Genomic DNA, 56,290 nt, shown 5'->3' with positions numbered 1-56,290 from the left:
GCATTGAAACTACGGTAGTACCTGCCGCTTGCCGGCACCGGGTGAAATAAAAAAAGCGCGGAGCGATCCGCGCTTTTTTTTGTGTGCTGCCGGCCAGCGGCCGGCACTACGTGTTTCTGGTCGGCTGCCGGCCAGCGGCCGGCACTACCGGTACCTGGGTCGGCACTACCGGGGACGTGGGCTCAGGTACGCGGCAGGGTGACGCCGGTCTGGCCCTGGTACTTGCCGCCGCGATCCTTGTAGGAGGTCTCGCAGATGTCGTCCTTGTCGGCCTGGAAGAACAGCATCTGCGCCACGCCTTCGTTGGCATAGATGCGCGCCGGCAGCGGCGTGGTGTTGCTGAATTCCAGGGTGACGTGGCCTTCCCACTCCGGCTCCAACGGGGTCACGTTGACGATGATGCCGCAGCGCGCGTAGGTGCTCTTGCCCAGGCACACCACCAGGGTGTCGCGCGGGATGCGGAAGTACTCCACGGTGCGCGCCAGCGCGAAGCTGTTGGGCGGGATGATGCACTCATCGCCGACGATATCCACGAAGCTGCCCGGATCGAAGTGCTTCGGGTCCACGATCGTGGAATTGATGTTGGTGAACACCTTGAACTCGCGCGAGCAACGCACGTCGTAGCCGTAGCTGGAGGTGCCGTAGCTGACGATGCGCTGGCCGTTGGCCTGCTTGACCTGGCCGGCTTCGAACGGCTCGATCATGCCGTGCTGCTCGGCCATCTGACGGATCCAGCGGTCACTCTTGATGCTCATGGGGGGTCCTGGGTGCGAAAAGGGACAACGGCACCGCCAACGGGCGCCCGGGTGTCGATTCTAATCAGATCAGCGAAGACAGGATCGGGATGCTGGCCCGCGGGCGTTTGGCCACTTCCTCGATCAGGCGCTCGGCGGCCCGCACGTAAGCCTGGGCGGCCAGGGACTCCGGCGCGGCGGCGGTGATCGGCGTGCCGGCATCGCCCTGCTCGCGGATGCCGATCTCCAGCGGCAGCGAACCCAGCAGCGGCACGCCGTACTGCGCGGCCATGCGCTCGCCGCCGCCTTCGCCGAACAGATGCTCGACCTGCCCGCAGTTGCTGCAGGTGTGCACGGCCATGTTCTCGACGATGCCCAGCACCGGCACCTCGACCTTCTCGAACATCTTCAGCGCCTTCCTCGCATCCAGCGTGGCGATGTCCTGCGGCGTGGTGACGATCACCGCACCGGCCAAGGGAATCTTCTGGGTCAGGGTCAGCTGGATGTCACCGGTGCCCGGCGGCAGGTCGATCAGCAGGTAGTCCAGATCGTCCCATAGCGTGTCGTTGAAGAACTGCGTCATCGCCGAGGTCGCCATCGGGCCGCGCCATATCATCGGCGTCTCGTCCTCGATCAGGTAACCGATCGACATGGTTTCCACCCCGAACGCACGCATCGGCTCGATCGACTTGTTGTCCGGGCTTTCCGGGCGGCCACTCAGGCCGAGCATCGCCGGCACGCTGGGACCGTAGATGTCGGCATCCAGCAGGCCCACGCGCGCACCCAACCGGGCCAGCGCGACCGCCAGGTTGACCGCGGTCGTGGACTTGCCCACCCCGCCCTTGCCCGAGCCCACCGCGATCACGTTGCGGACGCGCGGGTGCGGCGACAAGCCCTTCTGCACTTGGCTGGCGTGGGGACGACGGGCGGAGCTTGTCACTGCGGACTCCAGCTGGATCAGGAAGAGGACCGCACATGATACAAGCACGCCCCCGCTCCTGCCTGGCGGTGACCCGGGACGCGTTTCACGCGGCAGACGATGAAAAACAGCCCCTATTCAGCCAATAGTCATACTGACAGACTCAGCAAAATCACCGTAAGTTATTGGGCACATTGGGGAAAAGCCTGAACGAAAAAGTCGTTACCGCCCATTCACTTTTCTGTAACAAATGAGACACGCTCCGTTAACTTCATGTTAATTTCGAGGTCAGGCAAGGCTTGCCTGAACCCACACTCAACACGGAACGTTGTCGGCTGTCGGCCGTTCCGAGGGACGAAATGATTTGAAGATCTCGCACCACAGCGCCCCGGCGCGCAACACCCTGACCTCCGCACTGATCGCCAGCCTGGTGCTGGCCGCCTCCCCGGCACTCGCCCAGGATGCCCCGGCGACCACCGATCTGGACAAGGTCAGCGTCACCGGCTCGCGCATTGCCCGCACCGGCTTCGTGACCTCCTCCCCGGTCACCGCCATCACCGCTGAAGAGATCCGCCAGACCGGCGCATTGACCATCAGCGACCTGATGAACAAGATGCCGCAGCTCTCGCCCTCGTTCACCCTGGGCAACTCCACCCGCTACATCGGTACCGCAGGCCTGGGCCTGATGGACCTGCGCGGCATGGGCTACGACCGCACCCTGGTGCTGGTCAACGGCCGCCGCCATGTCGGCGCCAACCCCGGCAGCACCGCGGTGGACGTCAACACCATTCCGGTGGAATGGATCGAACGCGTTGAAGTGATCACCGGTGGCGCCTCGGCCATCTACGGCGCCGATGCCGTGGCCGGCGTGGTCAACTTCATCATGAAGAAGGACTTCGAAGGCTTCGAAGCCCGTGCACAGAAAGGCATTGCCGGCGAAGGCGGTTTCAACCGCTCCTTCGTCGCCGTCACCGGCGGCACCTCGTTCGCCGATGGCCGCGGTAACGTCGCCGTCGCGCTGGAATACAGCGAGCAGGACCGCTTCGGCCGTGGTGACCGTTCCATCGGCCGCCAGTACGACGTGAGCGTGCCGAACCCGAACTATGACAAGAGCATTCCGTCGAGCCAGAGCAACCCGCAGACGATCCTTGCCCGTCCCGGCGGCAACTACTCGACCTCCTACGGCGGCTCCTTCCAGATGGGGGGCGTCTTCAATTACCAGCGCGAGGACACCTACGGCTACCGCTACCACTTCAATCCGGACGGCAGCTTCAGCCAGAACCGTTTTGATGGCCCGGTGGTCAGCCCGACCAGCTGCGTCAACTGCGATTTCACCGATCTCAACGCAGTGGCCGACCTGCAGCCGAAGTTCGACCGCATCAGCTTCAACACCGCGGCGCACTTCGATCTGAATGACCGCCACCGCCTGTTCTTCGAAGGCAAGTACACCAAAACCGAGTCGACCTTCTTCGGTCAGCCGACCTTCGACTCGTCGCTGCGCCTGCGTCGCGACAACGCCTACATGACCCCGGAACTCGGTGCGGCGATGGACGCGGCGGGTGCCAGCACCCTGACCGTAAACCGCTTCAACGTCGATGCCGGCCGTCGTGGCGAAGAGGTCAAGCGTGAAACCCGCCGTGCCGTGTTCGGCGCCGAAGGCATGTTCGGTGACAACTGGAGCTACGAGGTTTCGGGCAACTACGGCGAGACCGAGATCAACCGCGTCAACGTCAACAACCGCTACAACGAGCGCTGGTTCGCCGGTCTGGATGCCGTGCGCACCGCCGACGGCCGCATCGTGTGCCGCATGGACGTGAACCCGGCCGCGATCAACCCGCAGACCGGCAGCGCCTATCGCCGCGATCTGATGGGCGATGGCTGCATTCCCTTCAGCATCATGGGCGACGGCGCGGTCTCGCAGGAAGCGGCCGATTGGTTCAACGTGCGCTCGCAGTACCACGGCAAGCTGCAGCAGAGCGTGTTCGCCGCCTCGGTGGCCAACAACGCACTGTTCGCACTGCCGGCTGGTGATGTCGGCGTGGCTGCCGGTGTCGAGTACCGCAAGGAAAAGAGCACCGAGCGTACCGATCCGCTGGCCGCGCAGGGCCTGACCTTCCTCAACGCCATTGCGGGCGGCGGCGGTTCCTACGACGTCAAGGAAGTGTTCGTCGAGACCAACGTGCCGCTGCTGGCCGACATCCCGGGCATCCGCCGCCTGTCGCTGGACCTGGCCGGCCGTTACTCGGACTACAACACGATCGGCTCGACCAAGACCTGGAACGTGGGCCTGGACTGGGAAGTGCTGCCTTCGCTGCGCGTACGCGGCACGGTTGCCAAGGCCATCCGCGCCCCGAACATCGCCGAACTGTATGACGAACAGTCGCAGAACTTCGCGACCATCGCCGACCCCTGCAATACCAATGCGACCAACTCCAACCGCCCGGGCACGGCAGCGGATCCGGCGTTGCGCGCGGCGAACTGTGCGGCACTGGGCGTTCCGGCCGACTGGGTCGACACGTACAGCGCCAACCGTCCCGGTCTGAGCGGCGGCAACCCGAACCTGAAGCCGGAGCAGGCGGACTCCTCGTCGATCGGTTTCGTCTGGCAGCCGGAGTTCTTCGAAGGCTTTGGCCTGTCGGTCGACTACTGGCGCATCACGCTGAAGGATGCGATCGGCTCGGTCACCGCCCAGAACCTGGCCACCCGTTGCGTCGATTCTCCCGGCGGCATCGACAACGCGTTCTGCGCGATGATCAAGCGTGCCCCGGCAGACGGCACCATCGGTTCCAACGGCGCCGAGTTCCCGGAACACAGCATCTACGACTGGACCGCGATCACCGAGAACCTGGCCAAGAGCCGCCGTACCGGCGTCGACGTGGAAATGAACTACGACTTCGGCATGGCCGGTGGGCACACCAACCTGCGCCTGGTCGGCACCCGTCTGCTGGAAGCGCGTGAGTGGGAGTTCCAGGACTTCCCGAACGAGTACAAGGAGCGCTCCAACTACGTGACCAACCCGCGCTGGCGCGGTCAGTTCACGGCCAAGTACACGCTCAACAACTTCCGCGCCAGCTGGGACATGGTCTACATCCACAAGAACCTGCGTGTCTTCCCGGAGAGCTACAACAGCAACCCGGGTTCGCAGCGTCCGATCTGGAACCCGTCGATGACCTACCACAACCTGCAGATCGGCTACACGATGGCCGACTCGGGCGTGGAGGTGTACCTGGGCGTAGACAACGTGTTCGACAAGAACCCGCCGGTGAACTACTTCGGTTCCGATCTGGGTAGCGCGTACTACGACAACATCGGCCGCTTCATGTACATGGGCGTCAACTACAAGTTCTGATTCCTGCAGAACCGCACCCCCAACAAGCCCGGCAATCGCCGGGCTTGTTGCGTTCAGGGCCCTGGCTTTCCGAGCGCATCCTGGGTTGGCAGCCCGGAAACAGGAATCGTTTTCAGCCGGAACCATTCACTCCATAGTCAGCAACGCAAGCGTTACAAATTGATACATTTCTGTACATGATTGTTTCATAAGTATTTTTTCATGACAATCCGCCTTTATTCCTGATCGTCATGTGACTGCTTCGTGTAAGTCTCGTTAAGGCTGTGTTACGTTCGATGACGAAGCAAGGAAGGCTTCACATCGCATGTCACCGCTCCCACGGATGGCCTCACCCACGTCGAAACTGCACTCGGGGATGCCCATGTCTCGCCACCGCTCCACTCTGTCGCGCCACCCGCTGACCGCCGCCGTACTGACCGGCATGCTGCTGACCAGCGCCGTCACCGCCTTCGCCCAGGACAGCAGCACCACCAACCTGGACAAGGTCACCGTCACCGGTTCGCTGATCCCGCAGACCGAGATCGAAACCCATACCCCGGTCGTGACCATCACCGCCGAAGACATCCAGACGCGCGGCTTCACCAGCGTGGCCGATGTGCTCCAGCAGTCCTCGCTGACCACCGGCGGCCTCCAGGGCGGCCAGACCTCCGCCTCGTTCACCCAGGGTGCCGAAGCGGCCGGCATGTTCGGCCTGAGCCCGAGCTACACCAAGTACCTCATCAACGGCCGGCCGATGCTGTCCTACCCCGCCCTGTACAACGGCGGCGACACGTTCAACAACATCAGCGGCATCCCGATCGACATCGTCGAACGCATCGAGATCCTGCCGGGCGGCCAGTCCTCCCTGTACGGCTCGGATGCGATCGCCGGCGTGGTCAACATCATCCTGAAGGAGCGGATGGACGGCAGCGTGCTGAACGTGCGCGGCGGCACCTATACCGAAGGCGGTGGCAGCACCTTCCGCGTCAGCGGGGCCACTGGATTCAACAGCGCCGATGATCGCCTCAACGTACTGGTCAATGCCCAGTTCGAATCGAGCAATCCGATCTGGGGCTACCAGCGCGACGTCACCAGGACCACCAACGGCAACGGCTACACCGCGCAGGTACCGACCAACGACTTTCTGGTCGTCAATCCGGCGGCCGGCAACGCCTACCTGATGATGGACCCGAACCTGTGCGCCAACGTCGCCGGCCAGTTCGGTGGCACCACCGTGCTCGGCACGCGTGCAGCCGGCCAGTCCTGCGGCTCGATCTACAGCCCGGGCTACAAGACGGTCAAGAACGGCAAGGACAGCGCGCAGGTCTACAGCTCGTTCACCTTCGACGCCAACGACAGCCTGCAGCTGTTCGGCGATGTGCTCTACAGCTATGAAGACGTGAAGTACGCCACTGGTTCCAACTACACCTGGTGGGGCACCGCGTCGGGCTACGGCCGCTTCTGGGATCAGACCAGTGGCCAGTGGATGAACCTGCAGCGCGCGTTCGCGCCGGAAGACATCAGCGCCAACGGCTACAAGGACATCCTCAACACCGACCGCAACAAGGCCTACCAGGTCACCCTGGGCGGCCGCGGCACGCTCGGCAACTGGGATTACAGCGCCAGCTTCACCCGAGGCGAGTACAAGCTGACCGAGCGCAACTTCGTGCGCTGGGCCGACCCGATCAACAACTACTTCGAAGAACACGTGCTGGGCCCGCAGCTCGGCACCCGCAGCGGTTACGCCGTGTTCGCGCCGAACTGGGAGGCCTTCTACGCGCCGATCCCGGCCGGCGACTTCGCCACCTTCACCGGTTACACCGAGAGCCAGAGCCGCACCTGGCAGAACCTGGGTCGTTTCCAGATCACCAACGGCACGCTGTTCTCGCTGCCGGGCGGTGATGCCGGTTTCGCCGTCGTCGCCGAAGCCGGCAGCGAAGGCTGGGACTACACCCCGGACGAGCGCCTGATGGATGGCAGCGTGTGGGGCACGACCGCGGTCGCCGGCGCGGGTCACCGCAGCAACTACGCGCTGACCTCCGAGCTGCGCCTGCCGCTGCTCGACTCGCTCACCGTCACCGGCTCGGGCCGCTATGACGCGTTCAAGATCGGGGACAGCACGGTCGACAAGGCCACCTACAGCATCGGCGTCGAGTTCCGCCCGATCGAGAGCCTGCTGTTCCGCGGCAAGTACGGCACCGCGTTCCGCGCGCCCAGCCTGTCCGATGCCTTCCAGGGCCTGAGCGGCTACTACGCCAACGGTGCCACCGACTACTACCGCTGCGGCCAGCTGGGCTACGCGCCGACCGATACCACCGGCTGCGCCTACGACAGCGTCTCGGTGTTCGGCCAGCGCGCCGGCAACCCGGACCTGGAGCCGATCACCGCCGATGTGTGGAATGCCGGCGTGGTCTGGGCACCGCTGAGCAACCTGTCCTTCTCGGTCGACTACTACAACTGGAAGATCAAGAACGAAGTCGACACGCTGAGCTCGGACCAGCTGCTGCTGGCCGAGTACTACTGCCGCAACGGCCAGGTCAACAACACGTCGGCCAGCTGCGACAACGTCAACGACTGGATCACCCGCGATGCCTCCGGCGTGCTGGACGAGATCTACACCCCGAAGATGAACGTGGCCAGCCAGAACCTGCAGGCCATCACCGCCAGCGCCAAGTACGTGCAGGAACTGGGTCGTTTCGGTGCGCTGCAGTTCTCCACCAACTACACCAACATGATCAAGCGCGAGCTGCAGCCGCAGCCGGGCGATGAGTACCTGGACCTGCTGCGCGATCCGTACAACATGTGGATCTACGATTCCTACGCCAAGGTGCGCGCCGATGGCTCGCTGGCCTGGGCCCTGGACAAGTGGACCACCACGCTCTACTTCAACTACGTCGGCAAGACCCCGAACTACCTGGCCTACGCCGGCAACGGCTATGACTACGTGCACTCCTCGGGCGCCAAGGCCGGCAAGTGGGGTTCCTACACGACCTACAACCTGAGCGTGAACTACCGCGCGGCGGAGAACATGACTTTCTCGGTCATGGTCAACAACGTGTTCAACAAGATGCCCGACAACCAGGCGAGCAACTACCCGGGCACCTCGGGTACGCCGTACAACAATTACTTCTACAACATCTACGGCCGTGCCGTGTATGTGCAGGCCAAGTACGAATTCGGCGCGAAGTAAGTTCCACGTCCTGGGATGGACCCTGGAGCCCCGCCGCAAGGCGGGGCTTTTCCTTGGCCGTCACCGGGCCGGGCGCTGGTCCGCGATTGACCGGATCAGGCCGCTTGCCATCGGCCATGACCTTCGACACCCTTGCAGGCCGGGCCAGCGGCGTATCGTCTGGCCCACAGGCCCTTGCGGGCCATTCCTGCATGACTTTCCGGCCTGGAGGCCAATCACGTGATCGCTCGTACACCCAAACTGGTACTGCTGACCCTGGCCGTTTCGGCCGCGCTGGTCGGCTGCGGCAAGAACGAAACCCCGGCAACGGACAGCGCAGCCTCCACCGCCGCGCCGGCGGCCACGGCCGCCACCGAGTACAAGCTCGACGAGAGCAAGCTGCCGGCCTACAACGCCTTCCACCCGTCCGACCTGGACACCAGCATGGACGCCTGCGGCGCGTTCGGCGACTACGTCAACAGCAAGTGGCTGGCCGCCAATGAAATCCCGGCCGACCGCACCAGCTGGGGCGCCTTCACCATCCTGGACGAGCGCTCGGTCGCCGTGCAGCACCAGCTCGCCGAGCAGGTCGCGGCGGTCAAGAACCCGGCCGGCATCGAGAAGATCGTCGGCGACTTCTGGGCCACCGGCATGGACGAAGCCAAGATCAATGCCCAGGGCATCGAGCCGATCAAGGCCGACCTGGCCGCCATCGACGGCCTGCAGGACAAGGACGCGATCGCCAACTACCTGCGCACCAGCGCGGCCAAGGGCGAGAACGTACTGTTCGGCTTCGGTCCGGAAGCGGACTTCAAGAATTCCAGCATGAACCTGGCCTACGCCAGCCAGGGCGGCCTGGGCCTGCCGGACACCACCTACTACACCGACGCCAAGAACGCCGACAAGCTCAAGGCCTACCAGGCCCACGTGGCCAAGGTGCTGGAACTGGCCGGCGTGGCGACCGCCGATGCTGAAAAGCAGGCCGCCGACGTGGTCAAGTTCGAAACCCGCCTGGCTAAGGCGTCCAAGTCCAGCGTCGAGCTGTCGCGCGATGTCTCGCTGTTCTACAACCCGGTCACCGTGGCCGATGCGGACAAGCTGACCCCGAACTTCAGCTGGAGCGAGTTCTTCAAGGCCCAGGGCATCGCCACGCCGGAGAAATTCTCGCTGGCCATGCCGAGCTTCCACCAGGAAGTGAGCAAGGCGCTGGGTGATACCGATCCGTCGGTGTGGCGCGCCTACCTGCGCTTCCACACCGTGGACAGCGCCTCGCCGTACCTGGCCGATGCGTTCGTCAACGAGAGCTACAACTTCTACGGCAAGACCCTCAACGGCCAGAAGGAGCAGAAGCCGCGCTGGAAGCGCGTGCTGGGCACCATCGAGAACGATGCCGGCGATGCCTTCGGCCAGCTGTACGTCAAGGTCGCCTTCTCGCCGGAAGCCAAGGCGAAGATGGAAGAACTGGTCAAGAACCTCGCCGCCGCGCTCAAGGAGCGCATCCAGGGCCTGACCTGGATGAGCGACGAGACCAAGGCCAAGGCGATCGCCAAGTGGGAAACCTTCACCCCGAAGATCGGCTACCCGGACAAGTGGCGTGACTGGAGCGGCCTGACCACCGGTCGCGACAGCTACCTGGGCAACGTCCGTGCGGCCAATGCGTTCAACTACAAGTTCGCGCTGTCCAAGATCGGCCAGCCGGTGGACAAGACCGAGTGGGGCATGACCCCGCAGACGGTCAATGCCTACTACAACCCGCTGCAGAACGAGATCGTGTTCCCGGCCGCCATCCTGCAGCCGCCGTTCTTCGATCCGAAGGCCGATGACGCGCTGAACTACGGCGGCATCGGTGCGGTGATCGGCCACGAGATGACCCACGGTTACGACGACCAGGGCAGCCGCTTCGGGCCGACCGGCAACTTCGAGAACTGGTGGACCGACGCCGACACGAAGAACTTCAGCGGCCTGACCGGCAAGCTGATCAAGCAGTTCGACGGTTACAAGGTGGACGGCCAGCCGGTCAACGGCAAGCTGACCCTGGGCGAGAACATCGCCGATCTGGGCGGCCTGGCGACCGCCTACGACGCCCTGCAGAAGGCCTCGGCCGGCAAGGAAGACCCGAAGGTCGACGGCTTCACCCGCGACCAGCGCTTCTTCTTCAACTGGGCCACCGTGTGGCGCACCAAGTACACCCCGGAGAACATGAAGGTCCGTCTGGCGACCGACCCGCATGCCCCGGCGCAGTTCCGTGCGATGGGTGCCCCGTCGAACCTGCCGACCTTCGCCGCCGCGTTCCAGTGCAAGGCCGGCTCGCCGATGGTGCGCGCAGGCGACCAGCAGGTCGTGATCTGGTAAGCCATCGCGCCCCGGCGTGATGTGATCCATGCAGAGGCCCGGGATTTTCCCGGGCCTTTGTTTTTTGGGCGTGCGCTTGCCATCACGCTCGTTTCGCTTTGCTTGGTACACTCGCGCGATCTCATCCCCGCTGGATTCGCTTTACATGTCCAACCTCCGTCCGCTCGCCATTGCCCTGGGCCTGAGCCTGGCCTCCCTGGTCATCGCACACGATGCGCATGCCGCGCCGAAGAAGAAGGCCGCCGCCCGCGCGCCGGCCGTCAGCGCGCAGTGCAGCGACTTCTACGAGGCCACCAATGCGACCTGGTTGAAGGCCAACCCGGTACCGCAGACCGGCGCCACCACCGCGCTGGGCCAGCTCGCCGACCGTACCCGCCAGCAGCAGCGTGAACTGCTGGATGCGGCGATGACCGCACCGCAGGGCAACGTGCAGAAGCTGCTCGGCGATTTCTGGGCCAGCGGCCTGGACGAAGCGGCGGTGGAAGCCGACGGCTCCAACCCGATCGCCCCGCTGCTGACCCGCATCAACGCGATCAAGAAGGCCAAGGACGTGCCGGCCTCGATCGCCGCGCTGCACCAGGTCGGTATCCCGGTGGCCTTCAACTTCGCGCCGGACGTGGACCTGAAGGCGCTGGACCGCCACATCGGCTACTTCATGCAGGGTGGCATGGGCCTGCCGGACCCGGCGTTCTACACCCGCACCGATGCCGACACCGTCGCGCTGATGGGGCGCTACCGCAATTACGTCAAGCAGGTGCTGGCCCTGACCGGCACCCCGGCCGACAAGCTCGATGCCGAGTCGCAGTCGGTGATCGCGCTGGAAACCGAACTGGCGCGCAACGCGCAGTCGCTGGCGGGCATCAACAACCCGTTCAACAACTACGCGCCGATCTCCACCAAAGAGCTCAACAGCCGCTATCGCAACCTGCAGCTGGAGGCCTTCCTGAAGGCACAGGGCGTCAACGACGACCTGGTCTCGCTGGCCGATCCGGCGCTGTTCAAGCAGCTCGACGGCATGGTCACGCGGATCAAGCCGGAGCAGTGGAAGGTCTACCTGCGCTGGCGCGTGGGTGACGCCATGGCACCGTACCTGTCCAAGGCCTACCGCGACGCCGAGTTCGAATTCCGCGGCCGCGTGATCCGTGGCCAGACCCTGCCGCCGGCGCGCTGGGAGCAGGTGCTGGACGCGATCAACGTCGCTGCCGGTCCGATGGTCGGCCGTGAGTACGCGGCCAGGCATCTGTCCGCCGACGACCGTCGCAAGGCCGCCCTGGTCGTGGACAAGATCCGCGAAGTGCAGATCGACGCGGTCAAGCGCAGCACCTGGATGAGCGACGAGGCCAAGACCGAAGCGCAGGCCAAGCTGGCAGCGCTGAAGATCGAGATCGGCACCCCGCTGCGCGATCTGGATTACACCGTGCAGCCGATGGGCCGTGGCAGCTTCGGCGGCAACATGCTGATCGCCTCCACCTGGCGCCACCGCGAAGAAATGAAGCGCATCGGCAAGGGCAACGCCGACCGCCGCTGGGACGTGCTGCCGCAGCAGCCGGCGCTGGCCTACGACATCGCGCAGAACCGCCTGATCGTCACCGCCGCCGTGCTGCAGGGCCCGGTGTTCAACGCCAAGGGCGATACCGCCGAGCTGTTCGGCAGCTACGGCGCGCTGGTCGCCCACGAGCTGACCCGTGCGATCGACGCCAAGGGCGCGCTGGTCGATGCCAAGGGCGAACTGCGCAGCTGGTGGACCCCGGCCGACAAGACCGCCTGGACCCTGTTCGGCAACCGCGTCGCCGCGCAGTACAGCGGCTACGACTACCCGGGCGTCAAGGGGGCCAAGGTCAACGGCGAACTCACCCGCGAAGAGAACCTGGCCGATCTGGCCGGCCTCGAACTGGCGTGGGAGGCTTACAAGGCCGTCGAACCGGCTGCCAAGCCGGCCGCCCAGCAGGGCTTCTTCCGCGCCTGGGCGAGCCTGTGGCCGCAGCAGCTGTCGCCGAACGTCGCCGCGCAGCGCGTGACCTCCGACATCCTGGCCCCGGGCCGCTGGCGCACCAACGGCCCGCTGTCCAACCTGCCGGCCTTCGGTGCGACCTTCACCTGCAAGCCGGGCCAGCCGATGCAGCGCGTGGACAACGACCAGATCAAGGTCTGGCGCTGAGGCCTGACCTGCACTGAGCTGCAGCGATTTATCAGAAAGGCGCTCTCCGGGGCGCCTTTTTTTGTGCAGCAACGACGTGATCAGGCAAAAAAGACCCCGGCAAGTGCCGGGGTCGAAGAATAGCCCTGGAGAGTGACGCGGTACGTTAGAAGTCGTAGGACGCCGTCAGCCGAACCGAACGCGGCGCGGTGAAGTAGGTTCCGATGCCGTAGAGGTTGGATACCGTGTCGGGGCCTTCCTGATACGTCACATCTGATTGCAGCTGGCGACGCTGGTTCAGCACGTTGAACACATCCAGCGCGAAACCAAGACGTTGCTCGGCAAATGCCGGGCGATACATCACGCCCAGGTCCACCCGCGTCGTCCAGGGCTGGCGGCCGGCGTCGCCCGGACGCGAGGGACTGCCATTGCAGTAGTGGTACGACGAGCCGTAGGCGATGGGGTCACTCTGGTCCGCGCCGTAGTAACCCAGGCAGCTCTTAGGTGCGCCTGACATCACGCGCAGCGTGGCCGAAGCCGTCCACTCCGGCGTGAACTGGTAGGCACCGTAGCCCTTCAGCTGGTGACGACGGTCGTTGGCCAGATAGCCGCCAGCGTATTCCATCAGGTACGAGGAGTCCCAATCCTGGGTCTTGGCGACGTCGTCCTGCCCGATATCCGACTTAACCGGCCCTTCGGTGTTGCCAAAACTGCGTGACCAGGTGTAGTCGAGACGGCCATACCAGTTGTTGCTCATCGGATGTTCAACGAACAGATCGACCGCCACGTAATCCCGCTTGGCCTTGTTGCTGCCCAGCCCCCAATCCGCCGCACTCATGCTCACTGGCACATAGCCGGAGCCGTCGGTTTGCTTGACCAGGAAGGTATTGGTCTTGCCCGGGTTGAAGATCACGCAGCCCGGCACTTCCAGATTGCTGGAATCAACCCCCATGGCATCCAGCTTCTCGTAGATGCGGTCCGAATCGCAGGTATCGTCGATCGCGGTCTGAAGGCGACGGTAGGTGACCTTCGCGCCACTGTTCCACGACTCGCCGAGGGTCTTCTCGAAACCGAGGATCAACTCATCCTGGTACTGCGATTTCAGATCGCTCGGCGCCACGCTGCGCGGATCCGGGGTCTGGCCATACTCGTTGTTGGCCGAGACCGGGCCCGGCCCCAGTGCGCCCAGCCCGGTTGGATTGCCATTGGAGTCGATTCCCGTGTACGTGAAGTACTCGCGGGTATAGGTCGACGCCGAGGCGCCGCGGACGGCCACACTGTTGGGAAGTGCCAGGTAATAGCGCCCCAGGTTGGCAAATACCTTCAGCGAGGAATCACCAAAAACGTCCCACGCTGCACCCAGACGTGGCGCCCACTGGTCGCCGCTTTCGACATACGCCACGGCCGCGCTGTTGTAGTTGGTGAACTTGTCGTTGCGCACGCCAAGGGTCAGCAGCCAGTTCGGCGTCACCTGCCAGCGGTCTTCAAGGTAGTACGCCTTCTGCTTCAGCGACATGCTGGTCGTGGTGGAGTAGATGTACTTCTGCACGAAGTACCCCTCGCCACCGGGCGGAGTGATATCGAAGCCAGGTGACGGCGACGAACCCGGGGCGATGCGCGAGTAGATCCAGGCGTAACCGGGGCCTGTCATCGCCTCGCCTTCGTTGTTGCCCTGGAAGGTCATGTTGTCGATACCACCGGTGATCTCGTGATCGCCGATCCGGTACTGCAGGTCTACGCGCAGGCCACGCGACGTACTGCCCGCGTTGTAGGCCTTGTCATTGATCGCCGGCTGATCGTTGCGGATCGGGGTGCCGCCGGTGATCGAGGGATCCTGACTGTTGGCGCCACTGATGAACGGATTGCCCGAGCTCAATGGGTTGGAGTCCAGGTTGTCCTGCTTGCTTCGCCCCCATAGTGCGCTGAGGGTCAGGTCGTCAGTGAGGTAGCTGGTGAACTTGAAGACATCGTAGGTGTCCTTCACCTTCGTCGTGTTGGCAAACGTACCCGTGCGCTCACCCTCACTGCGGGTCTCGTAATCGTAGTCCCGGTAATAGGCGTCGTAACGGTCGGTATTCTGGATGCGCGTGTATTCCAGCGTATTGCTGTCATTGATGTTCCAGTCGATCTTGCCGTAGAACTTCGGCGTATCGATGGTGTAGTGGCTGCGCGACTGCTGCGCCGACTCGATGGATGCTGTGGACACACCGTCGGACTTGTCCTGCTCGGCCGCCAGATGGATGAACAGCCGGTCTTCGATGAGCGGACCACTGACATAGCCGCTGTAGGTGGTACGGGTCGCCTTGTCGCCACGGCGCGAGCGGTACAGAGTCCCGGGCAGCGAGGGATCCTGGAACTCATACCCTTCCTGCAGCGGGCGATCCGGATACAGAATGTCGCGGGGCGATTCGGCTAGCGAATCCGGCTGCCAGGTGGTCTGGAATCCGAAATGCCACTCGTTGGTGCCGCGTTTGCCCAGCTGGTTGATCACACCGCCCGTGGAGCGGCCGTAGCTTGCGCCATAGCCACCGGTGAAGGTTTCCTGCTGATCGATCGAGCCATAAGGGAGACTGACACCACCGAGGTTGTTCAGCGGGTTGGTCGCATTGAAACCATTGATGTAATACGCGTTCTCGCTGACGCTGGAGCCGCCGAAGGAAAGTACCGATCGCGAGCCGTTGGCGAAGGCGCCGCTGCCCCCGACCACGCCCGGTGCCAGCAGCGCGATGGCCTCCGCACTTCGTCCCAGCGGCAGTACATCCAGCTGCTCGGAGGTGATGACCGAGCGCGAAATCGTGTTGCTCACGTCGATCTTGGGCACGTTGGTCGCCGTCACGTTGACAGTGCCGAGGTTGGTCGCGTCTCCGCCGGCGCTGCTACCGCGCTGCCCGAAGGACACTTCGGTACCGGCGCCGACGATCAGCTGCACGTTGTCGCGCTTCTCGACGACCTGCCCGTCGCGCTGCAGGGTGACGGTGTAGCGCCCCACCGGCAGCGAACCCAAGGTGTAGCGGCCGTTGGCATCGACGGTGGCGGAGCGGCGCAGGCCGGTATCGCTCTGTACGACAACGGTGGCGCCGGCGGCGGACGGCACATTGCCGTAGACGGAACCGGTGGTGCTCTGCGCTGCGGCAGCGCCGATGAAGGAGGTCAAGATGACGGCCAGTGCCGTGCGCTTCAGCCGGTTGGCCGGGATGCTACGTGTCATGGAGTGTCCTTGAGTCGGGGTTGCATACATAGATGTCAACAGCGTTGCGGCTGGATGACCCTTTCCGCAACTGAATCCGATCTTAATTTCACTATCTCGCGGGATGCAATCCAGACTGAACGAGAGCACAAGTCATTAAAATAAAAGGAATTATTTACATAAACTTAATGTAAACCGGCGATTCAACACCATTATCCGAGGCATCTTGAGATAATACGTCTCACTTGTTTATCAGATTTTGTGATACACATCACACTTTGCTGCTTTTGATTGCGAATGCGCGCCTTCCAGCGGCGATGCAATGAATAAGCAGGACGGCAACCACGACAACGCAGCCTCGCGCCATTGACGGCGCAAGGCGCATTGTTTGAGATCACGGCGTCACTCGACGCTGCGCAGGTGGTTGGGTCGCTTCGGCGGGCCCGGCGGACGCCGGTTGTTGAACGGCGGTTGGCCGCGCCAGTAGCGGATCAACAGCCAGCCGAACAGCATGCCGCCCAGGTGGGCGAAGTGGGCCACGCCCGGCTGCCAGCCAGTGGCGCCCAGCATCAGCTCCATCGCGCCGAAGACGATCACGAAGGTACGTGCCTTCATCGGGATCGGCGGGAACAGCAGCATCACCCGCTGGTTCGGGAACAGCATGCCGTAGGCCAGCAACAGGCCGAACACGCCACCGGAAGCGCCCAGGACCGTGGCCGGGTCGGCCAGCATCATCCCGACCAGCAGCTGGCACAGGCCAGCACCGGCCACGCACACCAGGTAATAGGTCAGGAAGCGCTTTTCGCCCCAGGTCTGTTCCAGCGGCGCGCCGAACATGAAGAGCGCGAGCATGTTGAAGAACAGATGGCCGAAGCTGCCATGCAGGAAGCCATAGGTGAGCAGCTGCCAGGGCTGGAAGTTGCCACCGGGCGAGAACGGATCGAAACCGCCGCCCAGGGGTTGCAGCATGAAGGGCTCGAACGTGGCATTGCCGAGCAGGAACGGCTGCTGCAGCAGGAACAGCAGGACGTTGGCGATCAACAACGCTTTGGTGACGGTAGGCAGTCGCGGAAACATGGGGGCATCCTTTGGAACTGCGCCCATCATAGCCGCAGCACCCGACCGCACGCTGCGCGCCAGCGCGCCTGTTCAACGCCCAGGCAGTGTCAGCCCGGTCCCCACAGGGCGGCATCCAGATCGTCCGCGCCGGCCACCGGCATGCCCTTGACCCGCCCCCGTTCGATCGCCACGCCCTCGGCGCGCAGCCGCTGGCTCTGTTCCTTCCAGCCGGCCGAGCCTTCCGGCATCGCGATGCGCCCGTCCGAGCGCAGCACGCGGTGCCATGGCAGTTCCGGGTCGTCATTCATGCCAAGCACGCGCGCGGTCAGCCGCGCCCTGCCCGGCAGCCCCGCCTTGGCGGCGACCTGGCCATAGCCCATCACCTGCCCGCGCGGGATCGCGCGGATCACCGCCAGGATGCGCGCACGCGCCTGTGCCGCCGGGTCATCGCCGATCGCGGCCGCGTTCAAGCGCGGACCCGGCTGACCAGCAGCACGCCGAGCAGGACCAGCGCCGTGCCGAGGATCTGCCACGGCCCCATGGGTTCGTCGAGCAGCCATAGACTCATCACGATGGTGGAGACTGGACCGAGCATACCCACCTGCGCGGCCAGCGACGAGCCGATCCGCTTCACCGCGAGCATGATCGCCATCACCGGCAGGACCGTGCACACCGTCGCATTGATCAGGGAGAGCCAGTACACCGGCACCGGTGCCTGACCCAGCGCCGACATCGGATGCAGCACCGCGAAGTGCAACACGCACAGCACGCAGGCCACGCAGCTGGCATAGGCGGTCAGCCGGATCGCACCGATCCGCGCCACCACCTGGCCACTGCCGAACAGATACAGCGCATAGCTCAGCGCACTGGCGAACACCAGCGCGCTGCCCAGCACGATGCGCCCGCCTTCCAGCTGCAGGTCATGGCCGAAGGCCAGCAGTACGCCGAGATAGCTGAGCACCAGTGCGGCGACCTGCCAGCGCCCGGGGCGTTTTTTCAGCAGCACCAGGCTGATCAGCAGGACCAGCGTCGGGTTCAAGTACAGGATCAGCCGTTCCAGGGTGACGCTGATGTACTGCAGGCCCTGGAAGTCCAACAGGCTGGACAGGTAATAGCCGGTGAAACCCAGCCACACCACCCGCCCGCGATCGCCCCATGACAGCGCCGGCGCGCGCCGCGCGGACCAGACGGCCAACAGGGCGAACAGCGGAAAGGCCATCAACATGCGCAGCGCCAGCAGCGTGGTGGCATCCACGCCATGCCGATACGCCAGCTTGACGATGACCGCCTTGCCCGAGGCGGCAATGGCGCCGATCGCGGCCAAGGCGATGCCGCCGGCGGCGATGCGGCTGGAGGACGTGGGCAGCGGGGAAACGGGTGAAGACATCAGGACGGCGGACAGCCGCACGGAGGCGGCTGGGCAGCGGGGGAACTGGAATTGTCGCATGCTCGACACCCACGGATACCAGGCGGGTGGAGCAGCCCCCTTGAGTCAAGGGGGCGCGCCGACAGGCGCGGGGATGTGGGTGATGGTGAGGCGGGGCCCAAGGTTTGCATCGCAAACCTTGGGAGCGATGCGCGAATGCGCGTTGCTACCGCATCAGTACGACTTCTTCGGCGGAGGTCGGATGGATCGCCACGGTGTCATCGAACTGGGCCTTGGTCACGCCCATCTTCACCGCCAGCGCGAACCCCTGCAGGATTTCATCCGCCGCCTCGCCGAGCAGGTGCACACCGACCACCCGCTCTTCTTCGCCGACGCAGACCAGTTTGAACAGGCTGCGCTGGGTGCCATCGGCCAGCGCCTGCAGCATCGGGCGGAAGTTGCTGCGGTACACGCGGACGTCGCCGTACCTCGCGCAGGCCTCTTCTTCGCTCAGCCCCACCGCGCCCAGCGCCGGGTGCGAGAACACCACGCTGGCCACGTTCTCATAGTCCATCTTCGCCTGCGGCTGGCCGCCGAACAGGCGGTCCATCAGCTTGCGCGCGGCGGCGATCGCCACCGGCGTCAGGCCCACCTTCCCGGCGATATCGCCCACGGCATGAATGCTCGGCACTGCGGTGGTCTGCCACTCGTCGACCTCCACCTCGCCCTTGTCACCCACCACCACGCCCACCGCTTCCAGCCCCAGATCGGCACTGTTGCCGCGTCGGCCGGTGGCGAAGAACAGCGCATCGAAGTGACCATCGGCGGGCCCATCATGGCCGAGCGCGACCACGGCGTCGCCGTCACGCTGCAGCTCGCGCAGGCGATAGCCGAAGTGGACCTGCACGCCCTGATGGCGCAGGTTTTCGGCAAGCTGCGCGGTGAGTTCCGCATCGAAACGCTCCAGCAGGCGCTCACCCCGTACCAGCAGGGTCACGCGGCTGCCCAGCGCCTGCAGCAGCCCGGCCAGTTCCACCGCGATGTAGCCGCCGCCGACGATCGCGACCCGCGCCGGCGCGCTGCACAGGTTGAAGAAATCATCGGAGACCAGCCCCAGTCCGGCACCGGGAATATCGGGGCGCTGCGGATGTGCGCCGGTCGCGATCAGCAGGTGCGCGGCACTGATGCGCACGCCATCGCTGCATTCCACCGTGTGCGCATCGACCAGCCGACCGCGGCGCGGCACGCGTACCACCTTGTTCTCATCCAGGCGCTTGAGATAGCTGGCATGGATGTTGGCGATGTAGGCCTGGCGATGCACCACCAGTTCCTTCCAGTCCAGCGACGGGCGCACCGGGACATCGAAGCCCATCGCCGCGGCCAGGCCGATCCGCCCGGACAGATCGGCGGCCAGCCACATCGCCTTCTTCGGCACGCAGCCGACGTTGACGCAGGTGCCGCCGAGTTCACCCGGCTCCAGCATCGCCACCCGCTGGCCGTGCTGCGCCGCGCGGAAGGCCGCGGCCAGGCCGCCGGAACCACCGCCCAGCACGATCAGGTCATAGTCGTATTGCGTCGTCATTGGCATCGCTCAACTCGGTAAGGGGCAGGATCGAACGCCGGCGTGCGGTCGTTGATCAGGTCTGCCATCAACGGGCCGGTGCCGACGCTCATGCGCATCTCCAGCATGCCACGACCGGCCGCGATCCAGACGTGAGGAGGCGTGCCGCCGCCGGGTCAGGCCCGACGCAGCGGCGGCCACTGCAGATAGGTCATCGCGCGCCAGATCCACTCCAACGGGCCGAAGCGGAAATACCGCAGCCACGCATGGCTGATGGCGACCTGCACCGCGAACAGTGCCAACGCGAACGGGATCTGCCACAGCCGCGGCATCGTCTCGAACGCGCCCAGTCCGTAGCCGTAGAACACCCAGGTGCAGACCAGCGACTGGCCGATGTAATGGGTCAGCGCCATCCGCCCCATCGGCGCCAGCACCTGCAGGCGCGCGCGCCAGTGCACGATCCAGGCCAGATACCCCAGGCACATCAGCAATCCGGCCAGCGCACTGATCGCATACGCGACGCCGCCGGCCAGATCGAGTGTGCCGGGCGCCTGGTAGGGGTGCCAGATCGCACTGCCCAGCATCAGGACCAGGCCGGTCGGCAGCGCAACCCAGCGCAGCCGTGCATACAGCCGCGCGAAACGCTCCGGCTCGGCCAGCGCGCCGCTACGCGCGAACCAGCTGCCGATCAGGAACATGCCCAGCACTTCCGGGCCGATGACGAAGATCCCGGACAACATCGCGCCCAGATCATGCAGGCGCTGACCCACGGCCTGCGCCCAGCTGCCATGCGCATAGGCCTGACGCTGCAGTTCGATCGTGTGTTCGGCGTGTGCGATGGCCTCGCGCAGCGGCGCCTGGGTATGCTCCATGCTGGCCATCCAACTCATCAAGGCGCCCAGCACCATCACCAGGGCGGCCGCACCCAGATAGCTGATCGCGCCCATTGCCGGCAGCCAGCTGCGCGGCGCCTCGCGGCAGGCCAGCAACAGCAGTGAGATCAGCGCATAGATGACCAGGATGTCGCCGGACCACACCAGCAGCGCGTGGCACAGGCCGATCAGCAGCAGCGTCGCACTGCGGCGCAGATAGAACGGCGCGAACGCGCGGCCGGCGAGGTCGGCGCGCTGCGCCATCACCGAGAAGCCCGCGCCGAACAGCAGCGAGAACAGGGTGAAGAACTTGCCTTGGACAAGCACGTAGATGGCCGCGTCGGCCCAGTAGTCGGCGCCCTGCCAATGCGGGTCGATGCCGGTGAACGACAGATCCAGCGGACTGCTGAACGCCTCCATGTTCATCAGCAGGATACCCAGCAGCGCGAACCCGCGCAGGATGTCGATGACGGCGATGCGCTCGTGGGCGCCCACCGGCTGCAAAGGTGAAGAAGCTGCGTTCACAGGCAATCCGCTGACCAGGTCCGCCATTATGCCGTGCGCGCGCGGGCCTGCCGCACAAACGAAAACGGCCCGCCGAAGCGGGCCGTTGGATCAACGAAGGGTCTCAGCACTCAGTGCTGGTGGCCGCCGTCGCCGTGCACGTGGCCGTGCTCGGTTTCTTCCTTGCTGGCTTCGCGGACGTCAACGATCTCGACGTTGAAGTGCAGGTCCTTGCCGGCCATCGGATGGTTGAGGTCGACGTCGACCACGCTCATGCCAACCTTCTCGACGGTGACCGCACGCGGGCCGAAGTTGGTCTGCAGCACGACCTGCTGGCCCGGGACCAGCTTGCTGGTGCCGAAGTGCTTCTTGGGCACGCGCTGGGTCAGGCCTTCGCGGCGCTCGCCGTAGGCGTCGGTCGCCTTGACGTCCACTTCGAAGGTGGCGCCGGCTTCCTTGTCCATCATGGCGTTTTCCAGGCCCGGGATGATGTTGCCGTGGCCGATCAGGATCGCCAGCGGATCACGGTCCTTGGAGCTCTCGATCGGCTCCTGGCCCTGCTCGGCGACGGTGTAATGGAAACGGACGACGCGGTCTTTTTCGATCTTCATGCGCAACTCTGGTCTGGAGACTGCCGAGGGCAGACGGGTGAGGCGGGTTGTGGCCTGCCGGATACGCCGCCATCATGACGGCCTTCTAAGGTCGCGCATTATCCGGACAACATGCACATGACGCCAGTTTCGCGCCTGACCCGCCTGCCCGGCCAGCTGGCCCTGCTGGCGATCATCGCCCTGCTGAGCGCCTGTGGCGGCGGCAAGACCACCCGCCCGGCCCCGCCGCCCGCCTCGACCCAGGTCTGGCCCAGCGTGGCCCCGAACGATCCGCAGGCCGCCAACTCAGTGCTGATGCGCGCGATCGGCCTGGTCGGCACGCCCTACCGCTACGGCGGCAACACCCCCGAATCCGGTTTCGACTGCAGCGGCCTGGTCGCGTACGTGTACCGCGAGATGCTCGACCTGCGCCTGCCGCGCACCTCGCGCGACCTGGCCGCCGTGCAGGGGCCGAAGATCGATCCCAAGCGACTGGCGCCCGGCGATCTGGTGTTTTTCGGCAACAAGGGCAACGTCTTCCATGTCGGCATCTATGTCGGGGAGGGCCGCTTCGTGCACGCCCCCAGCACCGGCGGCACGGTGCGGCTGGACTCGCTCGGCGGACCCTATTGGAAAGACCACTACACGGGAGCGAAACGCGTCCTTAACTAAGCTGAACAGGGGTAAGGTCCAAATTTGTGACAGAAGTCACGTAGTTGTAAACGAAAAATTAACGGAATTTGTACCTAATCACTGCGCTTACACGGCATCATCACCCATCGTTTTTATTCAGTGACCGCCGCGTGACGACAGACGACCTGACGTGCAAAGGCCAGACCGCCGCAATCCGGCGACGCGCCCGACCTGCTTTCCTCGCTGCAGCACTCTGTCTGGCCAGCCTTCCGGCCTGGGCGCAGTCCGCACCGACGACCGCTCCCGAGGTTGCTGCATCCCCCGTCTCTGTTACCCCCGATTCTTCCGCGCCGGCCAAGCCCAAGGCTGATGCGCCGGCCCGCAGCAAGGCCGATGCCGCTGCCAGCGCCACCCTCGCCGCCCTGCTTCCGCACCTGGCGGCCAACGACACCATCCCGCTCATGGACCGCTCGGCGATGTTCGCCGGCGATCTGAGCCGCCTGCTCGCCAATTACGACGCCAGCACCGGCGCCAATGCCGTGGTCGGCGGCGCTGCCGACAACGGCAAGGTCCAGTCCCTGCTGCGCCGCGCGATGACCCTGCTCGGCACGCCGTACCGCTGGGGCGGCACCTCGCCGGACAGCGGTTTCGACTGCAGTGGCCTGGTCGGCTATGTGTTCCGCACCGCGCTGGGCGTCGAGCTGCCGCGCGTTTCCCGCGAGATGGCCCACGACGGCGCCGCCGAGCTGATCAACGATCGCAACGCGCTGGCGGCTGGCGACCTGGTGTTCTTCGGCCGCAAGGGCCGGGTCGACCATGTCGGCATCTATGTCGGCGAAGGCCGCTTCCTGCATGCCCCGAGCACCGGCAAGGACGTCCGCGTCGACAGCCTGGTCAGCGGCTATTGGGGCGGCAAGTTCATGCAGGCCCGCCGCGTCGACCTCTGACGCGCCCTGCTGAACCGCCCGATCGAAGGCCGCTGCCCTGCAGCGGCCTTTTTCGTTGGGCGACCGGCACTGGCCGCTGACCGGCCCAACCCGCGTTCCCTTCTCTGTCACCGCCGTTTTTCCGGCCGGCGACGCGCCCGGCGCTTGCGCACCGTGGCGGGGGACGGACCCGGACGTGGGGCGGCACGTGCGTGGCAACCGATCAGGCAGCAGACACCGCCCGCGATCCTCGTCGACAAGGTGACGCATGGCGGCTGTCCCCGATTTTCCTGCCCGGTGTGTGATCTGGTTTGGGCACCCCCTCGCGCTTGAACGGGCGACCCTCGCTGCGGCCGGTTGGCAGGTCCGCGGCGTGGCCCCCGAACAGTGCGCCGGCATCGGCATGCGCGGCAGTGACCAGGTCGTGGGCCTGCTGGACCTGCGCACCGCGGTCCCGGCCAACCTGGCCCATCTCCAGCAATTGCTGGTCGACCACCGCCACATGAGCCTGCTGGCCCTGTTGCCGGCCGCGCCGCTGCGCGCCTCGCCGGTACTGGATGCGCTGCTCGCTGCCTGCGTGGATACCTACACCGCGCCGATCGACCTGCCGCGGGTCGTGCAGCGGCTGCAGCAACTGGCCGGCACCGAGCCGCTGCCCGCCACGCATGGCCCGCAGTCCCTGATCGGCGACAGCGCCGTGCTGCAGGTGACCCGCGCGGCGATCCGTAAGTACGCGCCGGTGGATCTGCCGGTGCTGATCACCGGCGAAACCGGCACCGGCAAGGAACTCGCCGCCCAGGCCCTGCATGCGCTGTCGGCACGCCACGCGCGCCCGTTCCTGGCGGTGAACTGCGGCGCCATTCCGGCCGCGCTGGTCCAGTCCGAGCTGTTCGGCCACGAGCGCGGCGCCTTCACCGGGGCGGCGACGCGACGCCTGGGGCTGTTCGAATCGGCCAGTGGCGGCACCGTGTTCCTCGACGAGATCGGCGACCTGCCGCTGGATGCGCAGACCAACCTGCTGCGCGTGCTGCAGGAGGGGACGGTCGAGCGTGTCGGCAGCAATCGGCCGCTGGAGGTGGACGTGCGCGTGCTCGCCGCCACCCACGTGGATCTCGAGAAGGCGGTCGAACAGGGCCACTTCCGTCGCGACCTGTTCTACCGGCTCAATGTGCTGCGCCTGCCCCTGCCGCCGCTGCGCGAGCGCGGCAGCGACATCGCGCTGCTGGCCCATCACTTCCTCGCCAGCTTCCGGCACCGGCACGTGACCCGTGCGCGCGGCTTCACCGCCGAGGCGATCCAGGCGCTGGAATGCTTCGCCTGGCCGGGCAATGTGCGCGAGCTGCTCAACCGGGTGCAGCGTGCGGCGATCGTCAGCGATACCGAGCTGATCAGCGCGGCGGACCTGGAGCTGAGCCAACCGCTGCTGCCCATCGCCGAACGTGGCCTGCAGGGGGCAAAGCAGGTCGCCGAACGCGAGACCCTGCTGCATGCGCTGCGCCAGAACGATTTCAACATCACCGCCTGCGCGCGCCACATGCAGGTCTCGCGGGTGACGGTCTACCGGCTGTGCCGCAAGCACCAGCTCGCGCTGCCCGGCCTGCGCTGACGCCGACCGTAAAGCGTGTGAGCGCACCCGCTCACAAGCTGTACGGCACCTTGAAGGCCAGGGTGAAGTCCGGTGCGTCGGGGGTCAGGCCGATGCCGAGCAGGCTCACCAGGGTGGTCTTCTGGTTGAGGGCATAGGTGATGCCCAGGTTGAGCGTGCCCGCGTTGGCATCGCTGCCGATCACCTTGAGCCACTGGCCGTTCTTGTAGCGCGTGGAGGCGCGCGCGCTCAGCTTGTCACTGAAGGAGATGCTCAGGCTGGTGCGCTCGTTGAACGCGAAGGCCACGCCGGCACCGAAGTAGTACGAGCCGCCGAGCTTCACGTCGCCCGGGTTGGTGGTGTCCGGATTGGCGTCGATGTCGTCGAAGCTGCGCGGGAAGGAATGGATGTAGCCGATGTTGGCGAACAGGATCGCCGGATCGGCGGTCTTCACCGCCGACAGGCCGACGTTGGCCTGCCACACCCCGTTGCCGGTGGGTTGCTGCTCGGGCACGGCGAAACGGATGAAATCATCGTCGTCGCGCTCGAGCACCTTCCAGTCCAGCCCATACGGCGCGCGCCCGGTCGGCGCGGTCGCGCCCACGGTCAGGACGGTTTCCGGCCACCGCCCACGTTCGGCGAACAGCCGGTAGTTGGCGCTCACGCCCACATCGCCGATGCCGTTGCCGGTGGTTTCTTCCTGCGCGATCGCCGCGGCCGAACCGCCGGCGCCGCCCTTCTGGAACACGGTCTTGCGGGCGAGATACGGAACGTCCAGGTTCAAGGTCAGGCGTGGGCTGACGCCCCAGCGCGCGGCCAGGTTGTAGGTCAGCGTGTCCGACTCGACATTCTCGATGGCGATGTTGCCCAGGAAGATCGCATCCAGCGCCAGGAAGCCGTTGAGGCTGAGCTGCTTGCGGTCATAGCGGGCGTAGGAGAGGCTGTTTTCCAGCGTGAAGCGGCGGCTGAAGAGCGCGGCCTGCTGCTGCTTGACGTCATCCACGCTGCGCCGCGATTCCTGCTTGGCCTGCTGCGCTTCGGCCGCCGAGCTGGCATAGCCGTCGGCGCTGGCCGGTGCCGCGGGCGTGCCGGCCGGCAGTGCCTGTTGGGGTGGAGGTGCGGCACCCGCGACCGGCGCGGTCTTGCCGGTCAGTCGTGCCTGCATGGCCTGCACCTGCATGTCCAGTTCGCGCAGGCGTCGTACTTCCTGCGCGTAGTTGGCCTTGAGGCTTTCCAGCTGCGCCATCAGCGCCTTGACGTCGGCCGCGTCATTCGGCGCAGGTTGCTGCGCCTGTGCGTGGGCGGACGCAGCCGCCATGAGTGCCAGCGCCGCCAGCGCCAGCGGTGTTGCGCGGATCATCGTGTGCATTGCCTTGGCCCACTGTTGTGTTGACGCTCCCCCTGCCGTGCCGCTGGATCACTGGCCCGGCCCCATGCCTACCCCGCGTACCAGCGTCATCGCCTGCGCCACGTTCTGGTTGAGCGGAACGTTATTGGCCAGCGACTGCCGCACGAGGTCGATCTGCAGCCGGTTGGTGACCGACTGTCCATCACTGCCCAGTGCGATGCTCTGGCCGACGCTGCCGTTGCGGATCCACTGCTGGACCGCACCAACACCCTCGATCTGCAGCTGCACCCTGGCCGTGTTGCCTTCCAGTTGTGCCAACGCACTGACACCGCCCTGCTGCACGCTGGCCAGGTGCGCGCCTTCGCCGGTGGGCGTGGGTGCGGTGCCTTCGCGTACGGTCAACTGGGTGGCGTTGCTGGCCAGGTTGCCGTCACCGGCGACCTGGATGCTCTGGCTCAGGCCGGCCACGTTCTGCAGGCCGCTGGACTCCACGCTGCGCCCGGGTGTCACCGGCAGCGGCGCATCGGCCGCGGTCACGCTCACGCTTGGTGCGAAGCTGATCTTCGGTGTGCTGCCGCCGTGGCTGAAGTCCATGCCCAGCTTCAGCGCGCTCTGCGCCGACTGCCCGCCGGCGGTCTGCCACTGCGAGACCATGGTGACGCCGAACCACGCCACGGTGTTGCCACCGACGGTGTAGCGGCCACGCATGAGGTTCAATTCCGGATCGGGGATCTCGCTCAATCCCTTGCCGGGCCGGCTGTCGTCGGCGTGCGCCGGCGCGATGCCCAGCAGGGCGAGCAATACGATGCCGGGCGTCCAGGTTGCGATGTTCATGGTGCCTCCTTAAAACAGATCGGCATGGGTGAATCCGAAGTCGACCAGTTCGGCATCGGTGATCGGTCCCTGCCTGGCGTACAGCGAACGGGCACTCGGCCGTTCACCGGGCTGCAGCAGTACCGTGTTGCGATCGAAGTCACTACCGATCACGACAAACACGGCGCGCGACGGCCACGCCTGGAGAAATTCGCTGACGGGAATGCTGCGATTGCCCAGGATCGGGTCGGCTACATCCACCACATCGCCACGGACCTGTTTGAGGACCACGAAATGGCGGAAGCCCCGCACATCCATCAGCACCAGCCCGGGCACGCGCAGTGAGCGCAGGCGCTCTTCGTTGACGCGGTAGCCGCGGCCGCGCATGCCCATCGATTCGACGTAACGCTTGATGTCCAGCAGCGAGAAACCGCGCTGGTGGACCAGTTGTGGATCCGAAACCCCCATCATCCCTTCGATCACCGTGCCCTCATCCGCCTCCAGGTGGTAGGCGTAGCGCAGGATCGTGGCCAGGGCAGCCGCGCCGCAGCTGTAATCGGTGTGTTGCCTCACCACGTTGCGGAAGCGCCGTTCCTGCATGCTTTCCACGCGCTGGGTGAGCACCGCCCCGTTGGGCAGCACGCCACTGAAGCCGACATCGCCGGCACGCACGAGACCCATCGGCATCATCAACATCGACAGTGCCCAGGCCAGTATCCAGGTGCGCATTCGGGTGGACATCGTGTACTCCGGCTCAGGAAGGAGCCCCTGCCCCAAGGGGGAGAAGGGACAGGGGCTCCCGGGGAGCCCGGTCATTGGCGGATGACCGGGTTTGTTGCGCTCAACGCGTACTGCTTGCGAAAACGGACAGACTTACTGTTCCGGACCGCCGCCACCGCCGCCGCCGGTGGAGGGCTGCGCAACTGCCAGGGCCAGACTGTTGGCCTGCAGGTTGCCGGTACCGGAGGCCACGTTCACCCCGATGTTGCCGGAGGCGCCGGAGAACGCACTGCCGGACAACGCCGCGGTGTTGGTCGCATCCACGTTCACCCAGCGGGTGGTGGACACGGTGCCGCTCAGGCTCGCGTAGAGGTCGGCCACCCCCAGTTCCACGAACTGGCTGGTGCCGCGCTCATCGGTGTCGAACGCAATGCCGCCCACGCCCGGACGATTCGGGTTGGCGGTGGCATTCTGGATATCGCTATCCATGTCGATATGACCGGTTTCGCTGCCGCTCGGATGGTCCAGCGCGCCGCTCCAGGTATCCAGGTAGTAGTTGTCTTTCTGGTAGGCACTACCCGAGCCGCTGTAACGGCCTGCACCCACGGCCAACGTCGCACCGGCAACGCGACCACTGAGGTTCACGTCCACGGTGTCGGTCATCGACTGCAGGTAGCCGGCGTTGCTGACGGTGTTGCCGGAGGACACCTGGTTGGAGCTGATGCTCGAGGTCGCATAGGCGCTGGTGGCCACCGACGCAGCGAGCGCATTCTTCTGCTCGTTGTTGTTGCCGGAGGCGACGTTGGCGCCGATGTTGCCGGACGCGCCGCTGAAGGCATTGCCACCCAGGCCTGCGGCGTTGGTCACGCCGGAGTTGAGGGTGGTGTTGCCACCGCCGAACTGGTTGACGAAGACTTCCGCATCGGCCATGCCGAAGCTGAAGGACGCGTCGGCCGCGGACAGCGAGGCGGCGTTGTCCTGCGCGTTGTTGTCACCGGCCGCGACGTTGAAGCCCAGGTTGCCGGAGGCATCGGCACCGACGTCGTCGGCGATCGAGGCGCTGTTGGTCACGAGGGTATTGCCCGCCAGGTTGTTGGTGATCGACTGGCGGTTGTCGATGATCGCGATGGCGGCCGAGTCGATATCGATCGAGCCGGTGATTTCCGGATCACCCGAGAAGCGGATGTCCGAGCTCAGGCGCAGGTCCTTTTCGATGTTGACGTCAACGCCGTGGTTGTTCTTTTCCTGGCGTTCGTCGGCCTGGATGTTGCTGGTCTTGTTGACGTTCTCGGTGACGTTGCGATTACTGGTCACGTCGCGGTTGCTGGTGACGTTGGTGTTGCTCGTCACGTTGTCGTTGATGGTGGTGTTGGTGGTGCTGTTGTTGTTGCGGGTGTTGTTCCAGGTCCGGTTCCAGGTACGCGAATCGGTATCCGTGTTGGTATTGGTTTCGGTGTTGGTATTCGTGCGCGTTTCAGCCACGTTGTGCAGGTGGTTGATGTTGGCGCTCTGGTTCTGGTTGTCGCGGTCATTGCCCCAGCCATTGGCGCCGGCGGAGGCGGATGCAGCGGCAACGGCGATGGCCAGTACGGTCCGTTTCATGTTGGTGTTCATGGTGCCCTCTCTCTCATCACAGACAATCGGGTGGATGTGACTACTCACGGGGTGGACTGCACCGAAATGCTCAGTTGGTTTGCGGTGGCGTTGCCGGATCCCGCGATCTGATTGAGTTGCAGGACGCCGTCGAATCCCTGCAGCGCGGAGGCTTCGACCGCCACCCTGCGAGTTCCGGCCGACCGACCGCTGTTGACGGCCCCCTGCCCCCCTGCTGACGCGAGCGCGCCCGACGCGGCCAAGGCCTCGTCGTTCGTTTCGCGTATGCCCTGTTGCGCCAGCGTGGCGGTGACGACGTTGAGCGTCGCGTTGCCGTTGCCGCTGGCCTGGTTGATCGATGCCACGCCTCGGGCGCCATTGAGTGCCTGGCCACCGAGCGTGGCGCTGGCGTCCATGGCGGTGTCGCTGAGGCTGACGTTGTTGGACTGCTGCTGGCGCGCGTCCACGGTGATGTGGGCGTTGCGGCCGTTGGCGATGCCCATCAGGTTGGCCTGCTGGTTGAGATCACCGGCGGCCATGTTGACGGTGATGGCGCCATCGGCGCCGGCCAGGGTGCGGCCGTCGATGCGGCTCTGGTTGAGGTAGGAGAGCATCGCGGCGTAGTCGTTGCTCTGCTGGGCGTGCGCGGCCAGCGGCGCGAGCAGCAGGCTGCTGAGCAGGCTGGTGCGCAGGATGGTGTTCATTTGCCCGGCCCACCGGCAGGCTGGCCCAGCGGGAACTGCGCGAGTGCGCCGCGGACCTGGTCGCCGATGCCGCGCGTGGCGTTGCCGACCGCGCCCATGGGCCCGCCGATGGTGTTGCTGAACTGGCCGCTGGAGAGCATGCCGCTGTCGGTGGCTTTGCCCAGGGTGCTGTTGACGGTGTGGCCGGTGACGCGTTCGATCGTGGTGGCCCCGCGGGGAATGCCGGCACCGGTATTGGAGCCGAGCGAGGCGTAGTCGTCGTCGCTGAGTTCGTCCATGCCGGTGGAGGTACCCAGGGCCTGGCCGACTTCGCGCCGCGGTGAGGGATCGGCGATGAGGGCCATGCCCGGCGGTGCGGGGCGGTAGGCGGGACGTGCGGAGACATCACGCAGGAGGACGATTTCGCCGGGCTGGGCTTTGACACCCTGGCGCGCGCCGGAGGCGTGGGCGGCGGCCGGCAGGATGAGTGCGGCGGCGAGCAGCCAGAATGTGGTGTGTCGTGTGCGGTATGCGGCAACGCTGTCCATGGCGACCTCCGATGACATGCGGAGGGATGGAGCAGCATTCGTGCCAAGTTCGGAACGCCCGTGTTTCCGGGGTTTCTGTGCGGTTCGGGTTATCCGCACGCAACATTGCTGTTACAGCGGCGTTGGCGTTCGAGCGAATGAATGGGTTGGTGCGGTGATCACGTGACGCTGACAGGTAGGCGCGGTGCGGCTGTATCACGAGTGTTACACCGGGTGATACAGGGGTTTACGGTGCGGATTCAGGGTGGTTGCCCAGCGCGCGCATCGCGTCACTACTCACTGGTGGGGCGGCCGGTGTGTCGAGCGCTGGGCCTCGCTGCGCTTGTCGGCGAATGTCCCCCGGTGCCGGCCTGCGGCCGTCCCCTCCTCCTTGATTTCGCCCACAAGCGCAGCGAGGCCCATCGTGTCCAGCCACTGGCGCCCCTCAGCAAGCATCGGTTTGCAGTACGCCCAGCACCGCGCACGAGCCCCGAAGTGGCCGGTAGGCTCCTGGGCAAAATCAAGGAGGAGGCCGTCGCCGCCAGGCGGCGGCCGGGGGACATTTGCCGAGGGGCCTGCCGGTCGCTTCGGGGCGTAACGCTCGCGGCGACCCCAAGCGGAAAAAAGACCGGCTCTCGCCGGTCTTTGGGTGCTGCGTTGGTGCCTGCGTCAGGACGTTCGTTCTTCGCCTTCATCGACGCCGAGGTTGGTCGATGGGTTGTCGTAGACCGCGCGGTCGAGCAGGCCGGTTTCCTTGGCGACGATGACCGGGACCAGCATCTGGCCGGTGACGTTCGTCATCGTGCGCATCATGTCGAGGATGCGATCGATGGCGTAGAGGTAGCCGATGGTTTCCAGCGGGAGGTTGGCGGCGCTGAGCACGACGGTCGCCATGACCACGGCGGTGCCGGGGACGCCGGCGGTGCCGAAGCTGCCCAGGACGGAAGCGATCAGCACGACGATGTACTGCTCGGGGGTCAGCGGGACGCCGGTGTACTGGGCGATGAAGACCGCGCACAGGGCGGGATAGATCGCGCCGCAGCCGTCCATCTTGATGCTGGCCCCCAAGGGAACGGCGAAGGAGGCGTAGTCCTTGTTGACGCCGAGGTTGTGGGTGATCGAGCGCATCGCCGCAGGCATCGCGGCGAAGCTGGAGGAGCTGACGAAGGCGACCTGCATGCCCGGTGCGGCGCCGCGGAAGAATTTCAGCGGGTTCAGGCCGTGCATGAGCAGCAGGCTGCCGTAGACCACCACGATGTGCACGGCGCAGGCGATGTACAGGGCGAGGACGAAGTTGCCGAGCGGCAGCAGTTTCTCGAAGCCGTAGCTGCCGACCAGGCCGGCGATCAGGCCGAAGGTGCCCAGCGGGGTGATCTCCAGCACGAAGCGGGTCACCTGGATCATGATCTCGCTCATCTGCCCGGTCAGCTTGCGGGCTTCGCTGACCTTGTCGCCCAGCTTGACCATGGCAAAGCCGAGCAGGCCGGCGAAGAAGATCACCGGCAGGATCGAGCCACGGCCGGCGGCGAGTACGGTTTCACCGGCGGCATTGATACGGGTGCCGATGCCGGTCAACGCGTAGAACACGTTGGAGGGCACCACATCCATCAGCACCTTGATCACGCTGGGCACTTCGCGCGGGGTGTAGCCGTGGTCCATGCTCAGGCTGAGCGCGCCGCTGCCGGGCTGCATGACGGTGCCGACGGCCAGGCCCACGCAGACCGCCAGCGCGGCGGTGATGATGAACCACAGGAAGGTGCGCCCGCCCAGGGCCGCCACGGACTTCTGCCCGTGCAGCGAGGAAATGGCGTTGATCACGGCGAAGAACACCAGCGGCACCGCGATCATCTTGATCAGGGTGACGTAGAGGTCGCCCAGCGGCCCGAACCAGGTTTCAGCGGCCGGCCCGAGCAGCCAGCCGGCCAGTGCGCCGAGGACGAAGCCGCCGAGGACCCGTTGCCAGAAGGGGATCCGCAACCAGGCAGAGACCAGCTTCATGCGCGTTCCAGAGGTAATTTGACAGCTAGGCACCTTAGCCCAAGCGGGGCCCCGGAACGAGGCGCGCAGGGAAAATCAGCGTGTCATCGGCGTGCCTTGCGGCGTTCTGCATAATGAACGCCCGTTTCACATGTGAGATTTGCCTGTCCATGTCCCGTTTCACGCCTCTGGTGGCCGCCGTCACCACCCTGCTGCTCGGCGCCTGCGCCAGTACCGCTCCCTCCTCCAGCGCCTCTGCCGGCGCGGTCCAGGTCGATGTGCCGGCCATTGCCCACCCCGCCGGGGAAACCCCTCAGTGGTGGTACCGCAGCGGCGCGGCACGCGCGGCCAGTACCGGGGCGATGGACGGCAAGGCGAGGAACGTCATCCTGTTCCTGGGGGATGGCATGAGCCTGACCACGGTGGCGGCGGCGCGCATCTTCGAAGGCCAGCGCAATGGGCACCCGGGCGAGGAAAACCTGCTGTCCTGGGAGCGCTTCCCGGCCACGGCGTTCAGCAAGACCTACAACACGGATTCGCAGACGCCGGATTCGGCGGGCACGATGACGGCGATCACCACCGGCGTGAAGACCCACATGGGCGCCATCGGCGTGAGCGCAGGCACCCGCAATGACTGCGCCGACAGCCTGGACAAGGGGCTGCTGACCTGGCTGCAGCTGGCCGACAGCGCCGGCATGGCGACCGGCATGGTCTCCACCGCGCGCCTGACCCATGCCACCCCGGCGGCGACCTATGCGCACTCGCCGGAGCGCAACTGGGAAAACGATACCGATGTGCCCGAAGCGGCCAAGGCCGCCGGCTGCCGCGACATCGCCCAGCAGCTGCTGTCGACCGCGCGCTTCGGGCGCGGCCCGCTGGTCGCCCTCGGCGGCGGCCGCGGCGAGTTCACCACCGTGGAAGAACGCGATCCGGAATACGACGACAAGGTCGGCCAGCGCCTGGACGGGCGCAGCCTGGTGACCGAGTGGCAGCAGGCCCACCCGCAGGGTGCGTATGTCTGGAACGCCACGCAGCTGCAGGCCGCCGCGAACGCACCGGCGATCCTCGGCCTGTTCGAGCCGGACCACATGCGTTACGAGGCCGAGCGCAAGGAGGATCCGGCCGGTGAGCCGAGCCTGGCCGAGCTGACCAAGGCGGCGATCGCCAACCTGTCGCGCCACCAGGAAGGCTATGTACTGATGGTGGAAGGCGCGCGCATCGACCACGCCAACCACAGCGGCAATGCCTACCGCGCCCTGACCGACACGGTGGCGCTGTCCGATGCGGTGCGTGCCGCGGTCGAGGCGACCTCGGACCAGGACACCCTGATCATCGTCACCGCCGACCACTCGCACACGCTGAACTTCGTCGGCTACCCGGCGCGTGGCAATCCGATCCTCGGCAAGGTGAAGGACAAGGGCGGCGAAGACGGCGCCGGCAAGCTGGAGCTGGCCCGCGATGGCCTGGGCCTGCCCTACACGACGCTGACCTACGCCAACGGCCCGGGTTACACCGGTGCCACCAACCAGCAGCCGGTCGGGCCGAAGCGATATCCGCACAACCCGAGCAGCTTCGATCCGACCACCGGCCGGCCTGACCTGACCGCAGTGGATACCGAGCATCCCGATTACATGCAGGAAGCGCTGGTGCCGGCCAAGAGCGAATCCCATGGCGGCGAAGACGTCGGCATCTGGGCACGTGGCCCGGGCAGCAAGGCGGTGCGCGGCACGATGGAGCAGAACGCGATCTACCACATGATCGTGCAGGCCACCCCGCGCCTGCGCCTGCGCCTGTGCGAGGCCGGCACCTGCGACGCCAAGGGCGTGCCGGTCGAGCTGCCCAAGCCGACCGCCTTCGAGCGCCAGGCAGGCGATACGAAGTAATGCGTCTGCCTCTCCGCAATGCAACGCACAGGGGCCGCCATGTGCGGCCCCTGCTGCTGGTGGCAGGGTTGCTTGCCTCGACCGTGGCCTGGGGCGCGGGCACGGACTGCGCCGCCCTGACCGAGGAGGACGGCCTGCAGCCGTTGGCCGGGTGCCAGTGGGCCGACGGGCGTCTTGCGCTCGCGCCCAAGGCGTTGGCCGCGCTGTCCTACGATCAGGACGGGTTGGCGGCGGTCCATGCCGGTGGTGGATTCCATTATGTCCGCGCCGATGGCCGGCAGCTGCCGGTGATCACCTTCGACAACGGCCCGGACTATGTGGTGGAAGGGTTGGTGCGCGGCCGCGTCGGCGCGCGCATCGGCTACTTCGATACCGAGCTGCGTCAGGCCTTCCCGGCCACGTTCGATTTCGGCTGGGCCTTCGAAGACGGCGTGGCCCGCGTCTGCGAGGGCTGCCGGAAGGGGGCGCCGGACGACCACGGCCATACCGCCATGGTCGGCGGCACCTGGTATCGCATCGACCGCCAGGGCCGCTCGGCAATGGACGCAGAGACGCCATGAAGGCTCCGCGTGGCATCGCCACCACGCAGCGCCGATACTGCCGGTCTGCCTGAGGCTGCTTTCCCCATGACTTCCCTGCTTCCGTCACCGCCCTCTGTCGTCCATCCGGTCCTGGTAGGCTTCAGCGGTGGGCTGGATTCCACCGTCCTGCTGCATTGGCTGGCCACCTCGCCGGCGCAACGCACGGCTGGCCTGCGCGCCGTACATATCCATCACGGCCTGCAGGCGCAGGCCGATGCCTGGACCGTGCACTGCACGCAGGTCTGCGCCCGCTGGAACATCCCGCTGCGGGTGATCCGCGTGCAGGTACCGCGCAACCGGGGACAGGGGCTGGAAGCGGCCGCGCGGCATGCGCGGCGCGAGGCCTTCGCGTCGCAGCTGCTGCCCGGCGAACACCTGGCGCTGGCCCATCATCGCGATGACCAGGCCGAGACCTTCCTGCTGCGGGCGCTGCGCGGCTCCGGCGTGGATGGATTGGCCTCCATGCAGGTGACCAGCGCGTTCGGCGCCGGCACCGTGTGGCGGCCCTTGCTGGAGGTTCCGCGCAGCAGCCTGCGCGCGCATGCGCAGGCCGAAGGGCTGGACTGGATCGAAGACCCCAGCAATGCCAGCGATGACGCCGACCGCAATTTCCTGCGCCTGCACGTGCTGCCCCAACTGCGCCAGCGCTGGCCGCAGGCGGACGCGGCCTTCGCGCGCAGCGCAGCGTTGTGCGCGCAATCCCAGCATCTGCTCGACAGCGCCGACCGCGACGCGCTGGAACGCTGCAGCGTGGGTCCCGGCGTGATCGACTGCACGCGCCTGATGCGGCAGCCGGTCGAACGGCGCGCGCGCCTGCTGCGGCACTGGGTGCGTGGCAGTGGCCTGCCGCCGCTGCCGGCCGCGGGCGTCGAGGCGGTCGAACGCGAGCTGCTGCCGGCCGCGTACCATGCCGATGCGCAGTTCGCCTGGCAGGGGGCACGCATCCGTCGCTGGCGCGGGCAACTGCACCTGCTCTCGGCCAGCCTGGCGCTGCCGGCCGACTGGAGCGTGCACTGGGATGGGCGCGCGCCGCTGGCCCTGCCCGATGGCGGTGAGCTGCGCCTGATCGGTGCAGTCGATGGCTTCGATACGCCGGTGCAGATCCGTGCGCGGCGCGGCGGCGAGCGCATCCAGCTGCCCGGGCGCGCGCATTCGCACGCCCTCAAGGACCTCCTGCAGCAGCAGGGCCTGCCGCCGTGGCAACGCCGCCAGCTGCCGTTGCTGTTCGATGAGGAAACCCTGCTGGCGGCCGGCGACCGCGTGATCGGTGCCGCCCTGCAGCCGTGGCTGCAGGCCCATCATGCGCAGTTGCAGTGGACGCCGGGGGCGGCCTGAATTGACCCCGCCGGGCCGGCGGCCCACACTTGGCGCATGGCAAAGAAGTCCCCCAATGAAACCTCCCCGGTCGCCCACTTCGAGCAGTCGCTGGAAGAGCTGGAGCAGCTGGTGGAGAAGATGGAAACCGGCGAAATGAGCCTGGAACAATCGCTCAGCGCCTACGAACGTGGTGTCGGTCTGTACCGCCAGTGCCAGCAGGCGCTGGAGCAGGCCGAACTGCGCGTGCGCCTGCTCAGCGATCCGGCCCAGCCCGACACCGCCGTCCCGTTCGACCCGCCCGGCCATGACGGTTGAGGCCACGTTCGCGCGTTGGCGCGACCGGATCGAACATCATCTAGACGCCAGCCTGCCCTCCCCGACCGATGCCCCGCGTGGCCTGCACCAGGCGATGCGCTATGCGGTGCTCGGTGGCGGCAAGCGCATGCGGCCGCTGCTGGTGTATGCCAGCGGCCGGATCTTCGGTGCGGATGAAAGCACGCTGGATGCCCCCGCGATGGCGGTGGAACTGATCCACGCCTATTCGCTGGTCCACGACGATCTGCCGGCGATGGACGACGACGCATTGCGTCGCGGCCGACCGACCACGCACATCGCTTTCGATGAAGCCACCGCGATCCTCGCCGGTGATGCATTGCAGACCCGTGCGTTCGGCCTGATCGCCGATGCGGCCCAGCCGGCCGCGCTGCGCGTGGCCTGCCTGCAGACCCTGGCGCACGCCTCCGGCGCGGCCGGCATGTGCGGCGGCCAGGCGCTGGATATCGATGCCACCGGCCATCAGCAGCCGTTGCAGGATCTGGAACGCATGCATGCGCTCAAGACCGGCGCGCTGATCCGCGCGGCGGTTCGCATGGGCGCGCTGTGTGGCGAGGCAGCTGACGCCGATCTGGCGACGCTGGATACCGTTGCCGCGTCGCTGGGCCTGGCCTTCCAGGTGCGTGACGACATCCTCGATGTCGAGGCCAGTTCCGAACAGCTGGGCAAGACCGCCGGCAAGGACGAGGCGCAGGCCAAGTCGACCTTCCCGGCGCTGCTGGGCATGGACGGTGCCAAGGCGCATCTGCGCACGCTGAGCGAGCAGATGTTCGATGGTCTGGCCGGGTATGGTGAGGCGGCCGATGCACTGCGTGCGCTGGCGAAACTGGCGGTCGAGCGGGATCATTGATCGATCGTGAGGGCAGCCACGCGTGGCGTGGCTCTACACGCCAGGACACACAAAAACGCCCGGGAATCCCGGGCGTTTTTCGTTCCAGCGCTGCGGATCGATTACTTGATCAGGCGCAGGGTGAACGGATAGCGGTAGTACTCACCGTTGTTGGCCTTCACTGCGGCGATGATGCAGAACACGAGGTTCAGCAGGCCGACCAGCGGGGCCAGCAGGCCGCCGATGATGACGATCATCAGCACGATGCAGATCAGCATCGCGATGGTGATGGTGATCTGGAAGTTGAGCGCTTCCTTGGCCTGGTCGATGACGAAGCCCTTGCTGCTGTCGTCCTTGTTGATCATCCAGATGATCAGCGGGCCGATGAACCAGGTGAAGATGCCCAGCAGGTGCGCCACCAGGGCCATGGTGCGCTGGTCGGCCGGGGCCGGGGCACCGACAGGCGGCGGGGTGGTGACGTTATCGAAATCGCTCACGTAAAACTCCTTGTTCGAGGTAATGGGTAGTGCACGCGGCAGGCTCCCCGCCTGCCAGGGCAGCCTCCATAGAATACGTCAATCGTTACCGGCAACGGTCATTCGTCCTACAAGGATGGAGCCGGTATGCACGTGCGAGCGCGTGTCGATGTCCGTGCCCACCGCCTCGATGCTGGCGAACATGTCCTTGAGGTTGCCGGCGATGGTGATGCCGTCCACCGGGTAGGTGATCTCGCCGTTTTCCACGCGGAAGCCGCCGGCCCCTCGCGAGTAGTCACCGGTCACGCTGTTGACGCCCTGCCCCATCAGCTCGGTGACCAGCAGGCCGTTGCCCATCTGGCGGGCGATCGAGACCAGGTCGCCCGCATTGGCGCGGACCTTGAGGTTGTGCACGCCGCCGGCGTTGGCCGTGGTCGGCAGGCCGAGCTTGCGTGCCGAATAGCTGCCCAGGATGTAGCGCTCCAGCACGCCATCGCGGATCAGGGCCGAGTTGCGCGTGGCCACGCCATCACCATCGAAGGCGGCCGAGCGCAGCCCACGGCGCAGCAGCGGCAGCTCCTCGATGCCGAACCAGTCCGGGAACAGGCGGGTGCCGACACTGTCGAGCAGGAAGCTGGCGCGGCGGTACAGCGCACCACCGGAGACCGCACCGAGCAGGTGGCCGATCAACGAACGCGCCACCTCCGGCGAATACAGCACCGGCATCTGCGCGGTGGTCATCGAGCGCGGGTCCAGCCGGGCGACCGTGCGCTCGGCGGCGCGGCGGCCGATCGAAGCCGCATCGTCCAGATCCTCGCGGGCCAGCGCGCTGCTGTACCAGCCATCGCGCTGCATGCCATCGCCCTGCCCGGCGATCAGCGCGCAGCCGATCGAGTGGTGGCTGCTGCGCTCGCGGCCGATGAAGCCATGCGAGTTCGCATACACCGAGAGGCTCTGCGCGGTCGCGGCCGAGGCGCCGTCGGAGTTGCTGATCCGGGCGTCGGCCTCACGGCCCGCGGCTTCGCAGGCCAGCGCCAGGTCCAGCGCCGCATCGGCGCTGAGCTCCCACGGGTGCCAGCCGTCCAGGTCCGGAAACTCGCGGGCCATCAGCGCGGCCTCGGCCAGGCCGGCCGCCTCGTCGTCCTCGGTGTGGCGGGCAATGGCGCAGGCTTGGGCCACGGTCGACTCCAGGCTGCTCTCGCGCAGGTCGGCGGTGCTGGCACTGCCCTTGCGCTGGCCGAAGTAGACGGTCACCGCGATGCCGCGGTCGCGGGTGGATTCGACCGTTTCGACCTCGCCCAGGCGCACGTTCACATCCAGCCCGCGCTCATCGCTGCAGCTGACCTCGGCCTGGGTGGCGCCCAGGGCCTTGGCCCGCTCCAGCAGGCGCTGGGAGATGTCGGCCAGCTGCTCCAGGCGCTGCAGGCTGTCGTCGGCCGGGGAGACTTCAGGGGAGATCACGTTCAATGCTTTATCCTGTACAGGTGAGTGCCCGGCGCGACGCCGGCACAGTTTACGGATGTGGAAATAAGACGATGCGCGGACGCGACGAAGAAACCGGTGAATTCCTTGATATCAGCCGCAGCCAGAACCGCCGGGCTGCGCTGGACGTGCTGGCCCTGGGCGAGAAGCTGGTCTCGCTGACCCCGGCCCAGCTGGCGCGCCTGCCGGTGCCCGAAGATCTGCTGCCGCACATCGCCGAGGCCAAGCGCATCACCGCGCATATCGCCCACAAGCGCCAGTTGGCGTTCCTGGCCAAGCACATGCGCCGCGAAGACGACGCCGTGCTGGATGCGATCCGCGACGCGCTGGATGCCAACAGCGAGACCTCGCGCCGTGAAGTGGCGACCATGCACCGCGTCGAAGACTGGCGCGAGCGCCTGCTCAAGGACGGCGACAAGGCGCTGAGCGCCCTGCTGGACGAGTACCCGCATGCGGACCGCCAGGAGCTGCGCACGCTGGTGCGCAACGCCCAGGCCGAAAAGGCCAAGAACAAACCGCCGCGCGCGTACCGCGAGATCTTCCAGGTGCTGCGTACGCTGCTGCTGCCCGCCGCGCTCGGCCTGGAAGGCGTGAACGCCGCGTCCGAGGACGATCTGGACGACGTGGCCGACACGGACAGCGACAGCGACGAGAACGCCGAGGACTGAGTCCCGGCGCTCACGCGGCAGCGCCAGCACCCTGCTGGCGGCCGCGTGATCGGGCAGCACGGGCGTACGCATCCGGCTCAGGCCTGGGTGCCGCCCACGGTGATGCCATCGATCAGCAGCGACGGCTGGCCCACGCCGACCGGTACGCTCTGGCCATCCTTGCCGCAGATGCCCACGCCCTCGTCCAGGGCCAGGTCGTTGCCGATCATGCGCACCTTCTGCATGGTCTCCGGGCCGTTGCCGATCAGGGTGGCGCCCTTCACCGGCGCGGTGATTCTGCCATCCTCGATCAGGTAGGCCTCGGTGGCCGAGAACACGTACTTGCCGCTGGTGATGTCGACCTGGCCGCCCCCGAAGTTGACCGCGTACAGGCCGCGCTTGACCGAGCGGATCATTTCTTCGGGATCGTGCTGGCCGGCGCGCATGTAGGTGTTGGTCATGCGCGGCATGGTCATGTGCGCGAACGACTCGCGACGGCCGTTGCCGGTCGGCGCCACGCCCATCAGGCGCGCATTGAGCGAATCCTGCATGTAGCCGACCAGGATGCCGTCCTCGATCAGGGTGGTGCACTGGGTCGGGTGGCCCTCGTCATCGATGTTCAACGAGCCGCGACGACCGTCCAGGGTGCCGTCGTCGACGATGGTCACGCCCGGTGCGGCCACGCGCTCGCCGATGCGGCCGGCGTAGACGCTGGTGCCCTTGCGGTTGAAGTCGCCTTCCAGGCCGTGGCCGACCGCTTCGTGCAGCAGCACGCCGGGCCAGCCCGGGCCGAGCACCACGGTCATCACCCCGGCCGGAGCCGGGATCGCCTCCAGGTTCACCAGCGCCTGGCGCAGCGCCTCGCGCGCGAAGCCTTCCGGACGCCCGTCGGCGAACAGTTCTTCATAGCTGTAACGACCGCCGCCACCGGAGTAGCCCGACTCGCGACGGCCGTGCTGCTCGACGATCACCTGCACGTTCAACCGCACCAGCGGGCGGACATCGGCCGCGAGCACGCCATCGCTGCGCGCGATCAGCACCGTGTCCACGCCACCGGAGAGGCTGACCATCACCTGCTGGACGCGCGGGTCGGCGGCGCGCAGGTAGCGGTCCAGGCGCTTGAGCATCTCGACCTTGGCCTCGTTGCCCATGCCGTCGATGGGGTCCAGCGCCGGGTACAGCGCGCGGCCACTGCCACGCACCAGCGAGCGGGCCGACTGCGCCCCACCCTCGCGGGAGATGGCGCGGGCGGAGTTCGCCGCAGCCAGCAGCGCATCGCTGTGGATGTCGTCGGAGTAGGCGAAGCCGGTCTTCTCACCGGCGATGGCGCGTACGCCCACGCCCTGCTCGATCGAATGCGCACCGTCCTTGACGATGCCGTCCTCCACGCTCCAGCTCTCGCGGCGTGCGTGCTGGAAATAGAGATCCCCGAAGTCGATGCCCGGCCCCAGCAGGGTGCCGAACGTGCGTTCCAGACCGTTCGCATCCAGCCCGGCGGGCAGCAGCAGACGGTCGGTGGCCAGCGAAAGTGCGTTGTTGTTCATGCTCTTTGATCTGTGGGCGCCGGGCGCGATCGCAACCCGGGCGCGGGAAAGGGGTCAGCGCGCCGGCGGTGCGGCCGGGGCCGGCTTGGGCGCTGCGTCGCGGTCGATCACGTCGACCTTGGGTTCGGCCCAGGGGCCGGTCACGCGGTAGGTTTTGGCGCCGATCTCGCCCAGCGGCTTGGACAGCACCGCATTGGCCGCCGCGCCCACCGCCGCACCGACCGGGCCGCCGGCGACCGCACCGACCACGGTGAGCAGGTTGCCCGCGCGCGGGTTGACGTCGATGGTCTGGTCGAAGCGTTGCTGGCGCAGGTCGGTCTGGCCACGGATGGTGATGTTCGCCGCCGGGCCTTCGATCAGCACCTTGTCGGTGGTGGCCATGCCGTCGCTGAACGCCACGCGGCCCTCGACCTGGTTGAAGGCGAAGCCCTTGGAGAAGAAATCGCGGAAATCGAACATGAGCCGGCGCGGCAGCTGGGTCACGCTGAGCAGGCCGAGCACGCGCCCGGCACCGGGCTCCAGTTCCAGCAGCTGGCCGTTGCGGGCCTGCACGTCGAGCTGGCCCTGCAGCGCGCCGAGCTGGAAGTCCGACGGGCCGCCCTGCCAGCCCGCCGTCATGGTCAGCTGGCCCTGGCCGCCACGCAGCTGGCCGCCGTAATCCAGATTCTGCATCAGCCCGCCCAGGTCCTCGCTGTTGACCTGCACGTTGAACTGGCTGCGCGCGGTCTCGCCCATGCCCATCCAGCGGCCGCTGACGTCGATCTCCTGCTTGGGCGCGCGGAACTGCAGCTGGTCCACGCTCAGGCCGTTGGCCATCGGCCGGGTGCGCAGCACCGCCTGGCCCAGCCTGGCCTTGCCGAACTGCAGGTCGTCGATATCCAGCGACAGCGGCGGCACCTTGGCCGGGTTGGTGTCGTTGGCACTGGCCTGGACCCGCGCCGGCAGGGTCACGTCCGGCGGCAGCAGGATCGGCGCGCCGTCGCCCGGCGCCTTCACCGGCGTGGGCAGCGACTGCCAGTGCACGCGGCTGAGCTTGCCGACGATGGTGCCGCCCTCGGCATTGGGGACGCTCAGGGTGCCGGCCAGCGACGGGCCATCCATGCGCACGTCCACGCTGTTGCCGGTCGGGCGCAGCTGCAGCCGGGTCTGCGGGAAGACACCGCCGGCGAGCAGCAACTGGCCCACCTGCACATCCACATGCCGCAGCGGCATCGGGTCCTTGTCATCGCCGCCCTCGGGCGAGCGCGCCAGGCCGATCCACTCCAGCGCATCCAGTGAGCCGCTGCGACCATTCACCACCAACCCGCTGGCCGGCGGATCGCGATCCACGTGGTCGCTGCCCAGGGTGACCTGCACGCCGGTCTGGTTGTCACGTGTGCGCGCAGCCAGGGCCAGCCGCTGCCCGAACGCGACATCGACCCGGCCGCTGCCCATCGGCAGCTGCGCGGTGACGTCCGTCGCCAGCGGCGTAGCAGCGGGTTTGTCCAGCGGTGCGGGCAGTTCCAGCGTGGTGCCGACCAGATCCGAATGCAGCTTGAGCACGGTCGGCGGCTCGACCTTGCTGCCGGCCGCGACCTTGGGCAGGGTCACCCCGATGGTCCAGCGCGAGGTGCCCTGGATGTAAGGCTTGAGCCAGTTCAGTTCCGGGGCGCGGTCGAGCAGCGCACCAGCCTCCAGCGAAGCGGTCAGTTCGGATTCGAAGGCCTGCTGCGGATCGCGCACGAATCCGCCGGCGCGCAGGCTGAGCAGCCCGTCCTGGCCCTGGTGGCGCACGGCCAGGTTCTCCGCATCGAAGCCACCATGGCCATACCGGGCGGTGCCGCGCATGTTCTCGAAGACCAGGTCGAAGCGCTTCTCGGTGAGGGTCGCGCCGGCCAGATCGACCGTGCCCTGCAGGTGACCGCTGCCTTCAACATGGTGCAGCGGCTGCAGCAGATCGAACGTGACCGCTGCCGGCCCTTTCGCGGTGAGGTTGCCCAGCGTCTCGCCGTAGGTGGCCTGCAGCGGGCTCTGCTTGAGCATGGCCAGCAGTGCACCCGCATCGCTGCGGCTGGTCGCCTTGACGTACAGCGCGGTCACGCCGAAATCCGGAATGCCGGCATCGAAGTGGTCCACTGCCACGCCGGCGAGATCGCCTTTGCCATGCAGCTCGAAGCCCGGACCGATGAAGGCGATGTCCGCGTCCACCTTGTCCATCGTCGGCCAGTCGTGCTGGAAACGGATGCTGCCGGCGTCGATGTGCCCGGTCGCTTCGAAGCGGCCATTGTTTTTGTCGAACGGCCAGTCTTCCAGATCGCCGGTGACCAGGCCCACGCCGCCGCGGACCTGCCCGGAGACCAGTGCGGCATCCAGCCAATCGGTGGCGGCCTTGCTCATCTTCGAATGGATCCAGAAACGCTTGGCGGCGGTCATCGGCACATCGTCGATCTTGGCCGCCAGTTCCAGCCACGGGCGGGTGCCGTTGTTCTGGAACCAGATGCCGCCGCGCACGTCGGCGGCGTAGTCGGTGCCCTGCACGCGCAGCGCCGCCGTGCCGATCCGCCAGCCGCCGGCCTCGTCACGCCAGCCGACCAGCTGCCCGCCCAGGCGCACATCGTGGCGCTCGCCAAACCCGCTCGGCCAATCGAAATGCATCACCCGCTGCGGCTGCAGATCCAGGGTGAAGCCGTCGGCATCGCCGTTGAAGCGTCCGCCCACGCCGCTGAGTCCGGGCGAATGGCCGACCGCGGCGAAGCGGATGTCCTCCAGGTCGCCCTCGATCGACAGCGCGCCGCCCTGCTCGCCCGCGATCCGCACGCGGGTCATGCGCACCTGCGGTGCGGCCTCATGCAGCCACTCGCGCAGGCCCGGGTCGATCCGGTCGGTCAGTGCCAGCCCGCGCAGCAGCGCGGTGGCATCGATGTTGTCGCCGGACAGCGCGAAGTGCTGGCCGCCGGCCAGCAGCAGGCCATCCAGCTGCTGGGTGCTACCCTCCAGGCCGATCCGCAGGCGCGGTGCATCGGCGCGCCAGCCGCCCTGAACCCAACGCCAGCGCGCGCGCAGCTCCAGCGTCTGCAGCGCGAGCTGCGGGTGCGTCCCGTCCGCCAGCTTCACGCCGCGGACCTGTACGTTCTGCAGGTCCGCGTCGGTGGTGACCATCACCACCCGATGATCGCGCAGGTCCACCCACGCATTGAACTCGCCGGTGCCCTGTTGCAGTCCGATGCCACCGAACTGCAGCAGTGAGGACCACGCACGGAAATCGGCCGGGTCGGCCGAGAGCCACGCCTGCCCGTCACCGCGCTTGCGTTCGAAGTCCAGCACCGCGGTCAGCGGCTGCGCGGCCGGGTCGGCCCAGGCACGTGCGCCGACGCGCAGGCGCTGGCCGTTGACGCGCAGGCGCAGGTCGATCCGCGGCAGCGTCGCGTTGACGCCCAGCGAGGGCGCATCCACCCTCAGCCGGCCCCCGATCACCTGCAGTTCGCCCAGCCGGCGCAGGGTTTCCAGCGGGTCGCCCGCGGTGGACTGCGGGAGGCCCTGCACCGACCAGCGGCCGTCGTCGGCACGCTGCAGTACCAGTGCGAGGCCGCGCAGGCGCAGCTCGGTCAGCGAGTGCCCCGGCAGCAGGCCGGCATACATGGAGATCAGTACCTCCGCCTCGCCGATGCGCAGGCCCTGGCCTTCACCGATGCGCAGCCCCTTGAGCTGCAGCAGCGGACCGCGCCGGGTCCAGGCGGTATCCAGCGCGTCGAAACGCACCGGCTGCCCGGCGCGCGCACTCAACCACGCCGCCACCTTGTCCGGGTGACGCTCGGCCAGGGGCAGCAGCTGGCTGGCGGTGCCGACCAGCAGGGCCACGCCCACGAGCAGGATCGCCACCGCATACACGGCATGGCGGCGGATCCGGCGCAGGCGCAGGCGGAGCGGTGTGCTCATCGGAACGTGGGAATGCCGGACCGGCCGCAGTCAGAGCAGCACGACATCGAACTGCTCCTGCAGGTACTGCTCGTCCGCCTGGAAGCGGATGCTCTTGCCCAGGAACTCCTCCAGTTCGGCCACCGCCGAGGATTCCTCGTCGGTGATGCGCGCCACGACCTTGGAGGAGGCGATCACCAGCAGGCGCGCCGCATCGAACTGGCGCACCGCCCGGGTGATCTCGCGGAAGATTTCGTAAGTCACCGTTTCGGCGGTCTTGATCGAGCCACGCCCGCTGCACTCCGGGCACGGCTCGGACAACTGACGCTCCAGGCTTTCCACGGTGCGCTTGCGGGTCATCTCGACCAGGCCGAGCGGCGAGAAGTCGTACACCGTGGTCTTGGCATGGTCGCGGGCCAGCGCCTTCTCCAGCGTGCGCAGCACCTGGCGGCGATGCTCGGCATCGTCCATGTCGATGAAGTCGATGATGATGATGCCGCCCAGGTTGCGCAGCCGCAGCTGGCGCGCGACCGCCTGCGCGGCCTCCAGATTGGTGCGGAACACCGTCTCTTCGAGGTTGCGCTGGCCCAGGAAGGAACCGGTGTTCACATCGATCGTGGTCATCGCTTCGGTCTGGTCGATGACCAGGTAGCCACCGGACTTCAGCGGCACCTGCTTGTCCAGCGCACGGCCGATCTCGTCCTCGACCCCGAACATGTCGAAGATCGGGCGATCGCCGCTGTACAGCTCGATCTTCTCGGCCAGCACCGGCATGTACTTGGCCACGAACGCCTGCAGCTGGTTGAAGGTCTCCTTGGAATCGACCTTGACCTTGTCCACGTCCTTGCGGATCAGGTCGCGCACCGAGCGCAGCGGCAGGCTGAGGTCTTCATAGATCACGCTGAGCGGGGCGGCATCGCGGCCACGGCGCTCCACCACGTTCCAGACGCGCGACAGATAGGCCACGTCCTCGGCGATCGCCTCGGCCGGCTGGCCTTCGGCATTGGTGCGCACGATGTAGCCATAGCCGCCGTGCTGGGCCGACAGCTCGGTCACCAGGGTCTTCAGGCGCGCGCGCTCGGTCTCGTCCTCGATCCGGGCCGACACGCCCACCACCTTGGACTGCGGCAGCAGCACCATGTAGCGCGAGGGAATGCTGATCTGGGTGGTCAGGCGGGCGCCCTTGGTCCCGATCGGGTCCTTGACCACCTGCACCACAATGTCCTGGCCGTCGCGCAGCAGTTCCACGATCGGCACCGAGGACGGCGGCGGCAGGGTCGTGCCTTCGGTATCGGGGCTGGCCACCGGGGCCGGCCGGATCACATCGTTGGCGTGCAGGAACGCCGCGCGCTCCAGCCCGACTTCGACGAAGGCGGCCTGCATGCCCGGCATCACCCGCTGCACCTTGCCCTTGTAGATGTTGCCGACCACGCCACGGCGCCAGCCGCGTTCGATATGCAGTTCCTGCAGCATGCCGTTCTCGATGACGGCGACGCGGGTTTCCCGCGGGGTGACATTGACCAGAATTTCTTCAGACATGGGCGACTCCCTTCAGTTCAAACGTCTGCAGCAACTGCTCGGTCTGTTGCAGGGGCAAACCCATCACACCCGAATAGCTTCCCGCCAGATGGCGGATGTATCGTTCGGCGCCGCCCTGGATCGCATAGGCGCCGGCCTTGTCCATCGGCTCGCCGCTGGCCACGTAGGCCGCGATCCGCTCCTCATCGATTGCCGCGAACGTCACCTCCGACACCACCAGCACACCCTGCTCCCGGCCCGCGGCGACCAGCGCCACCGCGGTCATCACCTGGTGGGTGCGCCCGGCCAGGGTGCGCAGCATCGCGCAGGCGTCGGCGGCATCGGCCGGCTTGCCGAACACGCGCCCGTCCAGCACGACCTCGGTGTCCGAGCCCAGCACCACCGCGTCCGGATCGTGCGTGACCAGCGCCAGCCCGGCGCGCGCCTTGTCGGCGGCCACGCGCTGCACGTAGTCCGCGGCCGACTCGTCGGCTGCACGGACTTCGGGCACATGAAGGTCGAGCGCCTGGAACGGTCGGTCCAGGCGCGCAAGCAGTTCGTTTCGTCGGGGGGAGCGAGAGGCGAGATAAAGCATCGAGGAAGCATAACCTGAGCCTACTGTCTGAATCGCGAGCAACACGCTTGAATCGTGATCGACCCCATCAAACCTCACGACGCGTTCATCGCCCCGACACCAACCTCAACGTCTTCACAAGGAGATGTACATGCGCCGCCCGTCCCTGTCCCCGTTGCTGCTCGCCCTGTCCCTTGCCCTGGGAGCTTCGATGACCGCCCACGCCCAGTCCCAGCCCACCATCGCCGTGCCGGCCGACGGCACCCTGCTCAACATCTCGGCCAATGCCGAGGCCAGGCGCGTGCCGGACGTGGCCACGCTCTCGGCCGGTGTGGTCACCCAGGCCGTGGACGGCAACACCGCCATGCGCCAGAACGCCGAGCAGATGACCAAGGTACTGGCCGCGATCAAGGCGGCCGGCATCGCCGAGCGTGATGTGCAGACCAGCGGCGTCAACCTGAGCCCGCAGTACCGTTACGCCGACAACGAAGCGCCGAAGATCACCGGCTACCAGGCCAGCAACACGGTCAGCCTGAAGGTGCGCGACATCGCCAAGCTGGGCAAAGTGCTCGACGCGCTGGCCGCCCAGGGCGCCAACCAGATCAACGGCCCGCAGTTCGAGATCGACCAGCCCGAACCGGTCTATGACGAGGCCCGCCTCGCAGCGCTGAAGAAGGCCCAGGCCCGCGCCGAGACCTACGCCAAATCGCTGGGCCTGCGCGTGCGCCGGATCGTGAGCATCTCCGAGAGCGGTGGCGGCAACTTCCGTCCGGTGATGATGCGTGCCCAGGCGGCGCCGATGGCGGCCGATGTGTCGACGCCGGTTTCGCCGGGCGAATCCACCGTGTCGGTCAACCTGGACGTGGTGTTCGATCTGGGCCGCTGATCCACGCTCCGGTCGATGGCCCTGTGACGGCGCCGAAAGGCGCCGTCATGCTGTGCGCGGTCCGATTCTGACTGCCAGCCAACTCCCCACCCTGCCCCTGACTTCCGGCCCGTGCCGGGCTCGGGTATTGCTGTCATTGCGCGGCCCCGCCTGACCCCATCCGCCGCGCAGGCACGTTGGTGTTTCCGCACATCTGGCAAGGAGAGTGGAGCATGGTCCGTACCCCGTCCCCGGTTGTCCCGCTGCACATCGAAGCGTCCCGCGTGCTCGGGTGGAGCACTGCCATCGCGGTCCATGCGCTGGCCCTGATGCTGTTGTTGATTCCTGCCGCACAGCCGCTGATCACGGCCCCGCGCGAGCGCATGCGGGTGAGCTGGGTGCTGCCGCCGCCTCCGCAGCCGCCGATACCGATCCATGCCGATCCGGCACCGCCGAAGGTTCCGACGGCACCGGTGAACACGCAGCGACCGCCGCCCCCCCTGCCGACGCCCACTGCCGCCCTCGATGACGCGCTGGCGGTGTCCCCGCTACCGGCCACCGAGGCGTCACCGCCGTTGCTTGCGCCGGCGCCTGCCGCAGCCGCACCGGCGCAGGGGGCCCAGCTCCAGTACCGCAGCGCCCCGCCGCCGCCGTATCCGATCACCGCGATCCGCCTCGGCCAACAGGGCACGGTCGTGCTGCGCATCCGGGTCGGTACCGATGGCAGTCCGCTGGCGGTCGACATCGAGAAGAGCAGCGGCTCGCGCGTACTCGACCAGGCCGCGCGCCAGCAGGTCTTGCGCCGCTGGCGCTTCGTGCCCGCCACCGTCAATGGCCAGGTCGTCGAGGCCGATGGCCTGGTCCCGGTGGAATTCACGTTGCCGCGTTAGATGTGCCGGGGAGAGCCTGCAACGGGCTCTCCCCATTCACACAGCGCCATCACACAACCTTTCGCGAATTAAGCAATTTTTCACACTTGCGTCACCTGCCGGAAACCTAGATTGGCGCCGTTGCCACCGTTCTGGTGTCGACTTATTGACATCTAGGTTTTCCCAGTCAGGAGAGAAGCTGTGAAACACCCGATCCAACGCCGCGACGACAGCCGCCGCAACAGCCTGGCCACTTCCATTTCCACGATCCTTACCGGCGGCGCGCTGCTGCTGGTGGGCGCCATGGCGTCGTCCTCCGCGTTCGCGCAGGAGCAGGCGACCAACCTTGACCGGATCACCGTCACCGGGTCGAACATCCCCCGCACCAATACCGAAACCCCCTCCCCCGTCCAGGTGGTCACCCGCCAGGAAATCGACCGGACCGGCAAGACCACGGTCGCCGAATACCTGCAGACCCTGACCGCGGACGGCTCGGGCTCCATTCCCAAGACCTTCGGCAACGGCTTTGCCGGCGGCGGCGCGGGCATCTCGCTGCGCGGCCTGGGCGCCGGCTCCACGCTGGTCCTGTTGAACGGCCGCCGCATGGCGACCTACGGCCTGGCCGATGACGGCCAGAAGGTCTTCACCGACCTGAGCACCATTCCGCTGGATGCGGTCGAGCGCATTGAAGTCCTCAAGGACGGCGCTTCTGCGATCTACGGTTCGGACGCCATCGCCGGCGTGGTCAACATCATCCTGCGCAGCGACTTCAATGGCGCCATCCTGCGCGCCTCCTACGGCCTGTCCGGCGACAGCGACGGCGATGCGAAGAAGGCCACCCTGACCGCCGGTACCGGCGATCTGGCCACCGACGGCTGGAATGCGTTCTTCAGCCTGGACGTGGGCAAGACCGACGCGATCAAGATCAGCGACCGCAAGGACCGCAAGTGGATCGGCACCGGTGACATCCGTCGCTACGGCTACGGCAACAATGCGCAGTTCCTGGGCGGTGCCGCACTGTCCGGCGGTACCCGTGGCGGCGTCGGTCCGACCGGTTCGGTCTTCGACGATCGCGCGGTCACGCCGGATGATCCGGCGTTCCTCGTCGCACTGCCTGGCTGCGCCGGCCTGACCACCATCCCGGGCCAGAATGACGTCACCGCACAGCAGCAGGGCTGCCTGTGGGATCCGAACCAGCTGTACCGCGACCTGACCCCGGAAGAGAAGTACGTCAACGTGTTCGGCCGCGCCAGCTTCGCCTTTGGCGAGGGCGGTGAGATCTACACCGAGATCGGCTACTCGAAGAAGGAAACCACCTTCAGCAACACGCCCTCCGGCGTGTCCGGTGGCTGGGGCTATCCCGGCGGCCCGGTCAACGCCAACAGCGGCGATGGTGCCACCGTGCTCGGCCCGACCCATCCGGACAACCCGATCCCGGGCCAGGCCTCGCGCCTGCGCTATTCGGCCTGGGACGTGGGCCCGCGCGTGACCAACAACACCAACGAGTTCAACCGCTTCCTGGTCGGGGTCAAGGGCAACTGGGGCGAGTGGAGCTACGACACCGCCTACCTGCATTCGGGCACCGACCTGGTCAACAAGCGCACCGGCTTCCTGCGCTACAGCGCCGTACAGTGCGCACTCGGCCACCCGGCCTGCCCGGGTGGCGTGTGGCGCATCGGTGACGACGCCGGCCTCAATTCGCAGGCGCTGTATGACTACATCTCGCCGGACATCAGCGCACGCGCCAAGTCCAGCCTGGACATGTTCGACTTCACCGTGTCGCGCAGCCTGGCCGACCTCAAGGGCGGCCCGCTGGGCCTGGCGCTGGGTACCGAATGGCGCAAGACCAGCAACAGCCTGACCCCGCAGACCTACACCGACCAGGGTGACATCATCGGCCTGGGCTACTCGGCCTATGACGGCACCCAGAACGTGTATGCCGGCTACGTCGAACTGTCCGCGCCGGTGCTGGAGCAGTTGGAACTGTCCGGTGCGGTCCGCTACGACAAATATGAAAGTGGCGAGGGCAAGGCAACGCCGAAGGTCGGCATCAAGTGGACCCCGTCCGACTGGATCGCGGTCCGCGGCAGCTATGCCGAAGGCTTCCGTGCACCGAATCCGGCCGAGAACGGCGACGGTGGCCTGGCGGCGTTCTCCAACGCGGCTGACCCCGTGCGCTGCCCCGGCGGCAACCCGGCCCCGGGCGCGACCGATGACGATTGCGGCGCACTGCCGGTCGCCATCATCACCCGCCCGAATCCGGACCTGAAGCCGGAGGAATCCAAGAGCTACTCCGTCGGTCTGGTGCTGCAGCCGACCTCCAGCACCTCGATGACGATCGACGCCTGGCAGATCAAGCGCACCAACGAAATCGCGCAGGGTGACACCGGCACGGCGATCGCGGCCGGCAACGTGCTGCGCGACAACAACCTGCTCAATGGCGTTCCCGGCACCGGCAGCATCCTGGCGGTCAATACGCAGTACATCAATGCCGCGTCGACCCGCGTACGCGGTATCGATACCGACATCCGCCAGACCTTCGACATCGGTCCGGGCCAGCTGGAGATGGATCTGCAGTGGAGCCACGTGCTCAAGTTCGAGCGTACGGATGCCGACGTGACCCGGGATTACGCCGGTACCCATGGCAACTGCGACGTCACCAACTGCATCGGCACACCGAAGGACCGCATCAACTTCGGCACCACCTGGAAGCAGGGCCCGTGGAGCGTCAGCGGCGTAGCCAACTACATCTCCAAGATGGAGAACACCGACTTCCGCGGTCCGGACGGCTCGTACCAGTTCGCCTACGCCGACGGTACCGACGTCGAGAAGATCTCCTCGTTCACCACCTTCGACCTCTCCGGTCGCTGGAACATCACCGAGGCCTTCGAGTTGAACGCGTCGGTGCAGAACCTGTTCGACCGCATCGCCCCGCTGGATCCGACCACCTATGGTGGCGTGAACTACAACCCGCTGCACTTCAGCGGCGCGATCGGTCGTTACTTCACCGTGGGGGCCAAGTACACCTTCGAATGAGATAGCCGCATTTGGGGAACAACGAGCCCGGGCAATGCCCGGGCTTTTTGTTTGGCCGGTCATGCGAGCTGCGCGGATCGCGGACAAAAAAAGCCCCGCATCGCTGCGAGGCTTTTTCTTAAATCTTGGCGCCCGAAGTTGGACTCGAACCAACGACCCCCTGATTAACAGTCAAGTGCTCTAACCGGCTGAGCTATTCGGGCGGGGTGCGCATTGTAGCCCGTTTTTCGCGAGATGTAACCCGTCTGGCGACAACTATTTCACGCGCGGTGATACGGATGGTTGGCCAGCATCGCCGCGGCGCGGTACAGCTGCTCGGCCACCACCAGGCGCACCAGCATGTGCGGCAGGGTCAGCGGCCCGATCGACCATTTCTCGTCGGCCATCGCCGACACCTCGGCGGAATGGCCTTCCGGGCCGCCGATCAGGAAGGCCAGGTCCCTGCCCTGCCCGCGCCAGTGCTCCAGGCGCTGGGCCAGCTGTTCGGAACTGAGCGGGCGTCCCGGCACATCGAGCGCGACCACGTAGGCATTCTTCGGCAGCGCCGCAATCACGCGCTTGCCTTCGTCATCGGTGGCGCGGCGCGCGTCGCGCCCTTTGCCACGCAGGCCGGGCTCGATCTCGACCAGCTCGAACGGCAACCAGTGCGAGAGCCGCTTCTGGTACTCGGCAAAGCCCTGCGCGACCCAGGACGGGGCACGTTCGCCGGTGGCGATCAACTTGGCTTTCATCTCTGTCCTCGGCAGGCACCGCACGCGGCGCCGCAAAAGACAACGGCGCCATCGGCGCCGTCGTCGTGACCCTGCACGCTGCGATCAGCGCGCGTCGTAGTCGTCGTCCGCATCGTCGAGCAGTTCGATCGGCGGCTGGTCGCCCACGGTCCACAGGCGCTCGAGCGCGTAGAACTCGCGCACGCGCGGCAGCATCACGTGGACGATCACGTCGCCCAGGTCGACCAGCACCCACTCGGCTTCGCGCTCGCCTTCCACGCCAAGCGGCATCACACCCAGCTTCTTGGCGAACCTCACCACTTCGTCGGCGATCGACTTGACGTGACGGCTGGAGGTACCCGACGCGATCACCATGTAATCGGCGACGCTGGAGCGGCCGATGACGTCGATCTCAACGAGATCCTTCGCCTTCAGTTCTTCGGTGGCCCCGCGCACGCACTCGAGCAGCTGCAGAACGGAGGGCGCCGGATTGGGCAGTTGGACCTTGATGGTCTGGGGCTGGGCTTGGTTGCTCAAAGCGGGTCAACTCGATAAATGTGGGGTCGATTATACGGGGCGGCGCGCCCGCGCGTATTCACGACGGTGTTGCGCCGTACAGGCGGTGGTCGAGGATATAGCCGGCCACCGGCTCTGGCAGCAGCTGCTGCCAGGGGCCACCGGCCTGGATCCGGGTCCGCACGGCGGTGGCCGATTCCTCGCGCAGCGGGGCCTGCAGGCGCAGCAGGCGGCCGGCCGGCGCGTTGAACAGCTCGCGCTCATGACTGGCCCAGCGCCCGTCCAGGGCCTGTGCCAGGACCGGGTCGGGCGTGTCGGCCAAGGGGCTGCCCGGGCGGTCGGCGACGATGAAATGCGCCAGATCGAACAGCGCGGTCCACGCGTGCCAGCTGGGCAGGGCCAGCAGGCTGTCGGCGCCGACCAGCCAGGCGATCGGTTGGCGCGGGCCCAGCTCGGCGCGCAGCTCGCGCAGCGTATCGACGGTATAGGACGGCACGCCGGGGCTGCGCGCGGCCCGGTCCAGCTCGCGCCGGTCGAGCAGCAGGCCGGGCTCGTCGCCGATGGCCAGGCCCAGCATCGCCAGACGCTGCGCGGCGTCGGCGCCGGGGGTGGCGCGGTGCGGCGGATCGGCGGCCGGCAGCAGGCGCACGGCAACCTGCAGCTGGTCGCGTGCGGCACGGGCAATGGCCAGGTGGCCCAGATGGACGGGATCGAAGGTCCCGCCGTAATAGATGCGCAGCCCCATGGGCTCAGGCCCGGGCGAGCAGGCGCACGGCACGGGCTTCGGAGACCGCGATCAGCAACCGCTCCAGCGCCAGCCAGGCATCGCCGTCGGCGCGCCCCTTGGCGATGCGGTCGACCAGCCCGGCCTCGGCCACGAAGCGCTCCCAGCGCTTGACCTCGGGGTGACGCTGCAGCGCGCGCTTGAAGGGCGCCTGCCGCGATTCCCATATACCACGGCTCTTCATCTCCGCGGCCAGGTTGCCACCGCGCGCCTGCACCCGCGCCAGGCCGGCGGTGGAGAGCAGTTCGCGGATCACGATCGGGGTCAGCGCGGCCACGGCTTCGCCTTCGGCACGCAGGCCGGCGATCATGCGCAGCACCGCGGCGGGCTGGCCGGAGAAGGTCGCTTCGACCAGACGGAACACGTCGTAACGGGCGGCATCGGCCACCAGCGACTCCATGGTCTCCACGTCCAGGGTCTGGCCATCGGCCAGCAGGGCCAGCTTGTCGATTTCCTGGGCGGCGGCCAGCAGATTGCCCTCCACCCGCTCGGCCAGGCGCTGCACGGCCTGTGGATCGGCGCGCAGGCCCTTGCCGCGCAGGCGGCGCTCGATCCACTCGGTCAGTTCATGCGGCTTGATCGCCCAGGCCACCGAGATCACCCCGGCGCGGCCGACGGCATCGGCCCACTTGGTCTGGTGCGCCTTGCTCCATTCGTTGCAGGTGATCAGCAGGATCACATCCGGGGCCGGATTGGCGCAGAACTGGCTGATCACCTCCGCGCCTTCCTTGCCCGGCTTGCCGCTGGGCAGGCGCAGTTCCATCAGGCGACGCGCACTGAACAGGCTGGGCGCGTTGAAGCTGGCGTCGAGCTGGTTCCAGTCGAAGTCACGGCCATCGGCATCGAACACTTCGCGCTCGTTGACGCCATCGGCGCGGGCACGTGCCCGCACGGCATCGGCCGCTTCAAGCACGCGCAGCGTCTCGGGCCCCGCGATCAGGTAGACCGGTGCCAACGGCTGGCTGGCCGGTTGGCTGGCGAGCTGTTCGGGGCGCAGTTCCATGCGGGCAGGCCGATCCGCAGGCGGACCGGACTCAGTGCCCCTGCGGAACGTCGGCGGGTACCGCCGGCGTCGGGGTCGTCGACGTCGGGGTGGCCGCCGGCGGCTCGACCGGCGTGTCCACCGGCGCGGTACCCGGCTTGGCCGGGGCACGGCCGTGCTCCAGCTCGGCGCGGACCACGCTGTCGATGCGGCGCATGATCGAGGCGGACATCTCGCGACGCAGTTCGTCGGAGAGGATTTCGCGCTCGGTGGTGGTACCGGTGGCGTCGGTCGGCGGCGACACGTAGTCGCGCGAGAGTTCGATCACCTGCTGCGGCACCAGCTCACTGCCATCTTCGCGGCGGAAGATGAAGATCACCGCGTAGCGCAGGCTGTATTCCTGGGCACGACCCTGGGCATCGATCGCGATCGGCAGATCACCCCAACGCTCGGACAGCACCTGCAGCTGGGCGGCCGGCTCGGTGCTGTCGCTGTCGGCGATCTGCGCCCCGGAGGCCTGCAGGCCACGGCGCAGCAACTTGACCAGTTCGCTGTAAGGCGCGGTGGAGACCACCTGCACCGCCGCGGTATCGGCCGGCAGCATCAACTTGTTGCGCAGATGGAAGCCGCACCCGGCGAGGGTTGCGGTCAGGACAAGGGCAAGCAGGAATCGGGTCATGGACACAGTCTGTAGGAGCCGGGCGGTCGCGGCAACAAGCAGTGATCGTGCCGGATGCCGCGTGAACAGGACTTGATACCGGACCGCCCGCGCGGCGCCGCCCGTATCGGTCCCTGGAGATCCGTGGGCACAGGCGGGCCCGACACCGGGGGGACGCCACCCAGCAACCAGCGGGGGCGCCCCCCGAA

At 66.9% G+C, this 56,290-nt stretch carries 42 protein-coding genes, 1 tRNA gene and 1 pseudogene; 16 read left to right on the top strand and 28 right to left on the bottom strand.

Annotated elements, in window-relative coordinates; translation table 11 throughout:
- Window positions 1-182: 182 nt before the first annotated feature.
- Together dcd and apbC are read right to left on the bottom strand one after the other, a co-directional pair.
- On the bottom strand, window positions 183-755 hold the full coding sequence (gene dcd / locus ABE473_RS15545) for a dCTP deaminase (protein WP_019182646.1): 573 nt from the start codon (window positions 753-755) through the stop codon (window positions 183-185).
- A gap of 64 nt (window positions 756-819) precedes the next feature.
- Entirely contained in the window at window positions 820-1,674 is an 855-nt protein-coding gene (gene apbC, locus ABE473_RS15540; RefSeq protein WP_346490122.1) for an iron-sulfur cluster carrier protein ApbC, read from the bottom strand.
- A 343-nt stretch (window positions 1,675-2,017) separates the two neighbouring features.
- Between apbC and ABE473_RS15535 the strand changes: the two genes are divergently transcribed.
- The 4 genes from ABE473_RS15535 (at window position 2,018) to ABE473_RS15520 (ending at window position 12,660) form a co-directional block, all read left to right on the top strand.
- Complete coding sequence (locus tag ABE473_RS15535) at window positions 2,018-5,002, top strand: TonB-dependent receptor (RefSeq protein WP_346490121.1); 2,985 nt, start codon at window positions 2,018-2,020, stop codon at window positions 5,000-5,002.
- A 361-nt stretch (window positions 5,003-5,363) separates the two neighbouring features.
- A complete protein-coding gene (locus tag ABE473_RS15530) occupies window positions 5,364-8,171 on the top strand; it encodes a TonB-dependent receptor (protein WP_346490120.1) in 2,808 nt (935 codons plus the stop codon).
- 222 nt (window positions 8,172-8,393) lie between these two features.
- On the top strand, window positions 8,394-10,502 hold the full coding sequence (locus tag ABE473_RS15525; protein WP_346490125.1) for a M13-type metalloendopeptidase: 2,109 nt from the start codon (window positions 8,394-8,396) through the stop codon (window positions 10,500-10,502).
- 145 nt (window positions 10,503-10,647) lie between these two features.
- On the top strand, window positions 10,648-12,660 hold the full coding sequence (locus tag ABE473_RS15520; protein WP_346490119.1) for a M13 family metallopeptidase: 2,013 nt from the start codon (window positions 10,648-10,650) through the stop codon (window positions 12,658-12,660).
- Between the two features lie 145 nt (window positions 12,661-12,805).
- Here ABE473_RS15520 and ABE473_RS15515 read toward each other — a convergent pair whose 3' ends face one another.
- The 7 genes and pseudogenes from ABE473_RS15515 to ABE473_RS15485 all read right to left on the bottom strand — a co-directional run bounded on the left by ABE473_RS15515 (window position 12,806) and on the right by ABE473_RS15485 (window position 21,799).
- Window positions 12,806-15,847 carry a TonB-dependent receptor gene (locus ABE473_RS15515; RefSeq protein ID WP_346490118.1) on the bottom strand — a complete coding sequence of 1,014 codons (3,042 nt, stop codon included), beginning with the start codon at window positions 15,845-15,847 and terminating at the stop codon, window positions 12,806-12,808.
- A gap of 381 nt (window positions 15,848-16,228) precedes the next feature.
- Window positions 16,229-16,903 carry a rhomboid family intramembrane serine protease gene (locus ABE473_RS15510; RefSeq protein ID WP_346490117.1) on the bottom strand — a complete coding sequence of 225 codons (675 nt, stop codon included), beginning with the start codon at window positions 16,901-16,903 and terminating at the stop codon, window positions 16,229-16,231.
- A gap of 89 nt (window positions 16,904-16,992) precedes the next feature.
- Complete coding sequence (locus tag ABE473_RS15505; protein ID WP_346478744.1) at window positions 16,993-17,355, bottom strand: MGMT family protein; 363 nt, start codon at window positions 17,353-17,355, stop codon at window positions 16,993-16,995.
- The gene (locus ABE473_RS15500; RefSeq protein WP_346490116.1) at window positions 17,352-18,272 is read right to left on the bottom strand and encodes a DMT family transporter; all 921 of its coding nucleotides are present in this window, start codon (window positions 18,270-18,272) and stop codon (window positions 17,352-17,354) included. The genes ABE473_RS15505 and ABE473_RS15500 overlap by 4 nt, the downstream gene beginning before the upstream one ends.
- A gap of 205 nt (window positions 18,273-18,477) precedes the next feature.
- The gene (gene gorA, locus ABE473_RS15495; protein WP_179458317.1) at window positions 18,478-19,833 is read right to left on the bottom strand and encodes a glutathione-disulfide reductase; all 1,356 of its coding nucleotides are present in this window, start codon (window positions 19,831-19,833) and stop codon (window positions 18,478-18,480) included.
- Window positions 19,830-21,236, bottom strand: a pseudogene (locus ABE473_RS15490) (DUF418 domain-containing protein). The gene gorA and the pseudogene ABE473_RS15490 overlap by 4 nt, the downstream one beginning before the upstream one ends.
- A gap of 83 nt (window positions 21,237-21,319) precedes the next feature.
- Window positions 21,320-21,799 (bottom strand): peptidylprolyl isomerase, encoded by a 480-nt coding sequence (locus ABE473_RS15485; protein WP_346490115.1) that lies wholly within the window; start codon window positions 21,797-21,799, stop codon window positions 21,320-21,322.
- 111 nt (window positions 21,800-21,910) lie between these two features.
- On the opposite strand from ABE473_RS15485, the gene ABE473_RS15480 reads away from it, so the two are divergent.
- From ABE473_RS15480 to ABE473_RS15470, 3 genes are all read left to right on the top strand, one after another.
- The gene (locus ABE473_RS15480; protein WP_346490114.1) at window positions 21,911-22,450 is read left to right on the top strand and encodes a C40 family peptidase; all 540 of its coding nucleotides are present in this window, start codon (window positions 21,911-21,913) and stop codon (window positions 22,448-22,450) included.
- A gap of 146 nt (window positions 22,451-22,596) precedes the next feature.
- Complete coding sequence (locus tag ABE473_RS15475) at window positions 22,597-23,358, top strand: C40 family peptidase (protein ID WP_346490124.1); 762 nt, start codon at window positions 22,597-22,599, stop codon at window positions 23,356-23,358.
- A gap of 247 nt (window positions 23,359-23,605) precedes the next feature.
- Window positions 23,606-24,943, top strand: coding sequence for a sigma-54 dependent transcriptional regulator (locus ABE473_RS15470; RefSeq protein WP_346490113.1), 1,338 nt, complete (start codon window positions 23,606-23,608; stop codon window positions 24,941-24,943).
- Window positions 24,944-24,974: 31 nt separating this feature from the next.
- Here the strand turns inward: ABE473_RS15470 and ABE473_RS15465 are convergent, their stop codons facing one another.
- From ABE473_RS15465 to ABE473_RS15435, 7 genes are all read right to left on the bottom strand, one after another.
- Window positions 24,975-26,291 (bottom strand): hypothetical protein, encoded by a 1,317-nt coding sequence (locus ABE473_RS15465; protein WP_346490112.1) that lies wholly within the window; start codon window positions 26,289-26,291, stop codon window positions 24,975-24,977.
- Between the two features lie 48 nt (window positions 26,292-26,339).
- Window positions 26,340-27,104, bottom strand: a complete 765-nt coding sequence (locus ABE473_RS15460; RefSeq protein ID WP_346490111.1) for a hypothetical protein — start codon at window positions 27,102-27,104, stop codon at window positions 26,340-26,342.
- Window positions 27,105-27,113: 9 nt separating this feature from the next.
- A complete protein-coding gene (locus ABE473_RS15455; RefSeq protein WP_346490123.1) occupies window positions 27,114-27,779 on the bottom strand; it encodes a C39 family peptidase in 666 nt (221 codons plus the stop codon).
- A 177-nt stretch (window positions 27,780-27,956) separates the two neighbouring features.
- Window positions 27,957-29,405: an adhesin gene (locus tag ABE473_RS15450; protein ID WP_346490110.1), complete on the bottom strand. Its 1,449-nt coding sequence runs from the start codon at window positions 29,403-29,405 to the stop codon at window positions 27,957-27,959.
- 56 nt (window positions 29,406-29,461) lie between these two features.
- Window positions 29,462-30,100 carry a hypothetical protein gene (locus ABE473_RS15445; RefSeq protein WP_346490109.1) on the bottom strand — a complete coding sequence of 213 codons (639 nt, stop codon included), beginning with the start codon at window positions 30,098-30,100 and terminating at the stop codon, window positions 29,462-29,464.
- Entirely contained in the window at window positions 30,097-30,627 is a 531-nt protein-coding gene (locus tag ABE473_RS15440) for a hypothetical protein (RefSeq protein ID WP_346490108.1), read from the bottom strand. The genes ABE473_RS15445 and ABE473_RS15440 overlap by 4 nt, the downstream gene beginning before the upstream one ends.
- A 648-nt stretch (window positions 30,628-31,275) precedes the next feature.
- Window positions 31,276-32,604, bottom strand: a complete 1,329-nt coding sequence (locus ABE473_RS15435; RefSeq protein WP_346490107.1) for a dicarboxylate/amino acid:cation symporter — start codon at window positions 32,602-32,604, stop codon at window positions 31,276-31,278.
- Window positions 32,605-32,753: 149 nt separating this feature from the next.
- On the opposite strand from ABE473_RS15435, the gene ABE473_RS15430 reads away from it, so the two are divergent.
- From ABE473_RS15430 to ABE473_RS15410, 5 genes are all read left to right on the top strand, one after another.
- Entirely contained in the window at window positions 32,754-34,466 is a 1,713-nt protein-coding gene (locus ABE473_RS15430; RefSeq protein WP_346490106.1) for an alkaline phosphatase, read from the top strand.
- On the top strand, window positions 34,466-35,026 hold the full coding sequence (locus ABE473_RS15425) for a WG repeat-containing protein (protein ID WP_346490105.1): 561 nt from the start codon (window positions 34,466-34,468) through the stop codon (window positions 35,024-35,026). Before ABE473_RS15430 ends, ABE473_RS15425 begins: the two co-directional genes overlap by 1 nt.
- Window positions 35,027-35,092: 66 nt before the next feature.
- A complete protein-coding gene (gene tilS / locus ABE473_RS15420; RefSeq protein WP_346490104.1) occupies window positions 35,093-36,382 on the top strand; it encodes a tRNA lysidine(34) synthetase TilS in 1,290 nt (429 codons plus the stop codon).
- Window positions 36,383-36,418: 36 nt separating this feature from the next.
- Window positions 36,419-36,679 carry an exodeoxyribonuclease VII small subunit gene (locus ABE473_RS15415; RefSeq protein WP_176989251.1) on the top strand — a complete coding sequence of 87 codons (261 nt, stop codon included), beginning with the start codon at window positions 36,419-36,421 and terminating at the stop codon, window positions 36,677-36,679.
- Window positions 36,669-37,547, top strand: coding sequence for a farnesyl diphosphate synthase (locus tag ABE473_RS15410; RefSeq protein ID WP_346490103.1), 879 nt, complete (start codon window positions 36,669-36,671; stop codon window positions 37,545-37,547). The genes ABE473_RS15415 and ABE473_RS15410 overlap by 11 nt, the downstream gene beginning before the upstream one ends.
- A gap of 101 nt (window positions 37,548-37,648) precedes the next feature.
- Here the strand turns inward: ABE473_RS15410 and ABE473_RS15405 are convergent, their stop codons facing one another.
- Entirely contained in the window at window positions 37,649-38,023 is a 375-nt protein-coding gene (locus ABE473_RS15405; RefSeq protein WP_346490102.1) for a DUF4870 domain-containing protein, read from the bottom strand.
- Between the two features lie 78 nt (window positions 38,024-38,101).
- Complete coding sequence (gene pmbA, locus ABE473_RS15400; RefSeq protein ID WP_346490101.1) at window positions 38,102-39,469, bottom strand: metalloprotease PmbA; 1,368 nt, start codon at window positions 39,467-39,469, stop codon at window positions 38,102-38,104.
- A gap of 68 nt (window positions 39,470-39,537) precedes the next feature.
- Here pmbA and yjgA point away from each other — a divergent pair, with 68 nt between their 5' ends.
- Window positions 39,538-40,152, top strand: a complete 615-nt coding sequence (gene yjgA, locus ABE473_RS15395) for a ribosome biogenesis factor YjgA (protein WP_346490100.1) — start codon at window positions 39,538-39,540, stop codon at window positions 40,150-40,152.
- Between the two features lie 77 nt (window positions 40,153-40,229).
- Here the strand turns inward: yjgA and tldD are convergent, their stop codons facing one another.
- From tldD to ABE473_RS15375, 4 genes are read right to left on the bottom strand one after another with little or no spacing between them, the layout of a single operon-like run.
- Entirely contained in the window at window positions 40,230-41,675 is a 1,446-nt protein-coding gene (gene tldD / locus ABE473_RS15390) for a metalloprotease TldD (protein WP_176989246.1), read from the bottom strand.
- Between the two features lie 54 nt (window positions 41,676-41,729).
- A complete protein-coding gene (locus tag ABE473_RS15385) occupies window positions 41,730-45,590 on the bottom strand; it encodes a YhdP family protein (RefSeq protein WP_346490099.1) in 3,861 nt (1,286 codons plus the stop codon).
- A gap of 30 nt (window positions 45,591-45,620) precedes the next feature.
- Window positions 45,621-47,108: a ribonuclease G gene (rng, locus tag ABE473_RS15380; RefSeq protein WP_176989244.1), complete on the bottom strand. Its 1,488-nt coding sequence runs from the start codon at window positions 47,106-47,108 to the stop codon at window positions 45,621-45,623.
- Complete coding sequence (locus ABE473_RS15375) at window positions 47,101-47,682, bottom strand: Maf-like protein (RefSeq protein WP_346490098.1); 582 nt, start codon at window positions 47,680-47,682, stop codon at window positions 47,101-47,103. Before ABE473_RS15375 ends, rng begins: the two co-directional genes overlap by 8 nt.
- Window positions 47,683-47,812: 130 nt before the next feature.
- Between ABE473_RS15375 and ABE473_RS15370 the strand changes: the two genes are divergently transcribed.
- The 3 genes from ABE473_RS15370 (at window position 47,813) to ABE473_RS15360 (ending at window position 52,431) form a co-directional block, all read left to right on the top strand.
- A complete protein-coding gene (locus ABE473_RS15370; RefSeq protein ID WP_319210914.1) occupies window positions 47,813-48,547 on the top strand; it encodes an SIMPL domain-containing protein in 735 nt (244 codons plus the stop codon).
- A 212-nt stretch (window positions 48,548-48,759) separates the two neighbouring features.
- Complete coding sequence (locus tag ABE473_RS15365) at window positions 48,760-49,416, top strand: energy transducer TonB (RefSeq protein WP_346490097.1); 657 nt, start codon at window positions 48,760-48,762, stop codon at window positions 49,414-49,416.
- Between the two features lie 180 nt (window positions 49,417-49,596).
- Window positions 49,597-52,431 carry a TonB-dependent receptor gene (locus tag ABE473_RS15360; RefSeq protein ID WP_346490096.1) on the top strand — a complete coding sequence of 945 codons (2,835 nt, stop codon included), beginning with the start codon at window positions 49,597-49,599 and terminating at the stop codon, window positions 52,429-52,431.
- Between the two features lie 126 nt (window positions 52,432-52,557).
- On the opposite strand, the gene ABE473_RS15355 is transcribed toward ABE473_RS15360, so the two are convergent.
- The 6 genes from ABE473_RS15355 to lptE form a co-directional block, all read right to left on the bottom strand.
- Window positions 52,558-52,634, bottom strand: a tRNA-Asn gene (locus ABE473_RS15355).
- A gap of 57 nt (window positions 52,635-52,691) precedes the next feature.
- On the bottom strand, window positions 52,692-53,162 hold the full coding sequence (rlmH, locus tag ABE473_RS15350) for a 23S rRNA (pseudouridine(1915)-N(3))-methyltransferase RlmH (RefSeq protein WP_088434465.1): 471 nt from the start codon (window positions 53,160-53,162) through the stop codon (window positions 52,692-52,694).
- A gap of 84 nt (window positions 53,163-53,246) precedes the next feature.
- Complete coding sequence (gene rsfS, locus ABE473_RS15345; RefSeq protein WP_179458296.1) at window positions 53,247-53,678, bottom strand: ribosome silencing factor; 432 nt, start codon at window positions 53,676-53,678, stop codon at window positions 53,247-53,249.
- 58 nt (window positions 53,679-53,736) lie between these two features.
- The gene (gene nadD, locus ABE473_RS15340; RefSeq protein WP_346490095.1) at window positions 53,737-54,402 is read right to left on the bottom strand and encodes a nicotinate-nucleotide adenylyltransferase; all 666 of its coding nucleotides are present in this window, start codon (window positions 54,400-54,402) and stop codon (window positions 53,737-53,739) included.
- A 4-nt stretch (window positions 54,403-54,406) separates the two neighbouring features.
- Window positions 54,407-55,444, bottom strand: coding sequence for a DNA polymerase III subunit delta (holA, locus tag ABE473_RS15335; RefSeq protein WP_179458294.1), 1,038 nt, complete (start codon window positions 55,442-55,444; stop codon window positions 54,407-54,409).
- A gap of 31 nt (window positions 55,445-55,475) precedes the next feature.
- Window positions 55,476-56,102, bottom strand: coding sequence for an LPS assembly lipoprotein LptE (lptE, locus tag ABE473_RS15330; RefSeq protein ID WP_346490094.1), 627 nt, complete (start codon window positions 56,100-56,102; stop codon window positions 55,476-55,478).
- Window positions 56,103-56,290: the final 188 nt, after the last annotated feature.

The sequence above is a fragment of the Stenotrophomonas sp. TWI700 genome, assembly GCF_039673645.1.
Lineage (GTDB): Bacteria > Pseudomonadota > Gammaproteobacteria > Xanthomonadales > Xanthomonadaceae > Stenotrophomonas > Stenotrophomonas maltophilia_AA.
Note: the sequence above shows the minus strand (reverse complement) of the source record. Positions and strands in the feature narration are given on the sequence as shown.

Coding starts and splice junctions, on each gene's coding strand:
- ABE473_RS15385 (WP_346490099.1), bottom strand. CDS start 45,590: ATGAGCACACCGCTCCGCCTGCGCCTGCGCCGGATCCGCCGCCATGCC.
- gorA (WP_179458317.1), bottom strand. CDS start 19,833: ATGACGACGCAATACGACTATGACCTGATCGTGCTGGGCGGTGGTTCC.
- ABE473_RS15365 (WP_346490097.1), top strand. CDS start 48,760: ATGGTCCGTACCCCGTCCCCGGTTGTCCCGCTGCACATCGAAGCGTCC.
- ABE473_RS15500 (WP_346490116.1), bottom strand. CDS start 18,272: ATGTCTTCACCCGTTTCCCCGCTGCCCACGTCCTCCAGCCGCATCGCC.
- ABE473_RS15410 (WP_346490103.1), top strand. CDS start 36,669: ATGACGGTTGAGGCCACGTTCGCGCGTTGGCGCGACCGGATCGAACAT.
- yjgA (WP_346490100.1), top strand. CDS start 39,538: ATGCGCGGACGCGACGAAGAAACCGGTGAATTCCTTGATATCAGCCGC.
- ABE473_RS15445 (WP_346490109.1), bottom strand. CDS start 30,100: ATGAACACCATCCTGCGCACCAGCCTGCTCAGCAGCCTGCTGCTCGCG.
- lptE (WP_346490094.1), bottom strand. CDS start 56,102: ATGACCCGATTCCTGCTTGCCCTTGTCCTGACCGCAACCCTCGCCGGG.
- nadD (WP_346490095.1), bottom strand. CDS start 54,402: ATGGGGCTGCGCATCTATTACGGCGGGACCTTCGATCCCGTCCATCTG.
- tilS (WP_346490104.1), top strand. CDS start 35,093: ATGACTTCCCTGCTTCCGTCACCGCCCTCTGTCGTCCATCCGGTCCTG.
- ABE473_RS15530 (WP_346490120.1), top strand. CDS start 5,364: ATGTCTCGCCACCGCTCCACTCTGTCGCGCCACCCGCTGACCGCCGCC.
- ABE473_RS15430 (WP_346490106.1), top strand. CDS start 32,754: ATGTCCCGTTTCACGCCTCTGGTGGCCGCCGTCACCACCCTGCTGCTC.
- ABE473_RS15455 (WP_346490123.1), bottom strand. CDS start 27,779: ATGTTGATGATGCCGATGGGTCTCGTGCGTGCCGGCGATGTCGGCTTC.
- ABE473_RS15415 (WP_176989251.1), top strand. CDS start 36,419: ATGGCAAAGAAGTCCCCCAATGAAACCTCCCCGGTCGCCCACTTCGAG.
- ABE473_RS15435 (WP_346490107.1), bottom strand. CDS start 32,604: ATGAAGCTGGTCTCTGCCTGGTTGCGGATCCCCTTCTGGCAACGGGTC.
- ABE473_RS15375 (WP_346490098.1), bottom strand. CDS start 47,682: ATGCTTTATCTCGCCTCTCGCTCCCCCCGACGAAACGAACTGCTTGCG.
- ABE473_RS15515 (WP_346490118.1), bottom strand. CDS start 15,847: ATGACACGTAGCATCCCGGCCAACCGGCTGAAGCGCACGGCACTGGCC.
- ABE473_RS15440 (WP_346490108.1), bottom strand. CDS start 30,627: ATGGACAGCGTTGCCGCATACCGCACACGACACACCACATTCTGGCTG.
- dcd (WP_019182646.1), bottom strand. CDS start 755: ATGAGCATCAAGAGTGACCGCTGGATCCGTCAGATGGCCGAGCAGCAC.
- ABE473_RS15425 (WP_346490105.1), top strand. CDS start 34,466: ATGCGTCTGCCTCTCCGCAATGCAACGCACAGGGGCCGCCATGTGCGG.
- ABE473_RS15460 (WP_346490111.1), bottom strand. CDS start 27,104: ATGAACATCGCAACCTGGACGCCCGGCATCGTATTGCTCGCCCTGCTG.
- ABE473_RS15450 (WP_346490110.1), bottom strand. CDS start 29,405: ATGAAACGGACCGTACTGGCCATCGCCGTTGCCGCTGCATCCGCCTCC.
- rng (WP_176989244.1), bottom strand. CDS start 47,108: ATGTCTGAAGAAATTCTGGTCAATGTCACCCCGCGGGAAACCCGCGTC.
- ABE473_RS15485 (WP_346490115.1), bottom strand. CDS start 21,799: ATGAAGATCGAAAAAGACCGCGTCGTCCGTTTCCATTACACCGTCGCC.
- ABE473_RS15470 (WP_346490113.1), top strand. CDS start 23,606: ATGGCGGCTGTCCCCGATTTTCCTGCCCGGTGTGTGATCTGGTTTGGG.
- ABE473_RS15520 (WP_346490119.1), top strand. CDS start 10,648: ATGTCCAACCTCCGTCCGCTCGCCATTGCCCTGGGCCTGAGCCTGGCC.
- holA (WP_179458294.1), bottom strand. CDS start 55,444: ATGGAACTGCGCCCCGAACAGCTCGCCAGCCAACCGGCCAGCCAGCCG.
- ABE473_RS15370 (WP_319210914.1), top strand. CDS start 47,813: ATGCGCCGCCCGTCCCTGTCCCCGTTGCTGCTCGCCCTGTCCCTTGCC.
- tldD (WP_176989246.1), bottom strand. CDS start 41,675: ATGAACAACAACGCACTTTCGCTGGCCACCGACCGTCTGCTGCTGCCC.
- ABE473_RS15480 (WP_346490114.1), top strand. CDS start 21,911: ATGCACATGACGCCAGTTTCGCGCCTGACCCGCCTGCCCGGCCAGCTG.
- ABE473_RS15510 (WP_346490117.1), bottom strand. CDS start 16,903: ATGTTTCCGCGACTGCCTACCGTCACCAAAGCGTTGTTGATCGCCAAC.
- rlmH (WP_088434465.1), bottom strand. CDS start 53,162: ATGAAAGCCAAGTTGATCGCCACCGGCGAACGTGCCCCGTCCTGGGTC.
- ABE473_RS15465 (WP_346490112.1), bottom strand. CDS start 26,291: ATGCACACGATGATCCGCGCAACACCGCTGGCGCTGGCGGCGCTGGCA.